At 53.6% G+C, this 55983-nt stretch carries 56 protein-coding genes (1 of these 56 only partly in view); 31 read left to right on the top strand and 25 right to left on the bottom strand.

Annotated features, from left to right (window positions below):
• Positions 1 to 119 precede the first annotated feature (119 nt).
• Positions 120 to 1301: a phosphoglycerate kinase gene (locus JXQ85_RS06535; protein WP_421748079.1), complete on the bottom strand. Its 1182-nt coding sequence runs from the start codon at positions 1299 to 1301 to the stop codon at positions 120 to 122.
• A gap of 246 nt (positions 1302 to 1547) precedes the next feature.
• Between JXQ85_RS06535 and JXQ85_RS06530 the strand changes: the two genes are divergently transcribed.
• The 3 genes from JXQ85_RS06530 to JXQ85_RS06520 all read left to right on the top strand — a co-directional run bounded on the left by JXQ85_RS06530 (position 1548) and on the right by JXQ85_RS06520 (position 3646).
• A complete protein-coding gene (locus tag JXQ85_RS06530; RefSeq protein WP_421748078.1) occupies positions 1548 to 2057 on the top strand; it encodes a peptidylprolyl isomerase in 510 nt (169 codons plus the stop codon).
• Positions 2047 to 2595, top strand: coding sequence for a peptidylprolyl isomerase (locus tag JXQ85_RS06525; protein WP_421748077.1), 549 nt, complete (start codon positions 2047 to 2049; stop codon positions 2593 to 2595). Before JXQ85_RS06530 ends, JXQ85_RS06525 begins: the two co-directional genes overlap by 11 nt.
• An 82-nt stretch (positions 2596 to 2677) precedes the next feature.
• Positions 2678 to 3646, top strand: coding sequence for a DUF3179 domain-containing protein (locus JXQ85_RS06520; protein WP_421748076.1), 969 nt, complete (start codon positions 2678 to 2680; stop codon positions 3644 to 3646).
• A 20-nt stretch (positions 3647 to 3666) separates the two neighbouring features.
• Here the strand turns inward: JXQ85_RS06520 and JXQ85_RS06515 are convergent, their stop codons facing one another.
• Positions 3667 to 4176: a gluconokinase gene (locus tag JXQ85_RS06515; RefSeq protein WP_421748075.1), complete on the bottom strand. Its 510-nt coding sequence runs from the start codon at positions 4174 to 4176 to the stop codon at positions 3667 to 3669.
• A 223-nt stretch (positions 4177 to 4399) separates the two neighbouring features.
• On the opposite strand from JXQ85_RS06515, the gene JXQ85_RS06510 reads away from it, so the two are divergent.
• The 3 genes from JXQ85_RS06510 to JXQ85_RS06500 are packed head-to-tail and all read left to right on the top strand — an operon-like array spanning position 4400 to position 5738.
• Positions 4400 to 4849, top strand: coding sequence for a hypothetical protein (locus JXQ85_RS06510; RefSeq protein ID WP_421748074.1), 450 nt, complete (start codon positions 4400 to 4402; stop codon positions 4847 to 4849).
• A 3-nt stretch (positions 4850 to 4852) separates the two neighbouring features.
• Positions 4853 to 5077, top strand: a complete 225-nt coding sequence (locus JXQ85_RS06505) for a helix-turn-helix transcriptional regulator (protein ID WP_421748073.1) — start codon at positions 4853 to 4855, stop codon at positions 5075 to 5077.
• A gap of 28 nt (positions 5078 to 5105) precedes the next feature.
• Positions 5106 to 5738, top strand: a complete 633-nt coding sequence (locus JXQ85_RS06500; RefSeq protein WP_421748072.1) for a class I SAM-dependent methyltransferase — start codon at positions 5106 to 5108, stop codon at positions 5736 to 5738.
• Here JXQ85_RS06500 and JXQ85_RS06495 read toward each other — a convergent pair.
• The 5 genes from JXQ85_RS06495 to bcp form a co-directional block, all read right to left on the bottom strand.
• Positions 5735 to 6610: a DMT family transporter gene (locus tag JXQ85_RS06495; RefSeq protein WP_421748071.1), complete on the bottom strand. Its 876-nt coding sequence runs from the start codon at positions 6608 to 6610 to the stop codon at positions 5735 to 5737. The two genes, JXQ85_RS06500 and JXQ85_RS06495, sit on opposite strands and share 4 nt — an antisense overlap.
• Before the next feature lie 101 nt (positions 6611 to 6711).
• Positions 6712 to 7209: a bactofilin family protein gene (locus tag JXQ85_RS06490; RefSeq protein ID WP_421748070.1), complete on the bottom strand. Its 498-nt coding sequence runs from the start codon at positions 7207 to 7209 to the stop codon at positions 6712 to 6714.
• On the bottom strand, positions 7199 to 8506 hold the full coding sequence (locus JXQ85_RS06485) for a DUF5930 domain-containing protein (RefSeq protein WP_421748069.1): 1308 nt from the start codon (positions 8504 to 8506) through the stop codon (positions 7199 to 7201). Before JXQ85_RS06485 ends, JXQ85_RS06490 begins: the two co-directional genes overlap by 11 nt.
• A 168-nt stretch (positions 8507 to 8674) precedes the next feature.
• Positions 8675 to 9493, bottom strand: a complete 819-nt coding sequence (locus JXQ85_RS06480) for a ferritin-like domain-containing protein (RefSeq protein ID WP_421749036.1) — start codon at positions 9491 to 9493, stop codon at positions 8675 to 8677.
• A 26-nt stretch (positions 9494 to 9519) separates the two neighbouring features.
• On the bottom strand, positions 9520 to 9987 hold the full coding sequence (gene bcp, locus JXQ85_RS06475) for a thioredoxin-dependent thiol peroxidase (protein ID WP_421748068.1): 468 nt from the start codon (positions 9985 to 9987) through the stop codon (positions 9520 to 9522).
• An 83-nt stretch (positions 9988 to 10070) separates the two neighbouring features.
• On the opposite strand from bcp, the gene JXQ85_RS06470 reads away from it, so the two are divergent.
• The 6 genes from JXQ85_RS06470 to JXQ85_RS06445 all read left to right on the top strand — a co-directional run bounded on the left by JXQ85_RS06470 (position 10071) and on the right by JXQ85_RS06445 (position 18763).
• On the top strand, positions 10071 to 13442 hold the full coding sequence (locus JXQ85_RS06470) for an AsmA-like C-terminal region-containing protein (RefSeq protein ID WP_421748067.1): 3372 nt from the start codon (positions 10071 to 10073) through the stop codon (positions 13440 to 13442).
• 30 nt (positions 13443 to 13472) lie between these two features.
• Positions 13473 to 14519, top strand: a complete 1047-nt coding sequence (gene queA / locus JXQ85_RS06465; protein ID WP_421748066.1) for a tRNA preQ1(34) S-adenosylmethionine ribosyltransferase-isomerase QueA — start codon at positions 13473 to 13475, stop codon at positions 14517 to 14519.
• Positions 14520 to 14611: 92 nt separating this feature from the next.
• On the top strand, positions 14612 to 15865 hold the full coding sequence (locus JXQ85_RS06460; RefSeq protein WP_421748065.1) for an MFS transporter: 1254 nt from the start codon (positions 14612 to 14614) through the stop codon (positions 15863 to 15865).
• Positions 15866 to 15961: 96 nt separating this feature from the next.
• The gene (locus JXQ85_RS06455) at positions 15962 to 16534 is read left to right on the top strand and encodes a DUF924 family protein (protein WP_421748064.1); all 573 of its coding nucleotides are present in this window, start codon (positions 15962 to 15964) and stop codon (positions 16532 to 16534) included.
• A gap of 244 nt (positions 16535 to 16778) precedes the next feature.
• Complete coding sequence (gene lpdA, locus JXQ85_RS06450) at positions 16779 to 18173, top strand: dihydrolipoyl dehydrogenase (RefSeq protein WP_421748063.1); 1395 nt, start codon at positions 16779 to 16781, stop codon at positions 18171 to 18173.
• Positions 18174 to 18202: 29 nt separating this feature from the next.
• Entirely contained in the window at positions 18203 to 18763 is a 561-nt protein-coding gene (locus tag JXQ85_RS06445) for a methyltransferase domain-containing protein (protein ID WP_421748062.1), read from the top strand.
• Positions 18764 to 18859: 96 nt separating this feature from the next.
• Here JXQ85_RS06445 and JXQ85_RS06440 read toward each other — a convergent pair whose 3' ends face one another.
• Positions 18860 to 19423, bottom strand: a complete 564-nt coding sequence (locus JXQ85_RS06440) for a hypothetical protein (protein ID WP_421748061.1) — start codon at positions 19421 to 19423, stop codon at positions 18860 to 18862.
• A 322-nt stretch (positions 19424 to 19745) separates the two neighbouring features.
• On the opposite strand from JXQ85_RS06440, the gene uvrA reads away from it, so the two are divergent.
• On the top strand, positions 19746 to 22604 hold the full coding sequence (gene uvrA, locus JXQ85_RS06435; protein ID WP_421748060.1) for an excinuclease ABC subunit UvrA: 2859 nt from the start codon (positions 19746 to 19748) through the stop codon (positions 22602 to 22604).
• A 54-nt stretch (positions 22605 to 22658) separates the two neighbouring features.
• Here uvrA and JXQ85_RS06430 read toward each other — a convergent pair whose 3' ends face one another.
• Complete coding sequence (locus JXQ85_RS06430; RefSeq protein ID WP_421748059.1) at positions 22659 to 23102, bottom strand: excinuclease ABC subunit A; 444 nt, start codon at positions 23100 to 23102, stop codon at positions 22659 to 22661.
• A gap of 129 nt (positions 23103 to 23231) precedes the next feature.
• Between JXQ85_RS06430 and JXQ85_RS06425 the strand changes: the two genes are divergently transcribed.
• A complete protein-coding gene (locus JXQ85_RS06425) occupies positions 23232 to 24002 on the top strand; it encodes a helix-turn-helix domain-containing protein (protein WP_421748058.1) in 771 nt (256 codons plus the stop codon).
• A gap of 52 nt (positions 24003 to 24054) precedes the next feature.
• Here the strand turns inward: JXQ85_RS06425 and JXQ85_RS06420 are convergent, their stop codons facing one another.
• The 7 genes from JXQ85_RS06420 to JXQ85_RS06390 form a co-directional block, all read right to left on the bottom strand.
• Positions 24055 to 24243, bottom strand: a complete 189-nt coding sequence (locus tag JXQ85_RS06420; RefSeq protein ID WP_421748057.1) for a YgaP family membrane protein — start codon at positions 24241 to 24243, stop codon at positions 24055 to 24057.
• 67 nt (positions 24244 to 24310) lie between these two features.
• Positions 24311 to 25183 (bottom strand): 3-hydroxyisobutyrate dehydrogenase, encoded by an 873-nt coding sequence (mmsB, locus tag JXQ85_RS06415; protein WP_421748056.1) that lies wholly within the window; start codon positions 25181 to 25183, stop codon positions 24311 to 24313.
• Positions 25184 to 25186: 3 nt separating this feature from the next.
• Positions 25187 to 26227: an enoyl-CoA hydratase/isomerase family protein gene (locus tag JXQ85_RS06410; RefSeq protein ID WP_421748055.1), complete on the bottom strand. Its 1041-nt coding sequence runs from the start codon at positions 26225 to 26227 to the stop codon at positions 25187 to 25189.
• A gap of 21 nt (positions 26228 to 26248) precedes the next feature.
• On the bottom strand, positions 26249 to 27388 hold the full coding sequence (locus tag JXQ85_RS06405) for an acyl-CoA dehydrogenase family protein (protein WP_421748054.1): 1140 nt from the start codon (positions 27386 to 27388) through the stop codon (positions 26249 to 26251).
• A 159-nt stretch (positions 27389 to 27547) separates the two neighbouring features.
• Entirely contained in the window at positions 27548 to 28681 is a 1134-nt protein-coding gene (locus JXQ85_RS06400; RefSeq protein WP_421748053.1) for a carboxylate-amine ligase, read from the bottom strand.
• A 92-nt stretch (positions 28682 to 28773) separates the two neighbouring features.
• Positions 28774 to 29238, bottom strand: a complete 465-nt coding sequence (locus JXQ85_RS06395) for a hypothetical protein (protein WP_421748052.1) — start codon at positions 29236 to 29238, stop codon at positions 28774 to 28776.
• Between the two features lie 188 nt (positions 29239 to 29426).
• Complete coding sequence (locus tag JXQ85_RS06390) at positions 29427 to 30926, bottom strand: CoA-acylating methylmalonate-semialdehyde dehydrogenase (protein WP_421748051.1); 1500 nt, start codon at positions 30924 to 30926, stop codon at positions 29427 to 29429.
• 123 nt (positions 30927 to 31049) lie between these two features.
• Between JXQ85_RS06390 and JXQ85_RS06385 the strand changes: the two genes are divergently transcribed.
• The 5 genes from JXQ85_RS06385 (at position 31050) to JXQ85_RS06365 (ending at position 34395) form a co-directional block, all read left to right on the top strand.
• Positions 31050 to 31946, top strand: a complete 897-nt coding sequence (locus JXQ85_RS06385; RefSeq protein WP_421748050.1) for a LysR family transcriptional regulator — start codon at positions 31050 to 31052, stop codon at positions 31944 to 31946.
• A 74-nt stretch (positions 31947 to 32020) separates the two neighbouring features.
• Positions 32021 to 32455 carry a CBS domain-containing protein gene (locus tag JXQ85_RS06380; protein ID WP_421748049.1) on the top strand — a complete coding sequence of 145 codons (435 nt, stop codon included), beginning with the start codon at positions 32021 to 32023 and terminating at the stop codon, positions 32453 to 32455.
• Positions 32456 to 32571: 116 nt separating this feature from the next.
• A complete protein-coding gene (gene coaD, locus JXQ85_RS06375) occupies positions 32572 to 33063 on the top strand; it encodes a pantetheine-phosphate adenylyltransferase (protein ID WP_421748048.1) in 492 nt (163 codons plus the stop codon).
• An 89-nt stretch (positions 33064 to 33152) separates the two neighbouring features.
• Positions 33153 to 34118 (top strand): DUF808 domain-containing protein, encoded by a 966-nt coding sequence (locus JXQ85_RS06370; protein WP_421748047.1) that lies wholly within the window; start codon positions 33153 to 33155, stop codon positions 34116 to 34118.
• 58 nt (positions 34119 to 34176) lie between these two features.
• Positions 34177 to 34395 (top strand): DUF6500 family protein, encoded by a 219-nt coding sequence (locus tag JXQ85_RS06365; RefSeq protein ID WP_421748046.1) that lies wholly within the window; start codon positions 34177 to 34179, stop codon positions 34393 to 34395.
• A gap of 74 nt (positions 34396 to 34469) precedes the next feature.
• On the opposite strand, the gene tkt is transcribed toward JXQ85_RS06365, so the two are convergent.
• Positions 34470 to 36443, bottom strand: coding sequence for a transketolase (gene tkt, locus JXQ85_RS06360; protein WP_421749035.1), 1974 nt, complete (start codon positions 36441 to 36443; stop codon positions 34470 to 34472).
• A 257-nt stretch (positions 36444 to 36700) separates the two neighbouring features.
• Between tkt and JXQ85_RS06355 the strand changes: the two genes are divergently transcribed.
• Complete coding sequence (locus JXQ85_RS06355; RefSeq protein ID WP_421748045.1) at positions 36701 to 37330, top strand: hypothetical protein; 630 nt, start codon at positions 36701 to 36703, stop codon at positions 37328 to 37330.
• Positions 37330 to 37725 carry a cell division protein ZapA gene (locus JXQ85_RS06350; RefSeq protein WP_421748044.1) on the top strand — a complete coding sequence of 132 codons (396 nt, stop codon included), beginning with the start codon at positions 37330 to 37332 and terminating at the stop codon, positions 37723 to 37725. Before JXQ85_RS06355 ends, JXQ85_RS06350 begins: the two co-directional genes overlap by 1 nt.
• Positions 37726 to 37809: 84 nt before the next feature.
• Here JXQ85_RS06350 and grxD read toward each other — a convergent pair whose 3' ends face one another.
• From grxD to JXQ85_RS06320, 6 genes are all read right to left on the bottom strand, one after another.
• Positions 37810 to 38172 carry a Grx4 family monothiol glutaredoxin gene (grxD, locus tag JXQ85_RS06345; RefSeq protein ID WP_421748043.1) on the bottom strand — a complete coding sequence of 121 codons (363 nt, stop codon included), beginning with the start codon at positions 38170 to 38172 and terminating at the stop codon, positions 37810 to 37812.
• 13 nt (positions 38173 to 38185) lie between these two features.
• Complete coding sequence (locus JXQ85_RS06340) at positions 38186 to 38416, bottom strand: BolA family protein (RefSeq protein WP_421748042.1); 231 nt, start codon at positions 38414 to 38416, stop codon at positions 38186 to 38188.
• Between the two features lie 69 nt (positions 38417 to 38485).
• Positions 38486 to 39016: a hypothetical protein gene (locus tag JXQ85_RS06335; RefSeq protein ID WP_421748041.1), complete on the bottom strand. Its 531-nt coding sequence runs from the start codon at positions 39014 to 39016 to the stop codon at positions 38486 to 38488.
• A 2-nt stretch (positions 39017 to 39018) separates the two neighbouring features.
• Complete coding sequence (gene purL, locus JXQ85_RS06330; RefSeq protein WP_421748040.1) at positions 39019 to 41178, bottom strand: phosphoribosylformylglycinamidine synthase subunit PurL; 2160 nt, start codon at positions 41176 to 41178, stop codon at positions 39019 to 39021.
• 144 nt (positions 41179 to 41322) lie between these two features.
• Positions 41323 to 41889 carry a DUF6151 family protein gene (locus JXQ85_RS06325; protein ID WP_421748039.1) on the bottom strand — a complete coding sequence of 189 codons (567 nt, stop codon included), beginning with the start codon at positions 41887 to 41889 and terminating at the stop codon, positions 41323 to 41325.
• A gap of 288 nt (positions 41890 to 42177) precedes the next feature.
• The gene (locus JXQ85_RS06320; protein WP_421748038.1) at positions 42178 to 43080 is read right to left on the bottom strand and encodes a LysR family transcriptional regulator; all 903 of its coding nucleotides are present in this window, start codon (positions 43078 to 43080) and stop codon (positions 42178 to 42180) included.
• A gap of 172 nt (positions 43081 to 43252) precedes the next feature.
• Between JXQ85_RS06320 and JXQ85_RS06315 the strand changes: the two genes are divergently transcribed.
• The 10 genes from JXQ85_RS06315 (at position 43253) to JXQ85_RS06270 (ending at position 54814) form a co-directional block, all read left to right on the top strand.
• Positions 43253 to 46669 (top strand): indolepyruvate ferredoxin oxidoreductase family protein, encoded by a 3417-nt coding sequence (locus JXQ85_RS06315; protein WP_421748037.1) that lies wholly within the window; start codon positions 43253 to 43255, stop codon positions 46667 to 46669.
• A 115-nt stretch (positions 46670 to 46784) separates the two neighbouring features.
• The gene (locus JXQ85_RS06310) at positions 46785 to 47690 is read left to right on the top strand and encodes a lysophospholipid acyltransferase family protein (protein WP_421748036.1); all 906 of its coding nucleotides are present in this window, start codon (positions 46785 to 46787) and stop codon (positions 47688 to 47690) included.
• A gap of 48 nt (positions 47691 to 47738) precedes the next feature.
• On the top strand, positions 47739 to 48551 hold the full coding sequence (locus tag JXQ85_RS06305; protein ID WP_421748035.1) for a glutamate racemase: 813 nt from the start codon (positions 47739 to 47741) through the stop codon (positions 48549 to 48551).
• A gap of 143 nt (positions 48552 to 48694) precedes the next feature.
• The gene (gene argC, locus JXQ85_RS06300; RefSeq protein ID WP_421748034.1) at positions 48695 to 49723 is read left to right on the top strand and encodes an N-acetyl-gamma-glutamyl-phosphate reductase; all 1029 of its coding nucleotides are present in this window, start codon (positions 48695 to 48697) and stop codon (positions 49721 to 49723) included.
• Positions 49724 to 49742: 19 nt separating this feature from the next.
• Positions 49743 to 50186: a cytochrome c maturation protein CcmE gene (gene ccmE, locus JXQ85_RS06295; RefSeq protein ID WP_421748033.1), complete on the top strand. Its 444-nt coding sequence runs from the start codon at positions 49743 to 49745 to the stop codon at positions 50184 to 50186.
• Between the two features lie 160 nt (positions 50187 to 50346).
• Entirely contained in the window at positions 50347 to 50958 is a 612-nt protein-coding gene (locus tag JXQ85_RS06290) for a holin-associated N-acetylmuramidase (protein WP_421748032.1), read from the top strand.
• The gene (locus JXQ85_RS06285; protein WP_421748031.1) at positions 50949 to 51461 is read left to right on the top strand and encodes a holin family protein; all 513 of its coding nucleotides are present in this window, start codon (positions 50949 to 50951) and stop codon (positions 51459 to 51461) included. The genes JXQ85_RS06290 and JXQ85_RS06285 overlap by 10 nt, the downstream gene beginning before the upstream one ends.
• 72 nt (positions 51462 to 51533) lie before the next feature.
• Positions 51534 to 53507, top strand: coding sequence for a heme lyase CcmF/NrfE family subunit (locus JXQ85_RS06280; RefSeq protein WP_421748030.1), 1974 nt, complete (start codon positions 51534 to 51536; stop codon positions 53505 to 53507).
• Positions 53504 to 53956 (top strand): cytochrome c-type biogenesis protein, encoded by a 453-nt coding sequence (locus tag JXQ85_RS06275; protein WP_421748029.1) that lies wholly within the window; start codon positions 53504 to 53506, stop codon positions 53954 to 53956. Before JXQ85_RS06280 ends, JXQ85_RS06275 begins: the two co-directional genes overlap by 4 nt.
• 66 nt (positions 53957 to 54022) lie before the next feature.
• Positions 54023 to 54814 carry an enoyl-CoA hydratase-related protein gene (locus JXQ85_RS06270; RefSeq protein ID WP_421748028.1) on the top strand — a complete coding sequence of 264 codons (792 nt, stop codon included), beginning with the start codon at positions 54023 to 54025 and terminating at the stop codon, positions 54812 to 54814.
• A 69-nt stretch (positions 54815 to 54883) separates the two neighbouring features.
• Here the strand turns inward: JXQ85_RS06270 and JXQ85_RS06265 are convergent, their stop codons facing one another.
• The gene (locus JXQ85_RS06265) at positions 54884 to 55777 is read right to left on the bottom strand and encodes a metal ABC transporter solute-binding protein, Zn/Mn family (protein WP_421748027.1); all 894 of its coding nucleotides are present in this window, start codon (positions 55775 to 55777) and stop codon (positions 54884 to 54886) included.
• 23 nt (positions 55778 to 55800) lie between these two features.
• Positions 55801 to 55983: the 3' end of a metal ABC transporter permease gene (locus JXQ85_RS06260; protein WP_421748026.1), read on the bottom strand. It continues 693 nt past the right edge of the window; 183 of the gene's 876 nt are visible here — the last part of the coding sequence; its start codon lies beyond the right edge, outside the window; it ends in the stop codon at positions 55801 to 55803.

Raw genomic sequence — 55983 nt, 5'->3', positions numbered from 1 at the left:
ACAATTGAGGGTTCGGTTGTAGATTTTCCAAAGTTTAAAATTGATTTAGTTTCTAAAATAAAAAGAGCGGGTGAATACCCGCTCAATTTCCTAATTTTTGCTGCCTTTTTGGGCAGGGTTTAGTCCGCTTCCAACGCCGCAACACCCGGTAGGGTTTTGCCTTCCATCCATTCAAGGAAGGCGCCACCGGCGGTGGATATATAGGTGAAATCATCCGCGGCATTGGCACCATTCAGCGCAGCAACCGTATCACCGCCCCCTGCGACAGAGATCAGCTGACCTGCTTTGGACAGTTCTGCTGCTTTGGCTGCCGCGGCATTGGTGGCTGCATTGAATGGTTCGATTTCAAAGGCGCCGAGTGGGCCGTTCCAGATCAGAGTTTTGGCTTGATCCAGGATCGCTGAAATCCGCTCAACTGCCACGGGGCCAGCATCCAGGATCATTGCGTCGTCAGGGCAGGCGTTGGTGGCGACAGTTTCATTCTCGGCACCGGCTTTGAATTCGCGCGCTACAACCAGATCGGCAGGTAGAACAATGTCGCAGCCTGCGGATTCGGCCTTTGCCATGATCTCGCGCGCGGTGTCCGCCAGATCATGTTCACACAGGGATTTGCCAACCGGCAGCCCCTGCGCCGCAAGGAAGGTATTGGCCATACCACCGCCAATCACCAGGTGGTCGACTTTTTCAACCAGGTTGCCCAACAGTTCGAGCTTGGTGGAAACCTTGGCGCCGCCAACTACAGCCACAACCGGGCGTTCTGGTTTTGAAAGCGCGCTTTCCAAAGCGGAGAGTTCCGCCTGCATCAAGCGACCTGCGCATGCAGGCATCAAACGTGCGACACCTTCGGTGGAGGCATGGGCGCGGTGCGCCGCAGAAAAGGCGTCGTTGCAGTAAATGTCGCCCAAGGTGGATAGGAAGCCCGCCATTTGCGGATCGTTTGCTTCTTCCATCGGGCTAAAGCGGGTGTTCTCGATCAGTACAACGGCGTCAGACGGCAGTGCGAAAATCTCATCATGGCTTGGGCGCTCGATGAAAGTCACCTCAGTGCCGAAAGCCTCTGACAGGGCAGGGACAAGCTGACCCAAAGACATTTCAGGCACGGGTTTGCCCTTTGGACGACCAAAGTGCGCCAGCAGGATCGGAGAGCCGCCTTTCGCAAGGATATCCTTGATGGTCGGCACGATACGCTCGATCCTGGTGGCATCAGTTACCTTGCCATCTTCCATCGGTACGTTGATGTCCACACGGGTCAGCACGCGCTTGCCGTTCAGGTCCATATCGTCCAGAGTTTTCCAAGCCATCTGCTTGTCTCCTAATAGTCTTGTCGCCGAGGCGCTCTGTTTGCATTGGTATGTTAGCGCCAACATATGCATAATACGCGCCGGACATACCAGAATTTTTCAGCGCTTTCCGCCAAAGAAACAGCATTCTATCAGGCAAAAAGACACCTGTTGCATAGAGCATTAGCATGACAGGTCAATGGCAGCCTTGGCATTCGGGGCTTCCATGACTAGTTTGCGCTCAACGATAGTAATAGGAGCGCCAAAATGGCCGACATTAAAGATCCAGAAAACACCATCCTGATGGAGCTGAAAGACGGAACCGTTGTGATTGAACTGCTGCCAGACGTCGCACCAGGTCACACAGACCGCATGAAAGAGCTGGCGCGTTCTGGTCAGTACGACAATGTGTGTTTTCACCGCGTGATCGACGGTTTCATGGCGCAGACCGGCGACGTTGCGAATGGCAACATGGAAGATAACTTCAACATCCGCGCAGCGGGCACAGGTGGCTCTGACCTGCCAAACCTGAAGGCAGAATTCTCTAGCCTGCCACACGACCGCGGCACTTTGGGTGCAGCACGTTCCCAAATGCCTGACTCTGCGAACTCCCAGTTCTTCATCAACTTCAACGACAACCACTTCTTGAATGGTCAATACACCGTTTATGGCCGTGTGATCGAAGGCATGGAGCACGTGGACGCGATTGTTAAAGGCGAGCCACCTGCAAGCCCTGATCGTATGATCTCTGTAAAGGTTGCAGCAGATGTTGCGTAAGCTTGCAGTGATAGCAGCGCTGGTTTCCGGACCAGCGTTTGCATCCGGCATCGACATCACTGTCGAAGGCGAAGCCAATGGCGTGATTAAGATCGACCTGCTGGAGGACGTGGCGCCTCAGCATGTTGAGCGCATCACCACGTTGGCGGAGCAGGGCAAATATGACAATGTTGTCTTTCACCGCGTGATCGACGGCTTTATGGCGCAGACCGGTGATGTCGAATTTGGCATCATGGGCAGCGACATGCGTCGTGCCGGCACTGGCGGGTCTGCTTTCCCGGATCTGCCTGCTGAGTTTTCAGACGTGCCATATGAGCGCGGTGTGGTGGGCATGGCGCGCAGCCAGAACCCAAACTCTGCGAACTCTCAGTTCTTCATCATGTTTGAACCGGGTTACTTCTTGAACGGGCAATATACCGTTGTTGGCAAAGTGACTGAAGGTTTGGATGTATTGGATGCGATCAAACGCGGTCATCCGCGTTCTGGCACCATCACCGGCAAGCCTGATGTCATGACAAAAGTCTCAGTAACTGAGTAATTCTTTGTCACAAACCCGTGTGTGGGGCTATCAATAGGCCCCACATATGCGCACAGTTTTAGGAAGCAAACTGGAGCGCGTTATGAGTTTTCGAACCCTTCTAGCAGCGGCTGGCCTGAGCTTGGCCATGTCTGCAGCCTCGGCTGACCCGAATTTTTGGAAACATGAATGGCCTGACACGGATTTCGCCAACACGAGTGTTGAGTGGATCGAAGTCTTGTCAGGTGGTCCTCCAAAAGACGGTATTCCTGCGCTTGATGATCCTTCTTTCATAAGCGTAGCGGATGAAAGCCGCATCGCGCCTTTGGAACCTGTGATTACGGTTGAAATTGAAGGCGAGACACCTCGCGCCTATCCGATCCGTTATCTGACATGGCATGAAATTGTGAATGATACAGTTGGCGATGTTCCCGTCGCAGTGACCTTCTGTCCGCTGTGTAATTCTGGCATCACCTTTGATCGTCGCACGCCGGTTGGGACTTTGTCGTTCGGGGTGTCTGGCAAGCTCAGAAATTCCGATATGATCATGTATGACCGCGAAACCCAAAGCTGGTGGCAGCAGGCCATCGGGCAGGGGATCGTTGGGCAGATGAACGGGGTTGAATTGATCACCCTACCAACTTGGATGGAAAGCTGGGAGCAATTCTCGACCCGCAATCCAGATGGTTTGGTGATGGATGAACCACGATTTAATCGCGCCTATGGCAGCAATCCTTATCGCGGCTATGACAGCTCGCGCCGTCCGTTTCTATACAATGGTGAAATGCCACCGCATGGGATTGAGCCCTTGCTGCGGGTTGTGCGGGTTGGCGATCGCGCTTGGCCGTTAAGCCGTTTGCAAAAGGAACCTGTGATAAATGAGGCTGGCGTTCAGATCAGCTGGGTTGCTGGGCAGGCGTCAGCTTTGGACACCGGTAAAATTGGCAGCGGCAAGGATGTCGGCTCGATCCGGGTGAAAGATGCAGCGGGCAACGATCTGCCACATGATGTGATGTTTGCTTTTGCCTATCATGCCTTTTGGCCTGATGGCACTTGGATGCTGGGTGGCTGAAATTTCGCCCGATCAAGCCCTTACGAGCTGAGGGTTTTTATTGCTCGGGAAGTAACCTCGTCAGGTGTACCTGAAACATCCACCTCAGTATGCGCTTCATCTTCGGCAAGCGGCTCTAGCGTTGCGAGTTGAGATTCCAGCAAAGACACGGGCATATAATGACCCTCCCGCGCGCTCATGCGGGATGTGATCAGGTCTTTATCTGCGGTCAGAAACACAAAATGCGCATCGGGCAGCGTTGCCCGGATCACATCACGATATTGGCGTTTGAGGGCAGAGCAGGTGGCAACCACGGTCCGATCCTTGACCTTGCGATGTTCATCAGCGATTGCCTGCGCCACGGACTTGAGCCAAGGCGCGCGCATCTCATCAGTCAGTGGAGTGCCTTCAGACATGGCCTTTACATTTTCTGGCGGATGCAGGTCATCGGCCTCAATATAGATCCCATCAAAATGCGCCGTCAGACCAAGCGCCACCGAGGTTTTTCCGACGCCGCTGACGCCCATGACGATAATCGTGCGCGGATGCATTTTGGCCCTTCCTTCGCTCGGTCTTGTGTTGAATGACGCTCTGATAGCGCAAACATCTCTGAAATCATAGTCAATGTCGCCAGAAATTTACGGCGTAAGTTATTGATAATGCTCAGAGTGTAAAAAATATTATACTCAGTGTGTTGAAAATTAGACATGGAGTGCGAAATACTAGACACAAGCAACGCAATAGACTGCCCAATAGATTGCCCAAGGAGGCCTTATGACTTTTCAAGATCGCAACACTGTCGTGTCGATGCTAGTGAACCTCATCACGTTCACCTACGTCGTGTCGCGCCTGCTGAACATGCACGCAAGCGGGGCCTTTGACGGCGCTGATGCTGCCAACGTCTGGGCAAAAATGGTAATCTGGATAATCCCGATTTCAATTGCCGCGACCATCGTTGGCACCATCCTGTTTAATATTCTCTTCGCCATTTTCACCGGACAGGAAAAACCAAGCTTTGTCGTGGACGAACGTGATCGCATGTTTGAACGCCGCGGAATTTTTGCTGTGGTCGCAGGTGCGGGTACGGGGTTTGTGGGAGGGATTTTGGCGATGGCCTTGGACCACTCCGTATTGGTCGGTCTCAATATCATGTATTTCGGCATGGCGGCCGGAGCCATGGGGTCTGATCTTGTACGCTTTTTCAGCTACCGTCGGGGCTATTGATCGATGGGAAAGACCAAACTCAAGATCACCAATAATATTCGCCGCCTGCGCTTTGATGCGGATGAGATGACGCAAAAGGATTTGGCCGAACGCGTGGGCGTCACGCGCCAAACCATCGTGGCCATCGAGAATGCCAAATATTCACCCACACTGGAACTCGCGATCCTGATTTCGCGGACCTTTGGAAAGCCTCTGGAAGAGGTCTTTGACATCATCGACGCGCAATGATGCCCGTCATTTAACGAGGAATGCTGCTATGCTTTTAAGCCCTACTTTTTTCTGGAACAAAATGGCGCGCGGATACGCCAAAAGCCCAGTGGGCAACCCCGCCGCTTATCAGGTCAAACTTGATAAAACCGCTGAATACCTGCGCCCAACTGATCACGTCCTTGAATTTGGCTGCGGGACCGGTACTACCGCATTGATCCATGCACCAAGGGTTGCAAAGATGGATGCAATTGATTTTTCCAAAGAAATGATCGCGATCGCACGAGAAAAACTTTGGGATCAAAGTGCACCAAACGTATCGTTCGAAGTATCGAGTTTTGAAGATTGGCCGGTGCCCGTCGAAGGGCAGGGGTATGATGCCATTCTTGGCATGTCGATCCTGCATCTGATTAAAGACGCAGAATCTACTCTGGATAAGGTCCACAAGAGCCTGAAGCCGGGCGGGGTTTTTGTGTCATCCACAGTCTGTCTTGGTGATGGGAAAGGCCTTGGTCGGTATTTTCTACCCGTACTTGGCGCAATCGGAGTGTTGCCGAGAATTCGATTTCTAAAGGCGACTGCTTTACAGAAAATGATCAAAGACCATGGGTTTGAAATCGAACATCACTGGCAGCCCGACGGGACGCCGACTTTGTTTGCCATAGCGCGACGGGTCGATTAATCGGATTTCCCACGCCACAACAAAAACAGCCCCGCCAAAATGATGATGGCACTGCCGATCATCATTCTTGTGGTCAGGGTCTCACCAAACCAAAGCACACCAATGCCCAAGCCAATCAAAAGGCGGGAATAGCGAAATGGCGCAACAGCAGAAATTTCGCCGGTGCGCATAGCTTTCATTAGGCATGAATATCCGAGAACCCCAAAGACGGCGGCCAGTGCGATCTGGCTGCCATTTTCGAAAGCCACCGGGATGAAGGCCTCACCGCTCCAAGCGCGGTAAAGAAGTCCAGCGATGATAATGGCGAGGAAGCCATAGAACCCCAGAACACTGGTTGAGAGAGACGCAGGTGCTGCGCGGCTAGCAAGGTCACGGCCTGCAAATCCAAGCATGCCGATGACAGCAAAGGCCGAATGCCAGGTAAAGCTTTGACTATCTGGATTAAGGACAATCAGCACACCCGTCAGCCCCAGCGCGATCGCCGCCCAACGGCGCCAACCGACTTTGTCACCAAGGAAAAGCGCGGCGCCAGCCACAACCACAATTGGTGTGGCCTGAAGGATGACCGTCGCGGCCGATAGAGGCGCCAATGCAATGGCGAGAAAGAAAAATAGACGCCCGGTGATTTCAAAGCCCGCGCGGATGATCATGGGCTTTGAGCGCACCTCTGCTACGACCAAAGACTGTTCATTTCTGCGCGCGAGAACGGAGAAAATCGCAGCACCAATTGCGCCCAGCAAAACAATGGCTTGCCCAATTGGCAGAGTGTCGGTGCTGGCTTTGAAGAAACTGTCCTCTAGCGCGAAACCGAACATCGCGGCGACCATCCAAAGACTGCCCGCAAGATTAGGAGAGATCGAAGATTTTGTCATTAACACTGCCCAGAGGTAAGAAATTCAGACCAATTTGATCCGTGGCCCACAAAAAAGGCACCCTAAGGTGCCTTTTCAAATCCTAGTTTGTCAGGCGTTGTTTAAGCTTTTGGTGCAGCAGCTGCTGCAGGCGCTTTGGACTTACCGTTCAATGGGTCGTCCTGACGTTGGACAGAGCCTTCGAAATGCGCACCGGATTCAATTGCGATTGTCTTGTGAATGATGTCGCCTTCAACACGTGCTGTTGAGGTTAGGCGAACCTTCAGGCCACGCACGCGACCGACGATACGGCCATTGACCACAACATCATCAGCGATCACTTCACCTTTGATAGTGGCGGTTTCACCGATGGTCAGCAGGTGCGCTCGGATGTCACCTTCGACGGTGCCTTCGACCTGGATATCGCCAGTTGTCTTCATGTTGCCCTGAACATGCAGGTCAGAAGACAGCACAGATGCTGGCGGCTTCGCCTTTGGCGCGGTTGGTGTCATGTCTGCTCCCTTTGGTGCTGCCGGGATGGTGGCAGCTTCTGGGGCGGCCGGTTTCGCGGAATCTGTTGGTTTCGCGCCGGGCTCATTGATTTTGCTTTTAGAAAACATCTCGTGCAGCCTTGATAAAATTCATTGGGTTTACAGCCTTGCCGTTGATGCGCACCTCGTAATGAAGATGCGTCCCGGTAGACCGTCCGGAATTGCCCATATCACCTATACGTTCTCCACGCGAGACCCTTTGGCCAACATTTACGCGGATTTTTGCCAAATGGGCGTAACGGGTTTCAATTCCATGGGCATGTTTGATCTTGATGAGGCGTCCATATCCGGACGACCAACCCGCGTGAACGATCACGCCATCAGCCGTAGAATAGATCGGCGTGCCATGTGGACCCGCGAAATCAGAGCCCTTGTGCATGCGGCCCCAACGCATACCAAATCCACTAGTGTAACGCACAGCAGCTTTCACAGGGTTGGCAAATGGCACCGTTTCCGCAGCGATGCGGTACATGTTCAAACGATCCAGATCGTTCAGCAGGGCATTCGCGCGGGCTGCATTTGGATCAAGCACACCACCGGATGTGGAAATCGACAGCGGTGTCAGCGGGCCACCTTGGCCACTATAGCCACGGCGAACTTCTTGCAGCAGTGACTTGGTGGACAGACCCGCATTGGAGAACATTTTTTCCAAAGGCTCGACAGAGACTGTCATCGCATCTTCGAGCTGGGTGAAAATCTGTTCGTTTTTCTCTTCCAGAAGCTCAAGTTCCAGCTTCATCTCATCCGCGCGCAGCAGGGCAGCCTGCGCTTCGGCATAGACCTCATCGCGTTCCTTGGCGGTTTCAGCCAATGCCACAGCCAGTGCATCCACGCCTGCAGCATTCAAATCCTGAGCAGCGATAGAGGTGTTATCGCCAGATTCATTCTGCGTGTCAGCCAGGGCGACCCGCGCTTCGTCACGTTGCTTCATCGTGCGGCGCAGGGTGGATTGGATGACCTCGATACCGGTTTCCAATTCCCGACGACGGGTTTCAGAGGACAGAAGTTGAGATTGCATCAGGGAGATTTGCTCAAGAGCTGCATTAAAGCGTTCCTGAGCCGCTACTGCCTCACCAGAGCGCAAATCGCGTTCGCTGGAAATCTCGTTCAGGCGCAGCTGATAGGTTTCCTGATCGCGCTTTGCTTGCTCACGGAAATTACCAGAGCCAATGCTGTCCATCACAAGAATGGCGGTGGCAACGATGCTCCATGCAATCAGCAAGCCGACACCTGTGAAGGCGATCAGCTGCGTGCCCGGACGCAAACGGATAAACCGCGTGTCCGTTTCAGAGCGAAGGAAAAGTCTGCGTTCTGGAAAAAACCGCTCCAGAAACGCGTGAATATGGATAGCCAGACGTGTTCTCACATCCCGTCCCTTATTAGTCCCAACCCAGTCATCTTCGATGCGTGCACTCTTTGTCCCCGGCAACGCTGGCAGTTCCTTAGCGAGCAGGGAAAGACCTCGCAAGGATTTTGCGGGGTGATACAACTTTGAGCAGATTTTTACGGATAAATCGGCAGGTATTTGCCGGACTTAACCCGAACTTAGTGGATTTTTATCTGGAATTTCATCGGTCAACGGCCAGTAGAAATCCGGTGGCAGGCCTGCTTCGGCGCGTTTTTCTTCGTTGAAGGGCGGTTTCAGCGCGCCATGGAAGTATTTGCGCACAAGGTTGTGGAATTCATCTTTCGGGTCCAGTTCGTGACGGCCACAAAGGAAGTGGAACCATTTAGACCCGTAAGCCACATGGCCGACTTCTTCGGAATAGATCACTTCCAAAGCGTCCACGACATCGTCGAGCTTTGCCTTTTTAAAGACTTCGATCATGCCCGGGGTCACGTCCAAACCGCGCGCTTCTAAAACCATCGGCACCACAGCCAGACGGCCCATCAGATCATCTATTGTATCTTCAGCCGCGCGCCACATGCCCGCATGGGCTGGCAGGTCGCCATAAAAACTGTCAAGCTTTTCAAGGCAGTTGCAAATTAGGTTGAAGTGATTGCTTTCTTCATCCGCAGCTCTCACCCAATCATCATAAAACCCCATTGGGAATTTTGTGTCGGTGAAACGCGCGATCAAATCCCAATGCAGATCAACCGCATTGAGCTCGATATGCGCCACTGCATGCAGCAATGCAATCTGGCCTGGACGCGAGCCTGGACGGCGGCGGGGTACATCGCGTGGCGACAAAAGATCGGGTTTCTCAGGTCGTGCCGGACGCAGGGGTGGTTCGCCCGATCCGACTTCTACATCCGATCCTGCTTTACGTGCTGCAAACCACTGAGCTGCATAGCGCCGGGAAAGAGCAGTTTTTTCGCGCCCATCCGCTGTGGTCAACACATCGACCGCCATCTCGGCAAGTGGCTTGCTTAGGGCAGTCACGCCGCCAGCTCCTGTGCTGCGGCGAGAACTTCATCCACGTGTCCAGCCACTTTGACTTTGTTCCACACGCGCGCGACTTTGCCCTCTGCGTCGATCAGAACCGTTGTGCGCACAATGCCAAAGAAGGTTTTGCCGTACATCTTCTTTTCGGCCCAGACACCGTAGTCTTCGCACACCGTGCCTTCGGCGTCAGACAAAAGCGGGACAGTTAGCTCTTGTTTGTCGCGAAATTTGGCGTGGCTTTTCAAATCATCTTTGGAAATTCCATAGACCTTTGTGCCTGCCGCCGCGAAGTCAGCAGCAGCTTGGGTGAAGTCGATCGCTTCAACCGTGCAGCCTTTGGTGTTGTCACGTGGGTAAAAAAACAAAACAACAGGGTTTGGTTTTTGCGCAGAAAGAGTTACGAGATCTCCGTCCGTTTCCGGCAAGGTGAAGTCGGGCGCAATATCGCCGATGTTCAGCATGGCAGCTCCTTGGGGATTTTTCTTTAAGGCTATATGCTAGGGCAGAGACTACGACAAGCAACCGTAAGGCCGACACGTCACCTATGACGCATCCTTCTCCTGATCAAAATGCGACCGACGCTTCACAGGCGCAAGATGCCCCAGATTCTGAGGCTGGTGCGAAAGCTGTGAAGACTCGCAAGAAACGACATTGGAGCTGGTGGACAATTTTGGGCACGGTCGCCGTGGTTTTGGTGATGTGTGCTGCCTTAGTTGCGGGGTTGCTGTACAGCCACGGGCGCACAATGCAGGCGCCGGAGTGGATGCGCGACATCGCTCAGGAACAGTTTTCCAACGCTTTACCCGGTGCGGATGTCACGTTTGATGGGCTGACCATCGAAGTACAAAAAGATTGGCACCCGCGGATCCTGCTTGAACGTGTGATGATCACGCCCGACAACGGTGCCGCGCCGATCGAGTTCACCGAGGCGGAAACCTCTTTATCTTATCGCCGCTTGCTAAAGCGTCAGGTTGCGCCGCTTGATATTCGACTGTCCGGCGTATTCTTGGCAGCGCGCAGAAGTGATGCAGGGCAGGTCGGGGTATCATTTGGCCGGGCAGAGGCCGCGGACAGACCCAATACTGCCCTTTCTGACGTGGTGAACCAGATCGACGGCTGGTTGAGCCTGCCTCAGTTTGAACGGTTGACCGCTGTTAACATCGATGCGGTGACCATCCAGTTTGACGATCTCAGAGCGAAACGTTCCTGGACTGTGGATGGCGGTCAAATGCAGATGAGCCGGGATGGCGATGCTTTGCGTATGGCATCCAATTTCGCCTTGTTGGGCGGTCGCGATTATGTTTCGACCTTGGAGTTCAATTACGAAAGCAATATCGGCGAAACAGCCGCAGGTTTTGGCATAAATATTGAAGATGTGGTGTCCGAAGATATCTCCAGCCAATCGCCGGCGCTGGCTTGGTTAAACATTATAGATGCGCCCATCTCTGGTGCGATGCGGGTTGAAATCGATGATGCGGGTGAACTTGGACCGCTGAGCGCGACGCTGCAGATTGCCGATGGGGTGATCCAGCCAGAAGACGGGGCCAAAGGGGTGCCGTTTGAAGCGGCGCATGCCTATCTGACTTATCAGCCTGAAACCAATACCATCGTTTTTGACGAGCTGTTTGTTGAAAGCCCTTGGATCACGGCACGCGCTGAAGGCAAGGCACATCTCGAAGAATTCACCACGGGTCTGCCCAATGCTTTGATCGCTCAGTTCAAATTGACCGAGTTGTCGGGCAATCCTGCAGATCTCTTTGACGCGCCGATTGGGCTTGAGCACGCGCAGGCTGATCTGAGGCTGCAGCTTGATCCCTTTGAGTTGCATATCGGCGAAATGCTGATCCGTGATCGTGGGCAGTCGTTGGTTCTGGACGCTAAACTGCAGGCCACTGAAGACGATTGGATTGTGGCTGTGAACGGCCACATGGATGCGCTCGAGGCGCAGCGCGTTGTGGATTGGTGGCCTGAAAACGCGGTTCCGAAAACCCGTAAATGGATTGATGAAAACATCTTTGCAGGTTGGCTGCAGGACATCAATTTTGCGCTGCGGTCGGTGCCTGGCTCAAAACCAGACGCCTATGTTGATTTTAATTTCCGCGATGCTTCGGTGCGCTATGCTAAAACCTTGCCGATTATTACTGGTGGCAAGGGGCAGGCGGTCCTTGATGGTTCGCGGTTTACCGTTTTGGCGCATGAAGGATTTGCAACACCGGGCCAAGGCGGTGTGATTGACGTAGCGGGCACCAGTTTTGTGATCCCGGACACACGCCTCAAACCTGCACTGTCTGAAGTGAACTTGAAAACCGATGGCACTGTGACAGCAACTTTGGCCTTACTGGACCACGCGCCGCTCTCGTTTCTCAGCAAAGCAAATCTGCCTGTTGATCTGGCAGAAGGCCGTGCCAAGGTCTTTGGGGCTCTTGAGATACCATTGGTGCAAAAGCTGAAGGCCGAAGAGGTCGCGTTTGAACTCGAGGCGGAGCTGACCGATGTTCGCACGTCTCATTTTATCAAAGACAAGGTGATTGCCGTGCCATTGATGCGGGCAAAAGTCGACAATGATAGCCTGCGCCTCTCCGGACCGGGGCGGATCGGTCAGGTGCCTTTTGAAGCTCTGTTTGAAACAGCTCTGGGGCCGGGCAATGGCGGCGCAAGCACTGTTACCGGCCGATTGGAGCTGAGTGAGCGTTTTATTGATGAATTCAATATTGGTCTGACCCAAGACATGGTTTCGGGCCAAAATACTGCTGAGTTTGCATTGGAGCTTAAGCGAGGATCACCCGGTACGTTCCGTGTGCAGTCAGACACGGTTGGTTTGCGCATGGCAATTACGCCGCTTGGGTGGTCGAAACCGGCCAACCGTGCAGGGACGCTCGAGGTGCAAGGCCAACTGAGCACGCCGTTGCAAGTCTCGCGTCTGGTTCTAGAAGCACCGGGCCTCAGTGCGGAGGGTGCGATTTCGCTAAAAGACAGTGGTGGGCTTGATCGTGTGAGCCTTAGCAAAGTGCAGGTTGGTCGTTGGTTGTCTGCGCAGGCTGATCTTGTTGGACGCGGCAACGGCACGCCAAACATCGTTCTACGCTCTGGCACACTGGATATGCGCAACGCGCCTTCCGTCAATGCGGGGCCACAGTCAGGGGGCGGTGGGCAAAGCACATCGATCCAAGGCAATCTGGATCGCGTGACAATATCAGATGGGATCTCGCTGACGGGATTTGCTGGCCAATTTGCAACCGGCGGCGGATTTAACGGAGATTTCACCGCACAGGTTAATGGCGGCGCAGCCATCCAAGGCACTATTGTTCCAAGTCAAGGCCGCAGTGCTGTGCGCATTCGATCTAACGATGCGGGCGGGACCATGCGATCTGCGGGCATTCTGAAGCAGGCCCATGGGGGCCAGCTGGAGGTCACGCTGCAGCCCGACGGCCCTGAAGGTCATTTTCTGGGGCGCCTCAATGCAAGTTCGGTGCGGGTGAAAGATGCGCCTGCGATGGCTGAATTGTTAAATGCGCTGAGTATTGTGGGTTTGCTAGATCAGTTGGGTGGTGAGGGTATTGCCTTTGCTGATGTCAGCGCTGCCTTCAAACTGACGCCGCAATATGTGCATCTGACACAGGGCAGTGCTGCAGGTCCTTCGATGGGGATTTCGATGGACGGGGTCTATAACCTGAACAATGCGCAGCTTGATATGCAGGGGGTGATATCCCCGATCTACCTAGTAAACGCGATTGGGCGACCTGTTGCCAAAAAGGGCGAGGGGCTGTTCGGCTTCAATTACAGCCTGCGCGGAACATCTGATAGCCCATCCGTGTCGGTGAACCCGCTTTCTGTCTTGACGCCGGGCTTCCTTCGGGACATTTTCCGCCGCCCGACCAAAGTGCCCGGAAACGATGGCACCGCGCAAACCCAATAAACTTAATCTAGAGACCAGCGGACCCTCAAAATGCAGCTTTCTGACTTCGACTTTGATCTGCCCGAGCGCCTGATCGCGACCCGGCCTGCCAATCCGCGCACCTCAGCTAAATTGCTGGTGGCCAGTCAGGATAAGATCACGGATTCCGTTGTTTCAGATATCGCACAGTATTTCCGCCCTGGCGATCGGCTGGTTCTGAATGACACTAAGGTCATTCCCGCGCGCCTTTCAGGCGTACGTCGCCGTGACAGCGCGCAGGGCTCTGTGCAAGCCAAGATCGAAGTCACACTGCTGGAACCCAAAGGCGAAGGCCTATGGGGGGCATTGTTAAAGCCTTTAAAAAAGATCAATGAGGGTGAAGTCATTCATTTCTCTGATGACTTCACAGCAACATTGGAAAGCAAAGTAGACGGTCAGGCCGTGTTGCGCTTTGATGCGGATGGCGATGCCTTTGAAGCGGCATTGCAGGCGTCGGGTGCCATGCCTCTGCCGCCTTACATTGCGGCGAAACGCGCAGCGGACGAACAAGATAAAACCGACTACCAGACTGTTTTTGCACGTTATTCCGGGGCGGTTGCCGCACCGACAGCGTCATTGCATTTTGACGAGGCCTTATTGCAAAGCCTCGCGGATATGGGCGTCGAGTTTTCACACGTGACTTTGCATGTTGGGGCCGGGACGTTCCTGCCAGTGAAAGTCGATGACGTGACCACCCATAAGATGCACGCGGAATGGGGGCGGGTCAGTGAACAAGCGGCTGCAGAGATTGCTGCAACCAAAGCCAATGGGGCGCGCGTTATTCCTGTGGGTACAACCGCTTTGCGCCTGATCGAAAGTGCCGCGCGCAGCGGGCAGATTGAACCCTGGGAAGGTGAGACCGATATCTTTATCTACCCGGGTTTTACCTTCAACGTAGCTGACGCGCTGATGACCAATTTTCATCTGCCGAAATCCACATTGATGATGCTGGTTTCAGCTTTGATGGGGCAAGAGCGCGTGCGCGAGATTTATGATCACGCTATCAAAAGCGACTACCGGTTTTTCTCTTACGGAGATTCCTCGTTGCTGCTGCCGTAAGGCGCAAAAATCAAACATCGAAAACTTCAGGCTTGGCGGAATCAGCAATCCGCTGCAGTACTTATTCTCAGGTCCAATCTGGAGACACGCAAATGGGTCAGTTCCTGTCAGGCGCATGGGCGCTATTGCTTGGTATTTTGCTTTTGATGCTTGGCAATGGCATGCACGGAACGCTGTTAGGTATTCGTGGTGAAATCGAAGGGTTTTCGACCACACAGATGTCCTATGTGATGTCCGCTTATTTTGTCGGCTTTCTAGGGGGATCAAAACTGACTCCAGAGATGATCCGGCGTGTTGGTCACGTGCGAGTTTTCGCAGCCTTGGCGTCTTTCATTTCCGCCTGTTTGATCCTCTTCCCGGTGGTATCTGATCCCTGGGCTTGGGTTGCCATTCGCGTGGTCATCGGATTTTGTTTCTCGGGCGTATATGTCACCGCTGAAGGGTGGCTGAATAACGCGGCTTCCAATGAAACACGTGGGCAGGCGCTGTCCTTTTATATGATTGTTCAAATGCTCGGGATTATCGCGGCGCAGGGGATTTTGGTTCTGGGGGATCCATCCGGGTTTGTCCTGTTTGTCATCCCATCGGTATTGATCTCGATTTCCTTTGCACCAATTTTGCTGTCGGTCGTGCCGACGCCAGCCTTTGAGCAATCCAAAAACATGGGGTTTCGAGATCTCTGGAATGTCTCGCCACTTGGCTTTGTTGGGACCGTGCTTTTGGGGGGAATGTTTGCGGCTCAATTTGGCATGGCGGCCGTTTTCGCCACAGAGATCGGCATGACCATCCCGCAGATTTCGTTGTTTGTTGCTATGATCTATGTCGGGGCCGTGGTGACGCAATTCCCGATTGGGTGGTTGTCTGATCGGATGGACCGTCGCCTGTTGATCCTTCTGGTCTCTGTTGGTGCGATCTTTGGCGGCTTTGCGGGCATGATCGATTTGGACAATTTTACGCTTTTGCTTGTCGCTGCCTTTGTTCTGGGTGGGACAACCAACCCGCTGTATTCCCTGTTGCTGGCCCATACGAATGACTTCGTGAGCCACGATGAAATGGCAGGCACCTCAGGCGCGCTTTTGTTTCTTAACGGGGTGGGCGCGATCACCGGCCCGATTGTGATTGGTTGGTCAATGAACCTCTACGGACCAATTGCGTACTTCGGTTATATGGTCGCCCTCATGATGTTGCTGGCTGCCTACGCATCCTATCGCATGGCGATTCGAGCAGCACCGTCAGTTGAGGAAACCGGGTCTTATGCAGCGTTAGCGCCAACATTTTCGCCGATTGCCTTAGAAGTTGCACAAATTGCGTCAGAAGAGGCGTCTGAAGACGACAATGAGAGGTAAATGTCGGTTTTGAAGCAAAAAATGACTTTTCACTCACCTAATTTGAGGCGTAACGTTTTTGTAACAGAATGATGTCTCTCAAAAGGAGTAAAGGCTATGGCAGGGCCTGAGGAGATACTGAATTTTTGGCTTGATGAAGTTGAGCCGAAGGACTGGTACATTTCGAACGAAGAACTGGATCAAAAGATCCGGGATCGTTTCCAAAGCACTTGGGAAGAAGCGATGAACGGAGGATTGGGCCAGTGGTTGACCTATGCGTCCGGGTCCCTCGCTTATATCATTCTAACTGATCAATTCTCACGCAATATGTTCCGCGGCGACGGCAAAGCCTATTCTTCGGATCGTCGGGCCTTGGCGGCAGCAAAGGCAGCTGTATGCAAAAAGTGGGACCTGCGCTTGGAAGAACCTGCGCGTATGTTCTTTTACATGCCGCTGATGCATTCCGAAAATAACTGTGATCAGGACCGCTGTGTGCGTTTGATCAAAGAACGTCTGACAAATGCGGACAGCATGTTGCTTCATGCCCGCGCGCACCGCGAAGTGATCCGGTCTTTTGGTCGGTTCCCACATCGCAATGCTGAAACCGGGCGTCGCAGCACACAGCTTGAACTGGCTTACCTGACGAAAGGTGGCTACGGGTCCACGGTGCAGGAACTGCAGGCGGCGTAACGCTGCACTGAAATCGCACCAAAAAAATGAAACGCTGAAACCGTCGCTTCGGTTTCAGCGTTTTTCTTTGTCTGACGCCGATTGCCGGAGGCTCGGTAAGCTTTGCCAAGGCCCATCTTAGCGGGCGATCGCCTGAATATGAATGCTCAATCCATCGCGACATAAAATTACGCGGCAAAAACCTCGTTGCACTTCGCGCATGGCTTCGTAAGGTTCATGAAACGCATTACCCTTGGAGGACCTCATGGCCGCAAAATCCTTTGATATGATCGTAATTGGAGCAGGGCCGGGGGGCTATGTTGCCGCCATTCGCGGCGCGCAATTGGGTTTGAAGGTGGCCATTATCGAACGCGAGCATATGGGTGGGATTTGCCTCAACTGGGGATGTATCCCCACCAAAGCTTTGCTGCGGTCTTCGGAAGTCTTTCATCTGATGAACCACGCTAAGGATTATGGACTGAGCGCCGATAATATCTCCTACGATTTAGACGCTGTTGTTAAACGCTCGCGCGGCGTGGCCAAGCAGCTGAATTCGGGCATTGGCCATCTGATGAAAAAGAACAAGGTCACAACCTTTATGGGGGAAGCGACTTTGCCGGCCAAAGGCAAAGTCGCTGTCAAAACCGACAAGGGTATTGAAGAGTTGACCTCTAAGCACATCGTTGTGGCCACCGGTGCCCGTGCACGCGAATTGCCGGGACTTGAGGCCGACGGAGATCGCGTTTGGACCTACAAACATGCGCTGCAACCGCCGCATATGCCAAAGAAACTGCTGGTTATCGGCTCTGGGGCCATCGGTATTGAGTTCGCGAGCTTCTACAACACGCTGGGCGCTGAGACGACGGTTGTTGAGGTCATGGATCGCATACTGCCAGTGGAAGATGCCGAGATTTCGTCCTTTGCCAAGAAGGCCTTCCAAAAGCAGGGCATGAAGATCATGGAAAAAACCATGGTCAAGCAACTGGACCGCAGCAAAAGCAAGGTCACGGCCCATATCGAGGCTGGCGGCAAGGTAATCAAGCAGGACTTTGATGCTGTGATTTCGGCTGTGGGGATTGTTGGCAATGTCGAAGGTCTGGGGCTTGAGGCGCTCGGTGTGAAAATCGACCGCACACATGTGGTCACAGATGAATACTGCCGCACCGGTGTTGATGGGCTCTATGCTATTGGTGACGTCGCGGGTGCGCCTTGGCTCGCGCACAAAGCCTCTCATGAGGGTGTGATGATCGCGGAACTTATTGCAGGTGGTAAACCGCATGCAGTGAAACCAGAAAGCATTGCGGGCTGCACCTATTGTCATCCTCAGGTCGCGTCTGTGGGATTGACCGAGGCCAAAGCCAAAGAGGCTGGCTATGACATAAAAGTGGGTCGCTTCCCGTTCATTGGCAACGGCAAGGCCATCGCTTTGGGCGAACCCGAGGGCATGGTGAAGACCATCTTTGACGCGAAAACCGGCGAACTTCTGGGCGCGCATATGATCGGCGCCGAAGTGACCGAAATGATCCAGGGCTATGTTGTTGGTCGCCAGCTGGAAACCACCGAAGAAGATTTGATGGAAACGGTCTTCCCGCACCCAACGCTTTCTGAAATGATGCACGAAAGCGTCCTCGATGCCTACGGAAGGGCGCTACATATATAATTTGAAGCCCCTTTAGAGGACGAGAGCAGATGCCCAGCCTAAACCGGATCATTATGAACCGCCGATCCCGCAAAATGATGGAGGAGATTGGCGTCGAGGATATGGATGTGGCCGAGATCTCGGGCCAATGGGGCATGAACCTGAAGACCAAGTCCTACGTGCAATATAAGTTCCCGGCGCATGACATTTGCACGGGGCCGGTGCGTTACGCGGACGGCGAGGTTCTGAAATACGATCTGATCCTCGCCAATCAGGTCTGGGAGCATCTGGACCGCCCCTATGCGGCCACCAAACACGTGATGGAAATGCTGCGTCCGGGCGGCTATTTCTGGCTCGCGGTGCCGTTCCACATTCCTTATCACGGTGCGCCGCATGACTGCTCTCGTTGGTCAGCGCGTGGTCTTGCAAACCTGCTGATTGAAGCGGGATTTGCAGAGGATCAGGTGAAATCGGCACAATGGGGCAACCGCGAAGCTGCGATGCGCAATCTGGAGGCCGATTGGCCGCCGGAATATGACAAGGACAAAGATAATATGGAGAACGACCGACAGTTCCCAATTGTCGCTTGGGCTTTGGCGCGGAAGGCTTGATTGTTCTCTCTGGGACATTAGAGGCAAGTATCTATTCCAAATAACATCCTTAGATGTGATTGCGGTGAATGTCTGTTTCGAGCCCAATGCAGACGCTTATCGGATCACAAATTTGAAGCCCTCATCATAGCAATTCCATTCTTTATCAACGGCAATGTGCTGGTTTAGTAAGTCGAAGGCATCTTTTTGAGTTATAACTTTCGGCGTAAAATTGTCTTTCACAATATCAAAGCCACCAAACTCCAAGTCTGTAACTCCCTTCATTTGAAGTTCTGTGGGGCCGTCCTCATCTACCGTCCAGAAATCTATGGTTAAGTCATATTCTAAAGACCAACTCTTTGCGGTTTCCAAGCGCCTAACAGAAAGCTCCCACAAACTGGCATCAAAATGTGTGCCCTGAAAGTAGCATGAGGCTTCACCCATGGGATTTAGGGTCTTCGAAGCTAAAATGGATTGTTGCAGCGTTAGTTCGTGCAGAGGAAAAACAAGCCAATCGACCATGCAATTCGGCTCCTCAATTTCCCCTTCATATTGAAATGAAGCAAAGTCAAAGTGCACGGACCAATAGAGGTCGCGATCCACTCCAACTCGTGGGTTTTCGAAGAGATGGGCAGAGAGCATCCCATTTCTAGGTTTGAACATCGCTGAGCTCAACTTCATGAAACACCCATTTCAAAATTGGAAACTTTTGGGGAAAACTTATTTTAACCTGATTACTTGATTTGCTTCTAGCGCCGACTTCAGAATGAGCAGCAGCTTTGTCCGCAAAGCTGCCCTGAACTAACCGCACCTCAGAGTACTGCCAGAATCTGTCAGCTAAACACGTAATTTGGTGCATTCTTAAATTCCCCCCTTGAGATTCCTTTTAGTTCAGGGGACGACTCTATAGATATCAATTGAGTGTTCATATTTTGTTCACTATTTGCTATTGGAGACTCAGGCCCCACGACCTATCTGTGAAGGGCTGCATTTGGGGGCCCGTATGGCTGAGCTAAAAAACATCGAGGTGCGCGGCGCGCGCGAGCATAATTTGAAGTCCATTGATGTGGATATTCCGCGCGACCAGCTGGTGGTGATCACCGGTCTGTCTGGGTCCGGGAAATCGTCTTTGGCCTTTGATACGATCTATGCTGAAGGCCAGCGCCGCTATGTGGAAAGCCTCAGCGCTTATGCTCGTCAATTCCTTGATATGATGGAGAAACCTGACGTTGATCATATCGCGGGCCTGAGCCCGGCGATTTCGATTGAGCAGAAGACAACCTCCAAAAATCCACGTTCGACCGTTGGGACGGTCACCGAGATTTACGACTACATGCGCCTGTTGTTTGCGCGGGTCGGAACGCCGTATTCCCCTGCCACCGGTCTGCCCATCGAAGCTCAGCAAGTGCAGGACATGGTTGATCGCGTGATGACGCTGGACGAGGGCACACGCGGCTATCTGCTCGCCCCAATCGTGCGGGATCGCAAAGGTGAATACAGAAAAGAGTTTCTGGAACTGCGCAAACAGGGTTTTCAGCGGGTGAAAGTCGATGGCGAGTTCTATGAGCTCGACACACCGCCGACATTGGACAAAAAATACCGCCACGACATTGATGTGGTGGTGGACCGGATTGTGATCCGTGAGGGGCTGGAAACGCGGTTGGCGGACAGCCTGCGCACAGCACTTGACCTGGCGGACGGCATTGCGGTGTTGGAGACGGCACCGAAAGAGGGTGACCCTGAGCGCATCACCTTCTCTGAAAACTTCGCCTGTCCGGTGTCTGGCTTCACCATTCCTGAAATTGAGCCGCGCTTGTTCTCGTTCAACGCGCCTTTCGGGGCTTGTCCGGAATGTGATGGGTTGGGCAAAGAGCTTTATTTCGATGAAAAGCTCGTGGTGCCGGATGCGACCCTAAAGATCTATGACGGGGCCCTGGCACCTTGGCGGAAAGGGAAGTCTCCGTATTTCCTGCAGACCATCGAGGCAATTGCCAAACATTACGATTTTGACAAGAACACAACCTGGAAGAAGCTGCCGAAACATGTGCAGCAGGTGTTTTTATACGGCTCCGGAGAAGAGGAAATCCCGTTCCGCTATGATGAGGGCGGCCGTGTTTACGAAGTCACGCGGGTCTTTGAAGGCGTCATTCCAAACATGGAGCGGCGCTATCGCGAGACGGATTCCAATTGGATCCGCGAAGAGTTTGAACGCTATCAAAACAATCGGCCATGCGGGGCCTGCGGTGGCTATCGTCTGCGTGAAGAGGCGCTGGCGGTTAAGATTGCGGGCATGCATGTGGGCCAAGTTGTTGAGATGTCGATCCGTGAAGCCGCGGATTGGATGGCGACAGTTCACGAAAGCCTGACGCCGCAGAAACAAGAGATTGCAAAGGCGATTGTTAAAGAGATTTCTGAGCGTCTTGGTTTTCTAAATAACGTTGGATTAGAATACCTTACGCTGTCACGTTCAAGTGGTACTCTGTCCGGTGGTGAAAGTCAGCGGATCCGTTTGGCAAGTCAGATTGGCTCTGGCCTGACCGGTGTTCTCTATGTGTTGGATGAGCCGTCGATTGGTTTGCACCAACGCGACAATGACCGTCTGCTTGGCACGCTGAAGAACTTGCGAGACCAAGGCAATACCGTCATTGTTGTCGAACACGACGAAGAAGCAATCCGCGAGGCGGACTACGTCTTTGACATTGGACCCGGCGCGGGTGTGCACGGTGGTCAGGTTGTGTCCGAGGGCACGCCTGCAGAAATTATTGCTGATGCGGGATCGGTGACAGGTCAATACTTGTCTGGTGTGCGTGAGATCAGCATTCCGGCCGAACGTCGCGAGGGCAATGGCAAGAAGCTTTCAGTTGTAAAGGCAACTGGCAACAACCTGAAAAATGTGACAGCTGATTTCCCACTGGGCAAATTTGTCTGTGTCACAGGTGTTTCCGGCGGCGGTAAATCCACGCTGACCATCGAAACTTTGTTTAAGACCGCATCCATGCGTCTGAACGGTGCGCGCCAAACGCCTGCGCCGTGTGAGACCATCAAAGGGCTTGAGCATTTAGATAAGGTCATCGACATCGACCAACGTCCGATTGGGCGTACACCGCGATCTAACCCTGCAACCTATACCGGGGCCTTCACGCCGATCCGTGACTGGTTTGCTGGGCTGCCAGAGTCGAAGACGCGCGGATATAAGCCAGGGCGTTTCTCCTTCAATGTGAAGGGGGGGCGTTGTGAGGCTTGCCAGGGCGACGGCGTTATTAAGATCGAGATGCACTTTTTGCCGGATGTCTATGTTCAGTGCGAAACCTGCAACGGTGCGCGCTATAACCGCGAGACTTTGGAGATCAAATTCAAAGGCAAGTCCATTGCAGATGTGCTGGATATGACCGTTGAGGACGCCAAAGAGTTCTTTAAAGCGGTGCCGTCGATCCGCGATAAGATGGAAGCGCTCAGCCGGGTTGGCCTGGACTATATCAAGGTCGGCCAGCAAGCGACGACGCTCTCAGGCGGTGAAGCGCAGCGGGTGAAATTGTCAAAGGAACTGGCGAAACGCTCAACCGGCCGCACGCTGTATATTCTGGATGAGCCGACAACAGGCTTGCACTTTGAAGATGTGCGTAAGCTATTGGAAGTGCTGCATGAATTGGTGGAGCAGGGCAATACGGTTGTTGTGATTGAACACAACTTGGATGTCGTAAAAACCGCAGATCATATCATCGATATCGGCCCTGAGGGTGGTGATGGCGGTGGTGAAGTTGTGGCTGAAGGCACGCCGGAAGAGGTGGCCAATGCGCAGCGCAGTCATACAGGGCGTTACCTGAAAGAGATGCTAAACCAAGCGCGTGTTGCGGCGGAGTAGGGGCTCGCCCCGCCGCCTCTCGGAGTATTCTGAGAGTATTTTGCAAAGGTGAAATTAGGCCGCCTGCGTTCTTTGGCTGGTCTTTTTCGCTAGCAGAACTGGCAAAAGGAACAGGGCTAAGAAAAACGTGTTCATCACCACGTTGAACCAAGCGCCAGCAATCAAGGATCCGATGCCGTCTGGGATGTACCAGGCCAGAACCGCAGGGATGATGATCTTAGCGCCGAGGTTTGGGTTTTCTGAATAGACATGTGTCGTGATCTGCCAAACAAAGCCTGCGAAACCCACCATTAGCCCGGCGAAGATTGCCAGAAAAAGCCGCTCGGTTGGGGTTTCGATGGTCTCTGCGCCGTCCATCGGCATGTGGGCAATATCCACAAAGAAATTATTGAAGGCTGCAAAGGGTTCCAGAAAAAGACCTGCAATCAAGGCGGTGGCGTAGAGGACTGTGCCGGCGCAGGCAAACCTGAGAATGCGAATGGATGTGTCTAATGTCATGTGATGGTCCTTTGTTCACATTGGTCATGTGCGCAGAGTTCCTGCATTCACATCAGCAAAACAATTACCTCACAGGTAAGTGGCAACAGGTTTTCTTTGAAGTAAGCTGAGCTGAAGCAAGGAGGCAGTATGCGTGACGGTTTTGGGGATATCATAAAAGAATGGCGGCAAATTCGGCGGATGAGCCAACTTGAATTGGCGCTTTCAACCGGGGTTTCCGCGCGGCATATTTCTTTTTTGGAAACGGGTCGGTCGCAGCCCAGTCGCGGGATGACTTTGCGATTGAGCGAAGAACTGGATATGCCACGCAGTGCGTGCAATCAGTTGCTCGTGGCCGCAGGCTGGGCCGCGCATTATGACAGTCGATCCTTAAGCGAAGAGGACATGGCCCCCTTACGTTTGGCGATGGATTGGACGCTGAGTCAGCATGCGCCTTATCCTGCGATTGCTGTGGATCGGCATTGGGTTTTGGTCGCTTTGAACCGCCCCGCAGAGATGCTGTTTTCGACTGTGTCATTAACGGCCGGGGATAGTCTGCTGGATGCCTTCCTCGACAATCACGCCCTACGCGGGGCGCTTGAGAATCTTGAAGAGGTCGAGCGTTTGATGCTGACGCGTTTGCGCACTGAGCTTTCTCATTTTGGGCGCGATGCGGTGTTGGAAAAGGCCATTGAGAGGCTGCAAGCCAATGTACCTGCTGACCAACATATGCACAGCGCCGGAGAGACAATCATCCCAGCGCGGTATAGCGTTGGCGGGCAGGTCTTGTCTTTCTTTTCCACCATCGCGCAATTTGGCGGTGTCGAAGATGTTGCCATGTCCGAATTGAGGATCGAACTGTTTTTCCCAGTAGATGAAGACACCCGTCGCACGATCTTTGCCATGATGGAGCAGGGATAGGGTGGCGTTGTTGCACGTCCGTTGAGAGGGTGCAGCCACCCGCCTGAAGCATCTAGGTGTTTTTGCAGGTATTGATCCCAACCAATGAGTATAGCGGGCAGCTGCTGATCAGACCGGTGATCAATGGGATCACGCCGATCCACATCCAGAGATGCCCTTCACGGATCGCGCCAAGGATTAGGATTGCACCAAGAATAAGCCGAAATGCGCGGTCGATCGCGCCAATGTTTTTTGTAAGCATCATCTATTCCTTTCTGAATGGATGATGCCTTCTTATATTACATTCTCAAATCTGAATATGATCCAGATCAACCACGACCACGTTTTTCAAAGCGCGGCAACATGGCGGAGAAATCCATCCCTAGTCCATCTTCGTTTTCAACAAATTGCGCGTAGAGATTGCTGGCCATTTCGCCCATAGGCGTGTCGGCATCAGCCGATGTCGCAGCCTGTTGTGACAGGCGCAGATCTTTGAGCATCAGCTCTGCCGCGAACCCCGGTTGGTAATCGTTGTCAGATGGGCTTTGTGGGCCCACGCCGGGGGCAGGGCAATAGGCGTTCATCGTCCAGCTATAGCCGGATGAGGTGCTGACCACGTCAAACATTTTCTGACGGTCGAGGCCCAATTTATCAGCCAAAGCAAAAGCTTCGCAGGTGGCAATCATAGTGACGCCAAGGATCATATTATTGCAGATCTTGGCGGATTGGCCGGCGCCTGCCTCACCGCAATGCACGGCCTTTTGTCCCATGATGTCAAAAAGCGGGTCTGCCTTAGCGAATGCCTCGGCGCTGCCGCCCGCCATGAAGGTCAAAGTGCCGCCAGCGGCCCCACCAATACCGCCAGAGACCGGAGCATCTACCGACTGAAGCCCTGCGTCCTCAGCCTGCTGCGCGACAGCCTTTGCGCTGTCGACATCCACAGTCGAGCAATCGACAAGTGCTGCCCCTTTGGGCATCACCGGGATGATCTCATTGGCCACAGAGCGCAGGATTTGACCGTTTGGCAGCATGGTGATGACCACATCAGCTCCGTTTGCAGCCTCTGCACCGGTTTTAGCGATGCTGACGCCTTCGATGTTGACATCTGCCATGTCAAAGCCCGTCACCTCGTGACCCGCCTTGGCGAGATTGGCCGCCATTGGACCGCCCATATTGCCTAATCCGATAAACCCGATCTTCATGGCTTACTCTCCCTTTTCAAAAGTCAGTTGCGCATCGCCAAGCGGCATCAGCATTTGAGTGACCGCGACTGATGGCAGCTCCTCCAGGCTGTGACGCCACTTTGGTGTACGGTCTTTGTCGATGATGGCTGCGCGGATACCTTCAATGAAATCAGTGTGTTCCGCCGCGCGATATGTGAAACGGTATTCCTGCTGCAGGGCCGGTCGGATATTGTCGAACGCGCGGTTGCGTTGGATCAGAACCACGGTGCAGGCCATGGACAGCGGAGAGTTCCGCGACATGGTTTTCAGGGTTTTGACGGCAAATTCACTGTCGTCATGTTTCAGTGAAGTGAGGATATCACCCAAAGCAGCACCACTAAAATGGGTATCAATTTGGGTTTGATTTTTGGCAAGGCTGCTTTCAGAAGGCACCTGCGCAGCCGCATCGATCATGGCATAATCGCCGGTCTCTTCCAGCTGTGCGATGAGTGCCGGCCAGTTGGCCTCTGGAATGTAGTAATCCGCGAAACCTGCGTGGATTGCGTCTGCGGCATCCATACGACCAGCGGTCAAGCCGAGGTAAACACCGGTCTGGCCCGGTGCATTGGCAAGAATATAGCTGCCACCCACATCTGGCACCAAACCGATGCCGCATTCAGGCATGGAGATCTGGCTGCTGTCCCCAACCACGCGATGTGACGCGTGGCCACCAACGCCAACACCGCCGCCCATGGTGAAGCCGTGCATAAACGCCGCCACGGGTTTGGGAAATTCGAACAGTTTGGCGTTCATGCGGTATTCGTCGGCCCAAAACTTTTGCCCATATGCGAAATCGCCTTTGGTGCCGGTCTCATAAAGTTCGCCAATGTCACCACCTGCGCAAAAGGCGCGGTCGCCCTCTGCGTCGATGACGATCATCTCCACATCGCTATCCTCTGCCCAGGTGTCCAATGCTTCCTCGATGGCGAGGCACATTTTATAGCTGAGCGCGTTCAAGGCCTTTGGGCGAGTGAAGGTAATGCGCCCTGTCTTGCCCTGTTTGCGAATGTTAATATCGCTCATTTTATACGCCTTTATAGTGAGTTAGGAGACAATGACCTGGCGCGCAATGATCAGACGCATGACTTCGTTTGTGCCTTCCAAAATCTGATGGACCCGTAGATCCCGCACGATTTTCTCGATGCCGTAGTCCGCAAGATATCCATAACCCCCGTGCAGTTGCAGGCAGCCGTTGGCGACTTCAGACGCGACATCCGTAACCATCAGTTTGGCCATGGCGCAGAATTTTGTGGCCTCATGGTCTTTGTTGTCCAGTTTCCAAGCCGCTTGACGCAGAAAGATACGCGCAGCTTGCAATTTGGTTTCAAACTCCGCGAGGCGGAATTGCAGCGCTTGGAATTGGTCTATCGAACGGCCAAAGGCTTTGCGTTCGGACATATATTGTACGGTCTGATCAAGCGCTTGCTGCGCTCCTCCCAGGGCACCAGCAGAGATGTTCAAACGTCCGCCATCAAGACCTGCCATGGCGTAGGAAAAGCCACGACCTTCGTCGCCGACAAGGTTTTCATGTAGGATTTTACAGTCATCAAACTGTACTTGGGTTGTCGGCTGAGCCTTCCAACCCATTTTTTGTTCCAATGCACCGAAGGTCAGGCCCTCTGTGCCGTCATCAACAATCACAGTTGAGATCCCTTTTGGGCCATCTTCGCCGGTGCGACACATGACGACATAGGCATCGGAATAGGAGCCACCTGAAATGAAGGCCTTGGTGCCGTTGAGCACATAGCCGTCATTAGATTTCTCAGCCCGGGTTTTTAGCGCCGCGGCGTCTGAGCCGCTGCCCGGTTCTGTGAGGCAATAGGAATAGATTTTTTCCATGGAACAAAGTCCTGGAAGCACCCGTTGCTTTAGTTCTTCAGAGCCAAACTTATCAATCATCCCACCGCACATATTGTGGATCGATAGGAAGGAGCCAACCGCAGGGCAGGCCATGGCGAGGGCTTCAAACACCAATGTCGCATCCAGACGCGACAAGCCAGATCCGCCATATTCTTCAGAGACATAAAGGCCGCCAAACCCCAGTTCCGCTAGCTTCGGCCACAGGTCTTTTGGAATGGTGCCCGCACGTTCCCATTCTTGTGCAAACGGAGCGATATGCTCTTCTCCAAAGCTTTTGGCCATGTCGAAAATCAGCGTTTGTTCTTCGGTCAGAGCAAAGTCCATGTGGCGTCTCCCAGTCAGTCTATTTTTCATAAATGAACAGTTGTTCGTATAATAACTTTCTTTCGAGAATGTGTCAGGACTTAAATAGGTTAGCGACGTCGCGTCCTTTTTAGAACGCGACGATCAAGGTGCAAATATTGGGTCGTTTTGGCTCAAAAATCAGAGGTCGGCGTGGAATTCTTCTGTGAGGAATTTGACGACATCACGCATCGCGTCCTCTTGAGATTTCCCAGCATCCAATGAGGCGCTCAAAACGGCCCGTTGATCCTGCGCCGCATTGCCCTTTTGCGCAATTGAAATCGCATTTTCGAACTCTGCCTGGCTTTCAAACAGCGCTGAATCCTCGGCGGTCAATTCTTGCAATTCACCAATCAAATCAGCCAGAGGCACTATTTCACGACGGCCGAAATCGATCAGGCCTTCGGTGGTGCCATAGCGTTGTGCGCGCCAGCGGTTTTCTTTGATCAGGAAGCTGTCATAGAGGCGCCAGCGCTGATTTTTGGTTTGCAAACGATAAAGCATGCGCGCCAGGGATTGGTTGAGTGCGGCCACCGACAAGGTTGTTTCCAAACGCGGAGACACATCGCAAATGCGGGTTTCAAGTGTTGGGAATTTGCTGGAGGGGCGCAGATCCCACCAGATTTTGGAACTGTCCTCGATCACGCCCAGCATTTTCAATGCTTCAACGGATCGTTCCCATTGCCCCCAACTGTCCATCACTTGTGGCAAACCAGTGCGCGGCAGGTTGTCAAAAACCGTTAATCGATAGCAGGACAGCCCTGTGTCATCGCCTTGCCAGAAGGGGGAAGACCCAGAAAGTGCCAGCAAATGCGGCAGGAAATAGCTAAGCTGGTTCATGATATCGATGCGCATTTCGCGACTTTCGATACCGACGTGCACGTGCATGCCGCAGATTAACATCCGTCGCGCCACGCCGCCCAGGGTATTTGAGAGCTGATTGTAACGGTCTTTGTCGGTGTGACGTTGGCGTCGCCAATCGCTGAAAGGGTGGCAAGAGCTGGCAATCGGAGCAAGATTATGTTTGGCCGCAACCCGCGCAACCGTGCTGCGCAGTCGTTTAAGATCTTCACGCGCATCGCCAACCGTTTTGCAAACGGTGGTCCCAATTTCAATTTGGCAATCCAAAAACTCAGGGCTGACTTGGCCTTGCAGTTCTGCCTGACATTCTTCCATCAATGCTGCAGGGGCCGGTGCCAGATCGAATGAGTCTTTGTCGACCAGCAGGTATTCTTCTTCAACACCAATGGTGAAATCAGGTTCTTTGACAGGCATAAATCCTCCACTGTCCGCGACTTTTTTGTCTATTTTTTAGTCAGTAAGGCAGGGAATTCAGTGAGGTGCAAGCAGATAGGTCCGGATCGTTCCTATGTGCCGCTGCTCTTTTTTTCTGTTGTGGGATCAGAGCAGTTGCATTGCGCGAGGGTGCGAATGTTTTGGAAACTATCGTCAATCTCCGGCAAGATTTCATCCAGCAGCGTAGTATGGCGAAAGACCTGCACCTCGATGTGTTCACTTGAGCCGGAAAGAGATTGTAAAATTCGGCTCATGCCAAAGGTGACATCGTCAGGGGCAAATAGGATCAATTTCAGCTTTTGATTGCGCGGCTCATAATGGCGCTCAAGTCGCCCAAAGATCGCATTGATATCCTCGAAAGTCATATCAGTTCCCGCGCTTTGAGAGAGATCAATCAGAACATTGATGTCCGTCGCTGCAAGACCCTGAAGCCGGTTTTCAAGGTCCCAATCTATCAGATCTTCGGGCGTGACATGCCCGTAAAGACAAGCAAATACGAGGCGTTTTTCTGGGAGTGAGAAAAATTTGGTTGGCATGCATAAGATCGACTGATTGGTGGAGTGTTTATTCGTTTATAAAATTCAAAGTGTTATCCTTATAGTATCAAAAGGAGATATGGTTTCAATTAAAACTTACAATCTTAAGTAGAAAAACTCCAAGTAATTCCCTCAATAAAAAAGCCCGCCCAAAGGGGCAGGCTTTAACAGATATGCCGTTTGGCAATTTAGTCGATTGCTTTGAAGTTCAAAGCCGCACCGTCTTTAATGCCAGAGAACCAACGGGAGGAGACTTTCTTGGTTTTTGTATAGAATTTGAACGCATCTGGGCCGTATTGATCCAGATCGCCAAACCCAGATTTCTTCCAGCCGCCAAAGGAATAGTAGGACAGCGGAACAGGGATTGGGAAGTTCACACCAACCATGCCCACGTTCACGCGATTTACAAAGTCACGCGCCACATCGCCGTCACCCGTGTAGATCGCGGTGCCGTTGCCGTATTCATTTTTCATGATCAACTGCAGCGCATCTTCGTAGTTGTCTTGGCGGACCATGGACAGAACCGGGCCAAAGATCTCTTCTTTGTAGATATCCATGTCAGGGGTCACGTCATCAAACAGTGTTGGGCCGACAAAATACCCGTCTTCATAACCCTGGATCGAAAGATCACGGCCATCAGTTAGAATTTTCGCGCCTTGTTCAACACCAGAGCTGATCAGACCTTCGATCCGGTCTTTCGCTTGCGCGGTGATCACTGGGCCAAAGTCGACATCATCGCCACCTGTGTAAGGTGCAACCTTGAGGGATTCGATTTTTGGTACGAGCTTATCAACCAGCTTGTCAGCGGTTTCTTTACCGACAGGCACGGCTACGGAAATCGCCATGCAGCGTTCGCCTGCTGCGCCAAAGCCAGCACCAACCAATGCGTCTGCGGCCTTATCGATATCTGCGTCTGGCATGATGATCATGTGGTTCTTGGCACCACCGAAACACTGTGCACGTTTACCGTTGGTTGCCGCGCGGCCGTAGATATACTGCGCAATCGGGGTAGAGCCCACAAAACCAACCGCTTGAATTGTCTCGTTGTCCAGGATCGCGTCGACGCATTCCTTATCGCCATGCACAACCTGCAAAACGCCATCTGGCAGGCCTGCTTCTTTGAAAAGCTCAGCCAGGCGCATGGCTGTGTTTGGTGTGCGCTCGGATGGCTTTAGGATGATGGCGTTACCGCAAGAAATTGCAGGTGACATCTTCCACAATGGGATCATGGCTGGGAAGTTAAACGGCGTGATGCCGGCAACAACACCCAGAGGCTGACGGATCGAATAAAGATCAATGCCAGCGCCCGCATCGCCAGTGAATTCACCCTTCATCATCGCAGGGGCGCCCATGCAGACCTCGACAACTTCCAGACCGCGCTGAATGTCGCCTTTGGCATCTGGGATGGTCTTGCCGTGTTCCTTGGACAGGATTTCCGCCAGCTCGTCCATATGTTCGTTGATCAGAGCGCCAAATTTCATGAAAACACGTGCGCGGCGCTGAGGGTTGACCTGCGCCCAGGCTTCCTGAGCAACTGCAGCTTTGGCCACAGCTGCGTCCAGCTCGTCTTTGGTGGCCAAAGGCACCTTGGTGATGATCTCACCGGTGGCTGGGTTACGCGCTTCTGCAAAGCGGCCAGAGGTGCCAGCGACCTGTTCGCCGTTAATCAAATGGGTGAGTTCTTGCATCAGGGGCTCCGTTACGTGCGCTGCTAGCGCGAATTTGAGTGCTGCTCTCAGTATATCCTTGCAAATCTTTCTGTAAAAGACGTAGAAATTCAAATCCATTTTGCAAAAATGCAAGAGTGAGGAATGCAGACGCATTGGGACGACATCAAAGTGTTTTTGGCCGTGGCGCGGGATGAAAGCCTGTCACGGGCGGGTAAGCGTCTGCGGATGGATCCGGCAACCGTAGGGCGGCGAATTGCGCGGCTTGAGGCGCAATACAATGTGCCCTTGTTTGTGAAATCACCCACAGGCTATGCATTGACGGATATGGGCGAGCGCCTGTGTCTTCATGCGGAGCGTGCAGAACAGAGCATGCAGATGGCGGATGAAGCTCTCAGCGGGCAAGAGGGTGGTCTGAGCGGGCAAATTCGCATCGGGGCTCCGGATGGGGCAGCAAACTATGTCTTGCCGCAGGTTTGTGCCGAGATTGCGCGTAAGAACCCGGATTTGCACATTCAAATCGTGGCGCTGCCGCGTTTGTTCAGCCTGTCAAAACGCGAAGCGGATTTTGCGGTGGCCGTCAGCCGGCCAGATACTGGGCGGTTGATGGTACAGAAGATCAGCGATTACAGCCTAAGCCTTGCCGCTGCGAAGGACTATCTGGCGCGCCATGCAGAGATCACAACGCTGGATGCGCTGCAGGATCATCGTATCGTTGGGTATATTTCGGATATGATCTACTCCAAGGAAGTCGACTACCTTGGCGAAATTGACATCGAAACGCCTCATCTGGCGTCAAACTCGGTTTCGGTGCAGGCAAATTGGATCAGACAGGGGGCAGGGATCGGTATCGTACATGACTTTTCACTGCCAGCATTGCCTGGTGTTGTGAAAGTCCTACCAGAACAATTTTCGCTGCAACGCTCCTTCTATTTGCTGCGTCATGAGGATGACAAACGTCTGGAGCGCCATAATCGCATCGCGGAAGCTCTTTCTGATGGCATGCGCCGTGAAGTTGCGCGTTTGGAGGCGCTAACCTAGCCCATACGCTTGACTTTTCCATTTATTGCGACGACGCTCAATAAAACGAAATATTAATGCGGAGATGAATGCCGATGTTGGTGCAGCAGATTCTGAAAGAAAAGGGCAATGCTGAGGTAGTCTCGGTGAAACCCGGGTCTCTTGTTCAGGATGCGGCTAAAATATTGGCGGATCGGCGTATTGGTACGGTGATTGTCTCAACTGATGGCACCACCGCGGAAGGCATTTTGTCAGAACGTGATATTGTGCGTGAAATTGGCAATCGTGGACCGGCCTGCATGAGCGATAAGGTCGATGATATGATGACCAGCAAGCTGATCACCTGCGGAATGAACGACGATGCCGTTGATATTCTTGCAAAAATGACTGAAGGCCGGTTTCGGCACATGCCGGTAGTGGAGGGCGACACTTTGGTGGGGCTCATCACACTGGGTGATGTTGTGAAAGCGCGCCTCTCAGAGCTTGCGATGGAAAAAGATGCCTTGGAAGGCATGATTATGGGCTATTGACGCCCCGTAGTACTTCGTATGCGACAGATGATCCCTTGCATTTTTAAACGCAATAATGTTGCGTGCCTGTAATCTAACCTAGGACCACTCCCTGGACGGAAAGCTGGAGAAATAGAATGCGCATCGGCCTTTATCCCGGAACTTTTGACCCGATTACATTGGGGCACATTGATATCATCCGTCGCGCCGCCGTACTGGTGGATCGACTGGTGATTGGCGTTGCAATCAATCGCGACAAAGGTCCGCTGTTCGACTTGGAAGAACGCGTCGCCATGATCGAGGCGGAATGCGAAGAACTGTCACAAGAGACAGGTGTCGAGATTGTTGCGCATCCTTTTGAGAACCTGCTGATTGATTGCGCCAAAGAAGTTGGTGCGCAGACCATTGTGCGTGGCCTGCGGGCTGTCACTGATTTTGAATATGAATATCAAATGGTTGGCATGAACCGTGCGTTGGATTCCTCGATTGAAACGGTGTTTCTGATGGCGGATCTGCAGCATCAGGCCATTGCCAGCAAGCTTGTGAAAGAGATCGCGCGCCTTGGCGGTGACGTTAGTAAATTTGTGACACCAGCGGTGAATGGCGCCCTAAAAGACCGCCTGGGCTAAATTCGCCTCAGCGGGCCTTGGATTTCCTACTCTGACCGTTATCTTTGAGCCAAACCCGTTCAGCGGGGCTTGGAACTAAGGGATGCGTGATGAGTGGTTTACTTGCTTTGTTGGATGATGTGGCTGGGATTGCCAAAATCGCGGCGACATCGATCGATGACGTGGCGGCGAATGCAGCCAAGGCGGGTGCCAAAGCCGCGGGCGCTGTGATTGACGATGCGGCAGTGACGCCGAAATACGTGCATGGCTTTGAAGCCAAGCGAGAATTGCCGATTATCTGGAAGATCGCCAAAGGGTCTTTCAAAAGCAAAATCTTGATCCTTCTGCCCATCGGGCTACTGCTGGCGAACTTTGCCCCTTGGCTCATCGCACCCTTGCTGATGCTGGGCGGGGCTTACCTTTGTTTTGAAGGGGCAGAGAAGATTTATCACCTGTTGGTGCCCCATGATGATCACCACGTCTTCCCCGAAGATGCGCCTGGTGATCCTGCGCATCTGGAAGAAGAGAAGGTCGCCGGGGCCATCAAGACGGATTTCATTCTGTCTGCGGAAATCATGACTATTTCTTTGGCTGCGATCCCAGAAAGCAATTTCTGGATGGAAGCGGTGACCTTGGCCATGGTTGGTATTGGGATCACCATAGCGGTCTACGGCTCTGTTGCTTTGATCGTGAAGGCGGACGACGTGGGCCTCTGGATGGCGCGCAACAGTTCCATTGGCGCAATCCGTGCCTTCGGGCGGGGGATTGTGAAAACTATGCCTAAGTTCATGACGCTGCTGACAATTGTTGGCACGGCGGCCATGTTATGGGTTGGTGGGTCGATCATTGTGCATGGGCTAGAGGAGCTTGGCATTGGCTGGCTGGGTCATCACATTCACGACTGGGCCTATGCGGCTGCTCACACTGTGCCAGAAACTTGGGAAGGTTTCGTTGAGTGGCTGAGCAAGGCGGCGATGGATGGCGTATTTGGATTGGCGCTTGGTTTTGTTCTTATTCCTGCTGCGTCAAAGGTGATTGCCCCGGTTTGGAAGGCGCTTTGGCCTAAGAAAGCCTAGGTGCTTGCGGATTAATGAGGCATGCCTCCGGCAGGGGTATTTGGGCAAGAAGAAGTGTATGAGGAATAGTTTACGTTCAAAAATCATTCGAGTTTGTGACGAGAAAATTGCCAAGAAGGGAGAGGCTGTTGGCCTGTCCTTTTATGCATTTTTTGCCAATAAGAATGACGATCCTGAAACGCTCTATGAGGCGGCAACTTGGTGGATAAAAATCCATGAATTGGATCATTTTGAGAAAGCCGTGAAGATCAAGGAAATGATCGAAAAAGGCGAATGAGCGATACATAATGAGCGACAAAGAAAAAGGGCGCTCCGATTGGGGCGCCCTTGATCTTAGTTATGTCGCGTAGCTTACAGCATCGCTTTGACTTTTTCGGCTACGTTTTCTGCAGTGATGCCGAATTTTTCAAAAAGCTGGCCAGCAGGTGCAGATGCACCAAAGCTGTCCATGCCCACAAAGTCTGCTTTGCCAAACTTGCCGCGCTCGCCCAAGAGCCACTGATCCCAACCTTGGCGAACGCCGGCTTCGATACCAACGCGCACAGGGCCCGCTGGCAGGACTTTGCGGCGGTAGCTTTCGTCTTGCTCAGCGAATAGCTCCATGCATGGCATGGAAACGACGCGTGTGCCGATGCCTTCAGCTTGCAGCAGGTCGCGTGCTTTCAGAGCAACTTCGACTTCAGAGCCAGTCGCGATCAGGATCGCTTGGCGTTTGCCTTCAGAATCTGCCAGCACGTAAGCGCCTTGCTCGGTCAGGTTCTTCAGCTTGTGCTCAGTCCGCACTGTTGGCAGGCCTTGACGGGTCAGGGCCATGACAGACGGTGTGGTCTTGGTTGTGACTGCGATTTCCCAAGCTTCCGCTGTTTCCACAGTATCCGCTGGGCGGAAGACGTAGGTGTTTGGTGTAGAGCGGGAGATCGCGACATGTTCCACAGGCTGGTGGGTTGGGCCGTCTTCGCCCACACCAATGGAATCGTGTGTCATGACAAATACAGTTGGCAGTTTCATCAAGGCCGCCAGACGCATCGCAGGGCGCGCGTAGTCAGTGAAGGCCATGAAGGTACCGCCGTAAGCGCGCATGCCGCCGTGCAGGTTCATACCGTTCATCGCAGAGGCCATACCGTGCTCACGGATGCCCCAGTAGATGTAACGACCCTTGCGGTTGTCGGTATCAAACATGCCAAGATCATCGGTCTTGGTGTTGTTGGAACCGGTGAGGTCAGCAGAGCCGCCCACGGTTTCAGGCATCACCGCGTTGATCACCTTCAGCGCCATTTCAGACGACTTACGGGTCGCAACTTTCGGCTGACCTTCGGAAACTTCTTTCTTCAGCGCTTTGATCGCTGCGGAGAGCTTCTTAGGTGCTTCTAGTGCGTAAGCGCGGTTGAACTTGGCTTGTTTCTGAGTGGAAGCCTCAGCGAAACGCGCTTCCCATGCTTCACGATCGGACGCGCCGCGTGCACCGATGGCTTCCCATTGTGCTTTCACGTCTGCAGGGATTTCGAAGGACCCAAAGTTCCAGCCCCAGGTGTCTTTGGCGGCTTTCAGCTGATCTGGATCGGTCAGTGCGCCGTGGCCTTTGGACGTATCCTGTGCCGCGTGACCCAAAGCAATGTGGGTCTTGCAAGCGATCATGGATGGCTTTTTGGTTTTCTTCGCAGCGGTGATCGCGGCGTCGATCTGTTCTGGATCGTGGCCGTCGATTTCCTGCACGTGCCAGCCGGAGGCTTTGAAACGCTGAACTTGGTTTGTCTTGTCAGACAGTTCAACAGTGCCATCGATGGTGATGTTGTTGTTGTCCCAGAAGACAATCAAGTTGCCCAGGTTGTGGCGACCGGCGATGCCGATCGCTTCTTGGGAAATACCTTCCATCAGGCAGCCGTCACCTGCGATCACATAGGTGTTGTGATCAACGATTTTTTTACCGTATTGCGCGCGCTGAATTTCTTCGGCGATGGCGAAACCCACAGAGTTTGCAATACCTTGGCCCAGAGGACCAGTGGTGGTCTCAACCGCATCCAGCAGGAAGTTTTCCGGGTGGCCCGCAGTCAATGCGCCCAGCTGACGGAAGTTTTTGATCTGCTCCAGAGTGACCTGCTTGTCGCCTGCCAAATAGAGCAGCGCGTAGATCAGCATAGAGCCATGGCCCGCAGACAGAATAAAGCGGTCACGGTCTGGCCATTGTGGGTTGGCTGCGTCAAATTTCAGGTGCTTTTCAAACAGCACCGTCGCCACGTCGGCCATGCCAATAGGCATGCCTGTGTGGCCGGAATTTGCAGCTGCTACGGCGTCAAGCGCGAGGGCACGGATGGCGGTGGCCTTCATCCAATGGTCAGGATTTTTGGCTTTCAATGCGGCGATGTCCACTTGGCAACGTCCTCTGATTTATATGTGCGTTAGCGCTCAATAGCAGGCCTGCGCATAAGTTCAAGGATTGGCTTGTCGGCAGGATTAAGCACAGCCCGCAAGTGGTTGAAATGAAAGGGGGCGCATTTTGCAAAGCCTTTGGGTAAACTCAGGGAAATAAGAGATTTGCTGCGATTCGGGCAGCAAGACGCGGGACGGATGAAAGGACAGCATGTATGGGTGATATTGCGGATCTAGAGAGTAGATTGTCCGCGGCGCTGGACCGGATTGCACAGGGTGTGGATCAACTGGGGGCGGATCAGTCCGACGCGGCTGTAGCTGATGTTGCTGATCAAAGCGAAACGGTGATTGAACAGGCTACGCGGATTGCTGAACTGGAAAATGAACTTGCGGCTGAACGCACGGCCAAAGCGGCTCTTGAAGCGCAGGTAGAGACCTTGACGGAAGAAGCGGCTGCGACGGCAAACACACCGGCACCTGTTGCTGCGCCAGTGAGCGGCGATGTGGATGCGCTGAACAAAGCGCATGCGGATGAATTGGAATATATGCGGTCGGTCTCTGCAGCAGAGCGAGAGGCCTGGAAAGGTTTGAACAGCCGTTTGGTGCGCATGCGTCGCACCAACCGTTTGATGCGCTACAACGCCGCGACCATGCGCAAAGCCGCGGAAGACAAAGTTGTGGATGCAGACGCCATCAATCAGTCTTTGCAGGCAGAACTTGAGGCCTTGCAAGCTGCACAAGAGGTGGAACGCGCCGAAACTGATGTGATCCTGAAAACCTTGCAGCCGCTGTTGGGGGATCCCGTCAATGACACTATGGACGCTGACTCAGAGGAGCTGCACTGATGCCTGAAGTTGATATCACAATCGGCGGCCGCACCTTCGAAGTGGCCTGCCAAGAAGGCGAACAGCATTTTCTGCAATCTGCCGCCAAGATGCTGGACGATGAGGCCCGGGTTCTGGCCAGCCAGATCGGGCGTATCCCAGAAGCGCGTATGCTTTTGATGGCGGGGTTGATGCTGGCGGATAAAACAGCAGGCATGGACGATAAAATGCGCGAGCTTGAGGCCAAAGTTGCTGAGCAAGCCGAAGAAATTGAAAGCCTGAAGAATACGCCACTCCCGATGCCTGAAAAGGTTGAAGTGCCGGTTGTTCCAAACTCTGTGACCGATGCGATGGCGGAACTCGCTGCGCGGGCAGAGGCCTTGGCGAGCGCTGTTGAAGAAAAGGCAGCCCAGTAGGGCGTTGCAAATAGATAAGCCGGGCTGAAGCCCGGCCTACATATCGATCTTGCGTAGGCCGGGCTTCAGCCCGGCTTTATTTTATCAAGCGTTGGCTTCGCGAATTTTGTTCGCCATGTCTTTGTCATAAGTGATGCCATTGTCGTCAAACAATGTGTCGAGCTCACCAGAGAGCGTCATTTCAGTGACGATGTCACAGCCGCCAATGAACTCGCCTTTGACGTAAAGCTGCGGAATGGTCGGCCAGTCGGAAAATTCCTTAATGCCCTGGCGCACTTCTTCGTCTGCCAGCACGTTGATGTCAGCGAAGTCCAGGCCGATGTAGTTGAACACGCCAGCCACGCGGGAAGAGAACCCGCACTGCGGCATTTCCTTGGTGCCCTTCATGAAAAGCACCACATCATTGGCTTTGATGGTTTCGTCGATCCGGTCTTTTACGTCGGTCATCGTTGAGTTTCCTTTACTCGGGCGCTTTGGTTGTTAGGGCCAAAGCATGCAATTCGCCGCTATCGATAGCGGCTTTCACGGTGGCATTCACCGCGCGTTGTTGTTGGATACGTGACATGCCCGCAAAGCTGGCATCAATCACTTCGGCCGCAAAATGCTGGCCGTCATTGCCCATGACGGTGATTTCTGCGTCAGGAAAGCCTGCGCGGATCATTGTTTCGATGTCAGAGGCGAGAATGGCCATGAATGCTCCTATTGGTCGTTGAGCTTAATCTAGGATGCAGCATTGGGGGCTGCAAGCGCCATTCAGCCTCTAGACCGAGACAAATGGTGCCAAAGAATGGAAGTAGTCAGGCACTTGGCCCAAGGCCTCTTGGACCTCTGGGTCTTCGAAATCATAAACGGAGGTTGGGTTTTCCGGGCAAAGCGCGGCGATGAGGGCTTGGCCTTCTGCCCTGGCGCTTTCTGGAATGGAGAGCTGTTGCGCTTCTTTAAGCAACAACAATGCCTCGTGAATGGGGCGGACCACGCGTAGTGCGTAGGTCATATGAGTCAGAAGGTCCGGATCATCACGCCAAGTTTCTCCGTCAAACAGCTCTTGGGTGACCCGCTGACCTGCGCCCGCGCAGGAATAGGCCACGCAGCCTGAAAAGCCGCTTTTGGCCAGCTTGGCGTGGATGGTGCAGTCAAAACAGGATTTTGACAGGTTCGGGCAAGGGGAGTCGACCTCTTTGAGAAGCGCAAAATCTTCGTCTTCATCAAATGGATATGCCGCGCAACAGAGCGCGGCACATTTTGTGCAATCAGCGGTAAGATCGGGGAAAGGGGTGATTTCCCCCGACATGATTACGCCACCGCTGCGGCAAAGCTGCCGCGGAAGATCTCTGCCAAATCAGCCAGTGGTGCTTCAGAGCTGCCAAATTTCACAGTGTCACCTGCGAATTTACCAACGGTCTGGATGGTTACGCCCGCTTTTCCAGCTTCCAGCATCAGGGCTTCGGCTTGATCAAAGTTGCACGCCACCAGATAACGCGCTTGGTCTTCGCCAAAGAGCTCTGGTGTTGCGTCGCTATCGAGGTGCACGCCAACGCCAGCCTCTTCAGCCAGTTCAAACGCAGCAAGCGCAAGGCCGCCGTCTGCCAGATCGGTGCAGACTTTGATCAGATCGCGGTTGGCCCGAATGAATTCGCCGTTTTTCTTTTCTTCAGCCAGATCTATCGCAGGCGCGTCGCCTTCTTCTCGGTTGAAAACTTCTGCCAACAGAGCGGATTGACCAAGGTGTTCACCTGTTGCGCCGATCAACAGTGCGACGTGGCCTTCGCGCACTTCGCCTTCGATCGCATCTTCATCAGCTGCAACCAGACCGACCGCGCCGATGGTTGGGGTTGGCAGGATGCCTTTGCCGTCGGTTTCGTTGTAAAGCGAGACGTTGCCGGAAACGATTGGCATATCAAGTGCTGCAACTGCTTCGCCAATGCCTTTGATCGCGCCCACGAATTGGCCCATGATTTCAGGCTTCTCTGGGTTGCCGAAGTTCAGGTTGTCGGTGGTCGCCAATGGCAGGGCACCGACAGCCGTCAGATTGCGGTAAGCTTCTGCGACGGCCTGTTTGCCGCCTTCAACCGGGTTCGCTTTCACGTAGCGCGGTGTCACGTCGGATGTGAACGCCAGTTTTTTGTCGGTGCCATGCACACGCAGCAGGCCAGAGCCTTTGCCTGGACCACGCGCGGTGTCGGCCATGACCATAGAGTCATATTGGTCATAGACCCACTGTTTGCCCGCGTAGTTTGGCGAGGAAATCAGCGCCTTCAGACCATCGATCGGATCGACCTGTGGCACATCTGCCAGCGGCTCTGCTGCCGGTGTTTCGACCCACGGGCGGTCATATTCTGGTGCAGTCGAAGAGAGTTTGGACAGTGGCAGGTCGGCTTTGACTTCGCCATTGTGCAGGATCAAGAACCGGTCTTCGGCCATGGTTTCGCCGACGATGGCAAAGTCCAGATCCCATTTGATAAAGACTGCGCGCGCTTCTTCTTCGAGTTCTGGATTTAGAACCATCAGCATGCGTTCCTGAGATTCAGACAGCATCATTTCATAAGCTGTCATATTCTCTTCGCGCTGTGGTACGTCTTCGAGGTTGAGCTTCACGCCCAGACCACCTTTGTCGCCCATTTCAACGGCGGAACAAGTAAGACCGGCTGCACCCATGTCTTGAATAGAAATTACAGCGCCGGTCTGCATCAGCTCAAGCGTGGCTTCCATCAGGCGTTTTTCGGTGAACGGGTCGCCGACCTGAACAGTTGGACGCTTTTCTTCGATCGTGTCGTCAAATTCTGCCGACGCCATAGTCGCGCCGCCTACACCGTCGCGGCCTGTTTTTGCGCCGAGGTACACAACCGGCATGCCCACACCGGACGCCGCCGAATAGAAGATGCTGTCAGTTTTCGCCAGACCCGCCGCGAAGGCGTTCACAAGGCAGTTGCCATTGTAAGCCGGGTGAAAGCGCACTTCGCCGCCTACGGTTGGAACACCAAAGCAGTTGCCGTAGCCGCCAACGCCTTCAACCACACCGTTGACCAGTTGTTTAGTCTTAGGGTGGGAGGTTTCGCCGAAGCTCAAAGAGTTCATCGCCGCAATCGGACGCGCACCCATGGTGAAAACGTCCCGCAAAATGCCACCAACGCCGGTTGCTGCACCTTGGTAGGGTTCGATGTAGGACGGGTGGTTATGGCTTTCCATTTTGAAAACAACTGCGTCGCCGTCACCAATGTCGATGATGCCCGCGTTTTCGCCCGGACCACAAATGACTTGAGGGCCATCGGTTGGCAGGGTGCGCAGCCATTTTTTGGAGGACTTATAGGAACAGTGCTCGTTCCACATTGCAGAGAAAATACCCATCTCGGTGAAAGTCGGGTCGCGACCCAGAATATTAATCACCTCAGCGTATTCTTCTGGTGTGAAACCATGGCTCGCGATGACGTCTTCGGTGATGGCCGGATCTTGCATATGTGTCCCCTGACTTTGCAATGCGGTGGCATGTGGGATGATGTTGCGCGCTCTTTACGACAAGGATTGCAAAAGGGGAAGGGGGCGCTTGGTCCAAAGGCGCGCCAAATGCCAAGAGCTGCGGTTTTTAGGTTAAATATGTCGTTAAGGCTGGGCAGCTTTGCGTTGCTCAAGCGTCAGAACACTTGGGTCTGTGGTCGGAGCGCCATCAGGGGCAAAGAAAGGTGCCTTATACTCGCGGCCTGTGATCCTGACAGATGCCGCACGGGCAAGTAAAGACAGAATGCCCGGCAGGACCGCCTTGTCCTTGAGGCCGCGATCTGTGTCCTTGGTGAAAACCATCGTTTTCACAGGGCCAAAATCCGGATGATCGTTTGGAAGCGACATCCCGCAAAACGGCAGGCCCGCCTTAGCAATGGTCGTTGCGACGGGTGTGTTGCAGCAGCTTGTGTACCACCGCAGGATGCCTTTTGGGCTTAGTCTAAGCGCGGTCAGGTTATCACCCCCTTTGGTGAATGCCACATTCCCCGGATAGGTCTGAAAAATTCGCACGCCGTCATCTTCGATATGGCGACTCGCGCGGCCCAGATGGTTGGCGAAGCTTCGGCAATCCATGCAATGACATTTCAAATGCCGCCCCTCTGCTTGGCTTTTGATGGTCCAATGGGTCGCGCCACAGGCACAGGTAAGATCAGAAGGGGATTTGGTCATAAGGAGCTGTCTCGCGTGAATATTAGGCAGCTTATGGATACGCGGAAGCCCTGACAATTCCTGACATGAGGTCAGGTGCTGAAATGCTGGGCGATTTACGCTTTTGTGGGGCGGATCGTTGCGCAAAAAAAAGGCCGAGCAATAAGCTCGGCCGAAGTCCAACAGGGAGGTATGAAGATGATGCGCCAAAGTGCAATCATCGTCTTCGAGAGCTGAAATAGTGTGCAGTATGCGAACGAGCAAGATGTGTTGCGTCAAACCCGCTATGCACTATTTGCATGGCTGGTCTCAGGCTGACAATTCCCGCAGGTGTTTGCGGTAATCTTTGATCTCGTCCTGAACAAAGTCCCTGAAGGCTTGGATGCGTTTGGAGTGGCGCAGCTCCTCGGGGTAGGCGAGGTAAACCGGCACATCTTCGCTATCCACATCGGGTAGGACACGCACCAACTCTGGGTGCTCCTCGACCACATAGTCCGGCAGAACGCCGATACCGAGGTCATGCAGGACTGTTTGCAAAACACCGAAGTAGTTGTTCACCATCAGACGCGATGGGATTTCATTTGCCAGCAAGGACTGAGTCAGTGACGAGCTTGCCCCAACCTGAAGAGATTCTGTGCGCTGATAGATCAAACGGTGGTTTGTGAGATCTTCGATGGTTTCAGGCGTGCCATGTTTATCAAGATAGGCCTGCGTGGCGAACAGTCGAATACGCACACTCATCATGCGTTTGCGGATCAGATCAGCCTGGCTGGGTTCCTTCATGCGAATTGCGGCATCGGCCTCGCGCATGGGCAGGTCGAGCACTTTTTCCTCAAGCATGAGGTCGATATTCAGATCTGGGTGCAGCTCGTAAAGCTTGTGCAGGCGCGGGGCCAGCCAAAGCGTGCCAAAGCCAAGCGTCGTGGTGACACGTAGTTCGCCAAAGACTTCTTCTTCGCTGTCGCGAATCCGGGCGGCGGCCGCGTCCAGGCGTTTGGACATCGAGCGCGTCGCCTCAAACAGCAATTCGCCTTGTTCAGTGAGAATCAACCCACGGGCATGACGGTGGAAAAGTGTTGTATTTAAGCTTTCTTCAAGCGCACGAACTTGCCTCGAAACTGCGGATTGAGACAAATGTAGGGTGTCCCCAGCATGAGTCAGGCTGCCTGCATCGGCAACAGCGTGAAAGATTCTTAGCTTATCCCAGTCCATATCCGCAACTTTCTAAAACCTCGCTAACCCATAATATAATTAGCAAAAAAACGGAATATGTGACGCGAGGTTTCTTTTTAACTGTCACAAATTTCCCTTGGGTAGGTCAGAAATTATGACCTAATATTGCGCTATACTTAAATGACCATCGAGCGATGAGGGGAGAAGCCAGATGAGCATCCAAAAGGTCTCGTTGAGCGACAAGTTTGACTTGTCTAAGAAGCAAATTCTATTGAACGGAACACAGGCGCTGGTGCGGCTGATGTTGACGCAGAAGGCACGAGATGAAGCCGCGGGGCTGGACACCGCGGGCTTTGTGTCAGGCTATCGTGGATCACCGCTTGGCGCGGTGGACAGCGTTATGACACGGGCGAAAAAGCATCTTGAGCCAGCCAATGTTACATTCCAATCAGGATTGAACGAAGACCTCGCGGCGACCGCATTATGGGGCACGCAACAGGCTGAGATGCGCGGCGAGGGCAAATACGACGGCGTCTTTGGTCTTTGGTACGGCAAGGGGCCGGGCGTGGATCGCTCTGGGGACGTAATGCGTCACGCTAATATGGCGGGCACTTCCAAAAACGGCGGCGTTCTGATGGCGCTGGGGGATGACCACACTGGTGAAAGCTCCACTGTGTTGCACCAATCTGAATGGGCGCTGGTGGATGCTTATATGCCGGTTGTGTCACCGGCGGGTGTGCAGGAAATTCTCGACTACGGCATCTATGGCCTGGCGCTGTCGCGTTTTGCAGGCGTTTGGGTTGGCCTGAAGACCATGAAAGATACAATCGAGGCGACCGCTGTTGTAGATGGGTCGATTGATCGCATGAACCTGGTGATCCCAGAGTTTGACATGCCGGAAGGTGGATTGAATATCCGCACGCCTGACACACCGCATGCGCAGGAAACGCGCATGATCGACTATAAGCGTTTCGCGGCAGAGGCATTTTCGCACGCCAACAAAATGGACAAACGCATGTGGGGTAAACCCGGTGCAAAGATCGGTTTTGCCGCGGCGGGTAAGAACTGGCTGGATCTGACACATGCGATGAACCTGTTAGGCATTGATGAGGCTGAGGCAGAGCGTCTTGGCATCACCACCTATAAAATCGGTCAGACCTTCCCTCTGGATATGAAAGGCTTTCATGATTGGGCCGAAGGGCTTGATCTGATTGTGATCGTTGAAGAAAAGCGCAAACTGATCGAAGTTCAGGTGAAAGAAGCGATCTTTGATGATCGTCAGGGTCGCCGCATCTACGGGTGGTATAAGGGCGGCGCTGGTCTGATGGGCCGCGAAGAGCTTTTCCCAACGCGTGGCGCACTTGATCCGATCATGATCGCACAGAAAATCGGTGGCATTCTGATTGAAGAAGGCCGCGGCACAGATTCCGTGAAGGCGGGACTTGATAAACTCGACGCTGCACAGCGTGCAGACAACGCCGAAGATCTGGCAACGCGTGTGCCGCATTATTGCTCTGGCTGTCCGCACAATACCTCGACCAAAGTGCCGGAAGGCTCTCGCGCCGGGGCAGGGATCGGCTGCCACTATATGGTGCAGTGGATGGAGCGAAACTCCGAAGGCTTCACCCATATGGGTGCGGAAGGCGTAAATTGGGTAGGCGAAGCGCCGTTTTCCAAGCGCGAGCACCTGTTCCAGAACTTGGGCGATGGCACCTATACACACTCAGGATCCTTGGCGATCCGCGCGGCGTTGGCGGCGGGCACCAATATCACCTATAAAATCCTCTACAACGACGCCGTCGCGATGACCGGCGGTCAGCCTCTGGATGGCGGATTGAAAGCAGAGCAAATCGCACGCGAATTGCAGGCGATGGGTGTTGAAAAGATCGCTCTGGTTTATGATCAAAAAGAAGACATTGATCTAAGCAAATTTCCCTCAGGTCTGATGGTGCGTGAACGTAAAGAATTCATGCCAGTTCAAGAAAAGATGCGTGAAATCAAAGGTGTGTCTGCCATCATTTACGTGCAGACCTGTGCCAATGAAAAACGCCGCCGCCGCAAACGCGGGGCGTTCCCCGATCCAGATCGTCGCGTGTTTATCAATACTGACGTTTGCGAAGGCTGTGGCGATTGTGGGGTGCAATCCAACTGTGTGTCGATTGTTCCAAAGGACACCGAGCTGGGGCGTAAACGGGCGATTGACCAATCCAGCTGTAACAAAGACTTCAGCTGTCTGGATGGTTTTTGCCCGTCCTTCGTAACCGTTAAGGGAGGCAAAATCCGCAAGCAAGCAGCGGCGGAATTTGACATGCCAGATCTGCCAATGCCTGAGATCGCACCGATCGAAAGCACCCATAACGTGGTTATGACCGGTGTTGGTGGGACAGGGATTGTGACCATTGGCGCGGTTCTCGCACAGGCGGCGCAAATCGACGGCAAAGCCGCTGGCATGATGGAAATGGCGGGCCTCGCCCAAAAGGGTGGCGCGGTGCATATCCACTGTCGGTTGGCGGAAACACCGGATGTGATTTCGGCGATCCGCGTGGCGACTGGTGAATGTGACACGCTGATTGGTGGCGATTTGGTGGTTTCTGCTGGCGCAAAGACCTTGGGTCTGACCTCCGCTGGTCGCACGGGGGCCGTGGTCAACAGTCACGAGATTATCACTGGCGAATTTACCCGCAACACAGAGTTCAAAATTCCGGGTGACCGGCTGGAGCTGCAACTCGAAGCGCGCCTCAAGGACGAGCTGATGTTGTTTGATGCCTCTGAACTGGCGCGGGTCATGATGGGTGATAGCATCTATTCTAACATGATGATCTTTGGCGCGTCCTGGCAGTTGGGGCAAATCCCACTAAGCAAAGACGCGATTTTCCAAGCGATTGAGCTGAATGGTGCTAAAGTGGCTGAAAACCAGCGTGCCTTTGAACTTGGTCGCTGGTCTGCGGTCTACCCTGAAGAGGCAGAGCGCATGATGGAGCCGAATGTGGTGCCATTGCCTAAGACTTTGGATGATAAGATTGCTTTCCGTGTCGAGCAATTGGTGAAGTACCAAGATCAGAAGCTTGCGGACAAATATCTGGCTCGTTTGGATGGGATCGCTGATCCGCGCCTTAAAGAGGCTGTGGCCAAGGGTTACCACAAGTTGCTTGCCTATAAAGACGAGTATGAAGTGGCGCGTATGCATCTGGAAACACGTGCAAAAGCTGAGGCGCAGTTTGAGGGTGACTTTGAAATGTCTTTCCATCTCGCGCCGCCCATGATCTCGAAAATGGGTCCAAATGGGCGTCCTGAAAAGCGCGAGTTTGGTCAAGGCATGCTGCGGTGGTTCAAACTGCTTTCCAAGATGAAAGGCCTGCGGGGCACCGCGTTTGACATCTTTGGTCGGACGGCAGAGCGCAAAATGGAGCGCGCTTTGATTGCACAATACGAGCAAGACATGGATGCGATCCTAGCAAAGCAAGGTGAGCAGGCCCATGAGGCGGCGATTGCCTTGGCGGAACTGCCATTGCAGATCAAAGGCTACGGTCCTGTGAAGGAAGCCAATGAAGCCAAAGCGGCCAAACGTCGTGAAGAGCTGCTGGCGGCTTTGCGTGACACAAGTCCAGTGGCGCAGGCCGCGGAATAAGCAACCGAATAGTCTGGGTTTTCCAGACACATCTGACAAAAAATTCAAAGCAGCCCCGAATTTCGGGGCTGTTTGTTTTTGGGCCGTGTTGCATAGATACATGCAGACGGAGACCATGACTTTGACGACACCACCCGCCACGCACCCGGACAGCGACGCCACCGCACGCGACATCAGCTATGCCTATTCCGCTGAAACCGCCGCTGGCGAAATGATGATCCGTTTGATGGAGAACACGACGGGCCGGATTGGTCTGATCAAACGGGCCAATGGTTACGAAGACGAAGTCGCGGCAGGGGCCGATTTCTGGCAGATCATGATGACCCGCTATGGCATCAAGCTAGAGATCACTGGCGGCTCGCTTGATTTGATCCCAAAAGAGGGGCCTTTGTTGCTGATTGCCAATCACCCTTATGGCATTCTGGATGGGCTGGCGATGGGGCATATCCTAAGCACGCTGCGGGGCGATTTTCGTATTCTGGCACATCAGGTGTTTCGCAAAGCCGAAGATTTGAACAAGATCATCCTGCCGATCAGCTTTGACACCTCCAAAGAAGCGCTGAAACTGAACATTCAGACCCGCAAAGTCGCCTTGGACTATCTGCATCAAGGTGGGGCAATTGGCATTTTTCCGGGTGGTACAGTGTCAACGGCAGAGAGGCCATTTGGTGTTCCGCTTGATCCGGTATGGCGCGGATTTACAGCGCGAATGGTGCAAAAATCAGATGCACAGGTTGTGCCGATTTTCTTTGATGGCACCACGACGCGGCTGTTTCAGATCGCTAGCCATCTTCATTACACCCTACGCATGGGGTTTCTGATCCGCGAATTCAAAAAACGTGTTGATACGCCGGTCCAGATTGTAGTGGGTGCGCCGATTGATCCTGCAGAACTCGAGACGTTCAAAGGTGATCGTAAACGTCTGATGGACTTCCTGCGGATGCGTACCTATGCTTTGTCCCCAAAGGGGCTGGATGCATCGGCCTATGGGTTTGAATTCGAAGATAAATATAAGGACTAAAGGTCCAGGCCGTCAGTAAAGACAGGCATAAAAGACAAGGGCATTACCATGGCAGTTGGTATTTTTGACAGCGGATTAGGTGGATTAACGGTCTATGACGCCGTGCATCAGGCGATGCCGGATCAACCGATTGTTTACTTTGGCGACAATGCCCATGCGCCTTACGGCGTGCGCGATGCCGATGATATCTTTGAAAAAACCACCTCTGCGGTTGAACGGCTTTGGGATGCAGGCTGTGATCTGGTGATCCTGGCCTGCAATACGGCAAGTGCGGCGGCCTTACGCCGAATGCAGGAAAGCTGGCTGCCCGAAGACAAGCGCGTGCTTGGGGTCTTTGTGCCTTTGATCGAAGCCATGACCGAGCGCAACTGGGGCGACAATAGCCCGCCACGCGAGGTGGCCGTAAAACATGTGGCGCTTTTTGCGACGCCAGCCACTGTTTCGAGCCGTGCTTTCCAACGCGAACTGGCCTTTCGAGCCATTGGTGTAGATGTTGAAGCCCAAGCCTGTGGGGGCGTAGTCGATGCTATTGAAGATGGCGATACGATCCTGGCAGAAGCCCTGGTGCGTAGCCATGTTGAAGCTTTAAAACGCAAAATGCCATCGCCGGAAGCGGCCATTCTGGGCTGTACACACTACCCGTGGATGGAAGAAACCTTTCAAGACGCGCTGGGGCCAGACGTGAAAGTCTATAGCCAAGCCAATCTGGTTGCGGCCAGCCTTGGCGATTATCTAGGTCGCCACCCGGCCATGCGCGGGGAAGGACAGGAAAGCATGTTCCTGACCACAGGTGATCCCAAACGTGTCTCGGATCGCGCGACGCAATTCCTGCGACGACGGGTTGAGTTTATCTCTGCCTAACGGCGCTGATGTTGAAGGCATTGGATGCAGGCTTGAGTTCAGGCCTGCACCTGCCTAAAACCCACTCCCAACTGTGACATTTTGTGGCTGGTGTCAGCCGCAGGGCTGCCTATCTAAGCCCTAAGGATACGGAAAGGTCGAAGATGACCCATAAAATCGCAATTCTCGGTGCTTCTGGCTACACCGGTGCAGAGCTCGTGCGTTTGATCGCGACACACCCGTCTATGGAAATCGTGGCCCTGGCTGCGAATTCAAAAGCGGGCATGGCCTATGAGGATGTATTTCCGCATCTGCGCCATTTGAACCTGCCGGATCTGGTCAAGATCGAAGAGATCGATTTTGGTAATGTTGATCTGGTCTTTTGTGGATTGCCGCATGCGACCAGCCAGAAAGTTATCAAAGCCCTGCCAAAGACTGTGAAAGTTGTTGATTTGTCAGCGGATTTCCGTCTGCGTGATCCAGAAGAATACGTCAAATGGTACGGCGGTCAGCACGACGCTTTGGAATGCCAGACTGAAGCGGTTTATGGCCTGACCGAATTCTACCGCGAAGATATCAAGGGGGCGCGTCTGGTCGCTGGTACGGGTTGTAATGCAGCCACCGGCCAATATGCGCTGCGTCCTTTGATCGAAGCAGGGGTGATTGATCTGGATCAGATCATTCTGGACCTCAAATGTGCAGTCTCTGGCGCAGGTCGGTCCTTAAAGGAGAATCTGCTGCATGCCGAGCTAAGCGAAGGCTATCACCCTTATGCAATCGGTGGCACACATCGCCATTTGGGCGAGTTTGATCAAGAGTTTTCCGCCATCGCGGGTCGTCCGGTCAAAGTACAGTTCACGCCGCATCTGGTGCCTGCAAACCGGGGCATTCTGGCGACGGTCTATGTGCAAGGTGATGCAAATGTGATCCATGAGACGCTTAACAAAGCCTATGCAGTTGAGCCATTCATTCAGATGCTGCCCTTTGGCCAAGCGCCAAGCACGCGGCATGTGCGGGGTAGTAACTTCTGCCATATTGGAGTGTCTGCGGATCGGATCGAAGGCCGTGCCATTGTAACGGCGGCGCTGGACAACCTGACAAAAGGTTCTAGTGGTCAAGCGTTGCAAAACGCGAATTTGATGTTGGGCGAAGAGGAAACAGCGGGCCTGATGCTCGCGCCGTGTTTCCCATAACGCAGGTAAAGGAGAGGCCATGAAAAGCCTCAAGAAACAACGACGCATTCAGATCGTGCTGGTCGCAATTGTGGCTTTGGTCTTGGCGACGGGCCTTATCGGCTATGCGATGCAGGATGGCATTAACTATTTTCGTTCGCCATCTGAAGTGGTGGCTGAACCTCCTGCCGCCAACGAAGAGTTCCGCATGGGTGGGCTGGTCGAAGAAGGCAGCTTGGTGCGCGGTCAGGGTGAGACTGTGACCTTCCGTGTGACGGATGGTGGCGGAACGGTTGCCGTGGCCTATAAGGGTGTTTTGCCAGACCTGTTTGAAGAAAATCAGGGCATGATTGGCACAGGTCGGTACATCGATGGTGTCTTTCAAGCCACTGAAATTCTTGCAAAACACGATGAGACATATATGCCGAAAGAAGTCGTGGATGCTTTGAAAGAGCAAGGCGTCTATGTCGAACCTGAAAGCTAAACGCTTCCTAGAATGTGAATGAAAACAGCCCGGTGTGATCGCGCCGGGCTTTTTCTTTGCACAGCCTGCAAAAAGCTATGTTGCACAAGACGCGCGCGCTTTCATGTCTGGGTTTTAAGCCTTGCTTGGCAGCTTCTTTGCATCAGCAAAGGAGGGTGTCATGCCTGATGTTTGGCAAATCGCAGCGGAAATTGTGGCGCGTGAAGGCGGGTATGTGAATGATTCAGATGATCCCGGTGGCGTGACGAAACATGGGGTGACCCTTGGCACACTGCGACGATTGGGATTGGATTTGGACAGTGACGGGGATGTGGATGCGCAGGACGTGCGTCGTGTGTCAAAGGAGCGTGCCATTGACATCTATCTGAAACATTATTTTGAAGGACCAGGGATCGCGCGTTTACCCGAGGTTTTGCAGGCCAGCGTTTTTGACATGTATGTGAACGCGGGCAGCAACGCGGTGAAGATTTTGCAACGTCTGCTTAACCAGATGGGACAGGCGGTGACCGTGGATGGTCAGCTTGGGCCTCAGACAACGCAGGCCAGTGATGATGCGGCGGTATTGGCACCAGATCATTTGGCGGATGCCTATGCGATTGCGCGACGGAATTATTACTTTCGACTGGCGGATCGCCGTCCGGCGTCGAGAAAATACGCCCGGACCCGGCGCGGGGACAAAGGCGGTTGGATCAAACGTGCTGAAGAATTCATGTCGCCGCGTTACCATTTGACCGAAAGCGAATTTACAAAACGGGTGGCCTCATGGGCGTGATCGCAAACCTGTTGGATTTCGTCTTTGGAAGCGGTCGCAATGTGGTGCGTGAAACCGCCGAAGTCTTTCGTGAAAATGCTGAGGCGGGCGCCAATCGCGAGCATTTACGCCATCAAGCGGCCATGTCGCAGTTCGGGCGTGAATTCCTGCACGGGCGGCGTGGCTGGTTTGACCGATTGATGGATGCCGTGAACCGGTTGCCACGACCATTGATGGCGCTTGGCTGTTTGGGGTTGTTTGTTTTAGCGATGATTGATCCGGTCTGGTTTGCGGCAAGAATGCAGGGGATTGCATTGGTACCAGAACCGCTTTGGTGGCTGCTTGGCGTCATTGTCAGTTTCTATTTTGGGGCGCGGCACCAGATGAAAGGGCAGGAGTTTCAACGCTCTATGGCCGCAAGCTTATCAAACGCGGCATTGCTTTTGGCTGAACAGGATGCCGAACCAAATCAGGATAGCGATGAAGAAAATGCAGCGCTAAGAGATTGGAAAAGCGCGACGTAATGCCCTGACCTCAACAGCCAATCCACGCCGAATTGAATTGGCCTTTTGGTGGTCGCGGCGTATATCTTGGGCATGATACATGAGCTCGGTCATTTTGCCCTGATCCTCGCCGCGATGGTGGCCGTGGTGCAGGCGGTCGTTCCCCTGATTGGGGCACAGAAACGCTGGTCTGGATGGATGGCGGTGGCTGATCCAGCAGCCTCGGCGCAGTTCTTACTTACAGCTTTCGCTTTTGGTGCGCTCACCCATGCCTTTGTGACCTCGGATTTCTCGGTGCGCTTGGTCTATGCCAATTCGCATACGCTGAAGCCCATGCTTTACAAAATCAGCGGAGTCTGGGGGAACCACGAGGGTTCGATGTTGTTGTGGCTGTTGATTCTGACGCTGTTTGGCGCGAGCCTGAGCTGGTTTGGAGGCAATCTGCCACCCGGCCTGAAAGCCCGGGCCTTGGCGGTTCAATCGGCCATTGCTGTGGCTTTCTTTGCTTTTATCTTATTCACGTCAAATCCGTTTGAACGCATGGATTTAGGCGGCGTGCCCTTTGATGGTCGAGGTCTGAATCCTCTGTTGCAAGATCCCGGTTTGGCCTTCCACCCACCGTTTCTGTATTTGGGCTATGTCGGTCTTTCGATGGCCTTTTCTTTTGCCGTAGCGGCTTTGATCGAAGGTCGGGTAGATGCCGCTTGGGGCCGCTGGGTGCGCCCTTGGACATTGGCGGCTTGGATTTTCCTGACCATCGGTATCGCGCTCGGGTCTTGGTGGGCTTATTACGAGCTTGGCTGGGGCGGGTTCTGGTTCTGGGATCCAGTTGAAAACGCCTCTTTTATGCCGTGGCTTTTGGCGGCGGCTCTCCTGCATTCAGCCATCGTGGTCGAGAAACGCGAGAGCTTGAAAAGCTGGACCATCCTATTGGCGATCTTGGCCTTTGGCTTTTCGCTGATCGGTACCTTCATTGTGCGATCCGGCGTGATCACCTCTGTGCATGCCTTTGCGAATGATCCCGAACGCGGCGTGTTTATCTTGGCGATCCTCGCGATCTTTATGGGTGGTGCGCTGACATTGTTTGCTGCCCGTGCGGGTGCGATGGAAGCCAAGGGTGTCTTTAGTGTCGTCAGTCGTGAAAGCGCCTTGGTTTTAAACAACGTGCTGCTCGCAGTCGCTTGTTTTGTGGTCTTTATCGGCACCATCTGGCCGCTTCTGTCTGAGATGTTCTTTGAACGCGTTCTCAGTGTTGGACCACCTTTCTTTAATCTGGCCTTTACACCCTTCATGGTCGCCCTTGGACTCATCCTCCCAATCGGATCGATGTTGCCCTGGAAAAGAGCGAAATTGGGTCGTGTAGTTCGCAAATTTGCACCGGCTGCCGGGGTCGCATTGGCTTTGGCAGGCTTGGCGTGGGCCGTGCAGGCAGAGAAGTCTTTGCTGGGTCCCATCGGCCTGATGCTGGGGGCTTGGGTTGTTATGGGGGCGGTGATCGATTTGTTCAGCCGCACAGGTCGCGGCAGCACCGCACAGCGGATTAAACGCCTTTTGCGTCTGCCGGGCGCTGATTGGGGCAAAGCGACCGCGCACACCGGGCTTGGCGTTACTATGTTTGCCATTTCAGGTCTTATGGCTTGGGAGGTCGAAGACATTCGCGTCGCCCAAATTGATCAACCATTCCCAGTGGGGGTCTATGAGATCACGTTGAAGCAAGTGCAAGACGTGGAAGGGCCAAATTACCTATCAACTCGGGCAGATGTTCTGGTCACGCGCGAGGGGCGCGAGGTGGCGTTGTTGCAACCTGAAAAGCGCGTCTATCCTGTGGCCGGCATGCCAACCACCGAAGCTGCGATTGATTACCGCGCTTTCCGGGATGTCTATGTGGTTATTGGCGATGCGCAGGCCAATGGCGGTCACACTGTGCGCACTTACGTGAAACCCTTTACCAACTGGATTTGGCTCGGTTGTGCTTTGATGGCCTTTGGTGGCTTCCTTAGCTTGATGGATCGCCGTTACCGCGTCGCGGCAGGCGCGCGCAAAACCGCTGGGGTACCTGCCGAATGAAACGTCTACTGATCCTTCTGTTGCTCATAGCCACACCACTTTGGGCCGTAGAGCCTGACGAAATTCTGGACGACCCTGCGTTGGAAACTCGCGCACGGATCATTTCAAAAAACCTGCGCTGTCTGGTTTGCCGCAATGAAAGCATCGATGAAAGCAATGCGGGTATTGCCAAGGACCTGCGTGTTCTGGTGCGTGAACGTCTGGTGGCGGGCGATAGCAATGTCGAAGTGGTTGATTTCATCGTCGACCGCTATGGCGAATATGTTTTGCTGAAACCACAAACCGGTGGCAGCAATCTGGTGCTTTGGGGGGCAGGGCCTGCGATGTTGATCGTGGCCCTGGGTCTTTCTGCGGGCTATCTGCGACGCCGGTCTAAACCCGCGAAAGAGCCCATTGAAGCGTTGAGTGATGAAGAAAAGGCGCGTTTGGACGAAATCCTTAAAGATTGACGCGCAGTCCCCCTTCACAGGGCCGTGATTGACCCTATCTTGAGCACAAACGGATAAGAGGCCCAGATGGACTATCAAGCGATTGACCTAAACGTGGCAGACGGCGTGGCCGTACTGACATTGAACCGCCCAGAAAAGATGAATGCGCTGAATGCGCAGATGCGCGCAGAGATCACCCATGCGGTGCATGATATCTCGTTGCATGGGCAGACACAGGGCATCCGCGTCTTGGTACTGACCGGGGCGGATGGCGCCTTCTGTTCGGGGCAAGATTTGGGGGATGGCGGCAATGCCGCGACACTCGATCTAGAGCGCACGCTGCGCGATGAGTATACGCCTATGATCCGCGCGATCTTGGATTGCCCGCTGCCGGTGATTTCGGCTGTGAACGGAGCAGCTGCAGGGGCAGGGGCGAACCTGGCTTTAGCCGCAGATGTTGTGATTGCCACAGAAAGCGCTGTGTTCATTCAAGCCTTTACACGCATTGGTCTTATGCCAGATGCAGGTGGCACCTATATGCTTCCACGTCAGATGGGCATGGCCAAAGCCATGGGTGCGGCCTTGTTTGCGGATAAGATCACCGCGAAACAAGCCGATGACTGGGGCATGATTTGGGAACATGTGGCGGATAAAGACTTTGACGCCCATTGGAAATCCCGCGCCGCGCATTTGGCGAACGGTCCAACGGCAGCTTACGCCCGGATTAAAGAGGCTATGCGCTCGACCTGGAACAACAATCTGGATCAGCAATTGGCCCATGAGGCCAAACTGCAGGGTGCCTGCGGCAAAACCCGTGACTTTCAAGAAGGCGTGGTGGCGTTCCTTGAAAAACGACCAGCGAATTATGAAGGCCGGTAAATCAAACGGTTTAAGGATTAAAAAAGGGAGCCGTCTGGCTCCCTTTTCTATTTTTAGGATCGGTTTTGATCAGCTGTCGCCGGCATTTTCCAGTGCAGTCACCAGCGCGCCCAAGTTATGCTCGAACATCGCGAGATAGCTTGTTGCAGGGCCGCCGCGCGCTGACAGCGCGTCAGAGAACAAACGACCGCCGATTTTCAGACCGGTTTCTTCGGAAATCTGCTCGATCAGGGCAGGGCTTGTGATGTTTTCAACAAACAGGGCAGAGGCACCTTGGTCTTTCAGACCGCTGATAAGTGCTGCGAGTTCTTTCGCGGAAGGCTCTGCTTCGGTGTCGATGCCAACTGGGGCCAGGAAGGTCATGCCATAAGCATCCGCCAGATAACCGAATGCATCATGGGCCGTGACAACGGTGCGTCGATCCGCTGGCAGGGCCGCAAGTTTTTCGCGCGTTGTTGTATCAAGCGCAGTCAGTTCTGCCACGTAGGCTTCTGCGTTGGCTTTGAAATCATCCGCATGTGCTGGGGCCGCTTCGGACAGGACAGAGGCGATGTTGTTCACGTAGATCACGCCGTTCAGCAGTGAGTTCCAGGCATGTGGGTCGACTTCACCTTCGACTAGAACTGGTGTGATTCCGTCTGTTGCAATGTGCACAGAGGCTTTAGAGCCAGATTCTGCAATCAGCGTATCGGACCATGTTTCAAAGCCCATGCCATTGACAAAGATCACGTCAGCTTGGGCTACAGCGCGGGCGTCGGCAACGGATGGGGAATACACATGTGCGTCGGCATCTGGACCAACGATGGTGGTCACATCTGCATAATCGCCAGCAACTTGTTCAACCATATCGCCGAGAATTGAGAAGCTGGCAACAATTTGCAAATCACCAGCGGCCGCAGGCAATGCAACAAGTGCAAGTGCTGCGGATGCGATGCTGTTTTTAAGAGTGTTCAAATAGGTCATTGGATTTTCTTACAAATTCAGGGTTAAGTTTCGGAATTAGCGTTAAGGCTGGTGGTATTCCGCCCTTTCGGGCCAAACCCCAGCGGGGCACAAAGCACGGAGATCAGGAAGATCGCGCCTGCGACCAATACGATGGCCGGGCCAGACGGCGTGTCTGGAAAGACGTAGGATAGGGTGAGGCCAATCCAGCAGCTAAGAAGCGCAAA

The sequence above is a fragment of the Cognatishimia sp. genome (assembly GCF_049116455.1).
Classification (GTDB): domain Bacteria; phylum Pseudomonadota; class Alphaproteobacteria; order Rhodobacterales; family Rhodobacteraceae; genus Cognatishimia.
Note: the sequence above shows the minus strand (reverse complement) of the source record. Positions and strands in the feature narration are given on the sequence as shown.

What these genes read in the sequence shown, in the direction of transcription:
- JXQ85_RS06420 (WP_421748057.1), bottom strand. Translation starts at nt 24,243, where the DNA reads ATGCTTACAAAAAACATTGGCGCGATCGACCGCGCATTTCGGCTTATT.
- ccmE (WP_421748033.1), top strand. Translation starts at nt 49,743, where the DNA reads ATGAAAAGCCTCAAGAAACAACGACGCATTCAGATCGTGCTGGTCGCA.
- JXQ85_RS06430 (WP_421748059.1), bottom strand. Translation starts at nt 23,102, where the DNA reads ATGACATTAGACACATCCATTCGCATTCTCAGGTTTGCCTGCGCCGGC.
- JXQ85_RS06305 (WP_421748035.1), top strand. Translation starts at nt 47,739, where the DNA reads ATGGCAGTTGGTATTTTTGACAGCGGATTAGGTGGATTAACGGTCTAT.
- JXQ85_RS06520 (WP_421748076.1), top strand. Translation starts at nt 2,678, where the DNA reads ATGAGTTTTCGAACCCTTCTAGCAGCGGCTGGCCTGAGCTTGGCCATG.
- JXQ85_RS06350 (WP_421748044.1), top strand. Translation starts at nt 37,330, where the DNA reads ATGCCTGAAGTTGATATCACAATCGGCGGCCGCACCTTCGAAGTGGCC.
- JXQ85_RS06390 (WP_421748051.1), bottom strand. Translation starts at nt 30,926, where the DNA reads ATGCAAGAACTCACCCATTTGATTAACGGCGAACAGGTCGCTGGCACC.
- JXQ85_RS06410 (WP_421748055.1), bottom strand. Translation starts at nt 26,227, where the DNA reads ATGAGCGATATTAACATTCGCAAACAGGGCAAGACAGGGCGCATTACC.
- JXQ85_RS06400 (WP_421748053.1), bottom strand. Translation starts at nt 28,681, where the DNA reads ATGCCTGTCAAAGAACCTGATTTCACCATTGGTGTTGAAGAAGAATAC.
- JXQ85_RS06275 (WP_421748029.1), top strand. Translation starts at nt 53,504, where the DNA reads ATGAAACGTCTACTGATCCTTCTGTTGCTCATAGCCACACCACTTTGG.
- JXQ85_RS06395 (WP_421748052.1), bottom strand. Translation starts at nt 29,238, where the DNA reads ATGCCAACCAAATTTTTCTCACTCCCAGAAAAACGCCTCGTATTTGCT.
- JXQ85_RS06500 (WP_421748072.1), top strand. Translation starts at nt 5,106, where the DNA reads ATGCTTTTAAGCCCTACTTTTTTCTGGAACAAAATGGCGCGCGGATAC.
- bcp (WP_421748068.1), bottom strand. Translation starts at nt 9,987, where the DNA reads ATGCTGAACATCGGCGATATTGCGCCCGACTTCACCTTGCCGGAAACG.
- JXQ85_RS06510 (WP_421748074.1), top strand. Translation starts at nt 4,400, where the DNA reads ATGACTTTTCAAGATCGCAACACTGTCGTGTCGATGCTAGTGAACCTC.
- JXQ85_RS06490 (WP_421748070.1), bottom strand. Translation starts at nt 7,209, where the DNA reads ATGTTTTCTAAAAGCAAAATCAATGAGCCCGGCGCGAAACCAACAGAT.
- JXQ85_RS06445 (WP_421748062.1), top strand. Translation starts at nt 18,203, where the DNA reads ATGCCCAGCCTAAACCGGATCATTATGAACCGCCGATCCCGCAAAATG.
- queA (WP_421748066.1), top strand. Translation starts at nt 13,473, where the DNA reads ATGCAGCTTTCTGACTTCGACTTTGATCTGCCCGAGCGCCTGATCGCG.
- JXQ85_RS06480 (WP_421749036.1), bottom strand. Translation starts at nt 9,493, where the DNA reads ATGGCGGTCGATGTGTTGACCACAGCGGATGGGCGCGAAAAAACTGCT.
- argC (WP_421748034.1), top strand. Translation starts at nt 48,695, where the DNA reads ATGACCCATAAAATCGCAATTCTCGGTGCTTCTGGCTACACCGGTGCA.
- JXQ85_RS06535 (WP_421748079.1), bottom strand. Translation starts at nt 1,301, where the DNA reads ATGGCTTGGAAAACTCTGGACGATATGGACCTGAACGGCAAGCGCGTG.
- JXQ85_RS06440 (WP_421748061.1), bottom strand. Translation starts at nt 19,423, where the DNA reads ATGAAGTTGAGCTCAGCGATGTTCAAACCTAGAAATGGGATGCTCTCT.
- JXQ85_RS06460 (WP_421748065.1), top strand. Translation starts at nt 14,612, where the DNA reads ATGGGTCAGTTCCTGTCAGGCGCATGGGCGCTATTGCTTGGTATTTTG.
- JXQ85_RS06385 (WP_421748050.1), top strand. Translation starts at nt 31,050, where the DNA reads ATGCAGACGCATTGGGACGACATCAAAGTGTTTTTGGCCGTGGCGCGG.
- JXQ85_RS06380 (WP_421748049.1), top strand. Translation starts at nt 32,021, where the DNA reads ATGTTGGTGCAGCAGATTCTGAAAGAAAAGGGCAATGCTGAGGTAGTC.
- JXQ85_RS06405 (WP_421748054.1), bottom strand. Translation starts at nt 27,388, where the DNA reads ATGGACTTTGCTCTGACCGAAGAACAAACGCTGATTTTCGACATGGCC.
- JXQ85_RS06495 (WP_421748071.1), bottom strand. Translation starts at nt 6,610, where the DNA reads ATGACAAAATCTTCGATCTCTCCTAATCTTGCGGGCAGTCTTTGGATG.
- tkt (WP_421749035.1), bottom strand. Translation starts at nt 36,443, where the DNA reads ATGAAGGCCACCGCCATCCGTGCCCTCGCGCTTGACGCCGTAGCAGCT.
- purL (WP_421748040.1), bottom strand. Translation starts at nt 41,178, where the DNA reads ATGCAAGATCCGGCCATCACCGAAGACGTCATCGCGAGCCATGGTTTC.
- lpdA (WP_421748063.1), top strand. Translation starts at nt 16,779, where the DNA reads ATGGCCGCAAAATCCTTTGATATGATCGTAATTGGAGCAGGGCCGGGG.
- JXQ85_RS06365 (WP_421748046.1), top strand. Translation starts at nt 34,177, where the DNA reads ATGAGGAATAGTTTACGTTCAAAAATCATTCGAGTTTGTGACGAGAAA.
- JXQ85_RS06265 (WP_421748027.1), bottom strand. Translation starts at nt 55,777, where the DNA reads ATGACCTATTTGAACACTCTTAAAAACAGCATCGCATCCGCAGCACTT.
- JXQ85_RS06425 (WP_421748058.1), top strand. Translation starts at nt 23,232, where the DNA reads ATGCGTGACGGTTTTGGGGATATCATAAAAGAATGGCGGCAAATTCGG.
- JXQ85_RS06515 (WP_421748075.1), bottom strand. Translation starts at nt 4,176, where the DNA reads ATGCATCCGCGCACGATTATCGTCATGGGCGTCAGCGGCGTCGGAAAA.
- JXQ85_RS06525 (WP_421748077.1), top strand. Translation starts at nt 2,047, where the DNA reads ATGTTGCGTAAGCTTGCAGTGATAGCAGCGCTGGTTTCCGGACCAGCG.
- grxD (WP_421748043.1), bottom strand. Translation starts at nt 38,172, where the DNA reads ATGACCGACGTAAAAGACCGGATCGACGAAACCATCAAAGCCAATGAT.
- JXQ85_RS06335 (WP_421748041.1), bottom strand. Translation starts at nt 39,016, where the DNA reads ATGTCGGGGGAAATCACCCCTTTCCCCGATCTTACCGCTGATTGCACA.
- coaD (WP_421748048.1), top strand. Translation starts at nt 32,572, where the DNA reads ATGCGCATCGGCCTTTATCCCGGAACTTTTGACCCGATTACATTGGGG.
- JXQ85_RS06325 (WP_421748039.1), bottom strand. Translation starts at nt 41,889, where the DNA reads ATGACCAAATCCCCTTCTGATCTTACCTGTGCCTGTGGCGCGACCCAT.
- JXQ85_RS06470 (WP_421748067.1), top strand. Translation starts at nt 10,071, where the DNA reads ATGACGCATCCTTCTCCTGATCAAAATGCGACCGACGCTTCACAGGCG.
- JXQ85_RS06505 (WP_421748073.1), top strand. Translation starts at nt 4,853, where the DNA reads ATGGGAAAGACCAAACTCAAGATCACCAATAATATTCGCCGCCTGCGC.
- mmsB (WP_421748056.1), bottom strand. Translation starts at nt 25,183, where the DNA reads ATGAAGATCGGGTTTATCGGATTAGGCAATATGGGCGGTCCAATGGCG.
- JXQ85_RS06290 (WP_421748032.1), top strand. Translation starts at nt 50,347, where the DNA reads ATGCCTGATGTTTGGCAAATCGCAGCGGAAATTGTGGCGCGTGAAGGC.
- JXQ85_RS06270 (WP_421748028.1), top strand. Translation starts at nt 54,023, where the DNA reads ATGGACTATCAAGCGATTGACCTAAACGTGGCAGACGGCGTGGCCGTA.
- JXQ85_RS06370 (WP_421748047.1), top strand. Translation starts at nt 33,153, where the DNA reads ATGAGTGGTTTACTTGCTTTGTTGGATGATGTGGCTGGGATTGCCAAA.
- JXQ85_RS06285 (WP_421748031.1), top strand. Translation starts at nt 50,949, where the DNA reads ATGGGCGTGATCGCAAACCTGTTGGATTTCGTCTTTGGAAGCGGTCGC.
- JXQ85_RS06315 (WP_421748037.1), top strand. Translation starts at nt 43,253, where the DNA reads ATGAGCATCCAAAAGGTCTCGTTGAGCGACAAGTTTGACTTGTCTAAG.
- uvrA (WP_421748060.1), top strand. Translation starts at nt 19,746, where the DNA reads ATGGCTGAGCTAAAAAACATCGAGGTGCGCGGCGCGCGCGAGCATAAT.
- JXQ85_RS06280 (WP_421748030.1), top strand. Translation starts at nt 51,534, where the DNA reads ATGATACATGAGCTCGGTCATTTTGCCCTGATCCTCGCCGCGATGGTG.
- JXQ85_RS06355 (WP_421748045.1), top strand. Translation starts at nt 36,701, where the DNA reads ATGGGTGATATTGCGGATCTAGAGAGTAGATTGTCCGCGGCGCTGGAC.
- JXQ85_RS06530 (WP_421748078.1), top strand. Translation starts at nt 1,548, where the DNA reads ATGGCCGACATTAAAGATCCAGAAAACACCATCCTGATGGAGCTGAAA.
- JXQ85_RS06320 (WP_421748038.1), bottom strand. Translation starts at nt 43,080, where the DNA reads ATGGACTGGGATAAGCTAAGAATCTTTCACGCTGTTGCCGATGCAGGC.
- JXQ85_RS06340 (WP_421748042.1), bottom strand. Translation starts at nt 38,416, where the DNA reads ATGGCCATTCTCGCCTCTGACATCGAAACAATGATCCGCGCAGGCTTT.
- JXQ85_RS06310 (WP_421748036.1), top strand. Translation starts at nt 46,785, where the DNA reads ATGACTTTGACGACACCACCCGCCACGCACCCGGACAGCGACGCCACC.
- JXQ85_RS06455 (WP_421748064.1), top strand. Translation starts at nt 15,962, where the DNA reads ATGGCAGGGCCTGAGGAGATACTGAATTTTTGGCTTGATGAAGTTGAG.